Below are 57,671 nucleotides of genomic sequence, written 5' to 3'. Positions count from 1 at the left end.
ACGGGTATCAGCGCTAGCAGCCAGTTCAGTTTCATCCGCAGCCTCATTCAGCAATTTTTCAAACCGGGCGATTATAGTCAGCAGGTGTGGTGACTTTTTATAAAAGATCATTTTTATTTGCCATGAGCCTTGGGAGCCTAGCGTGAGACTGAACTGGTTACTGTTATTTATCCCAATCGCATTGGGTCTAGACTGGACCGATGCCCATCCCACGCTGGTGTTCTTGGCATCGGCCCTGGCGATCGTACCGCTCGCGGCGCTGATGGGTGATGCCACCGAATCGCTCGCGCGCTACCTCGGGCCCACTTATGGTGGCCTGCTCAGCGCGACCCTCGGCAACGCCCCCGAAATCATCGTGGGGCTGTTTGCGCTCCACCGAGGACTGGTGGACGTGGTGAAAGCCTCGTTGACCGGTTCCATCATTGGAAATCTGTTGCTCGGTCTGGGCTTGTCGCTGTTTGCCGGCGGTATGAAATGCGGGGAGCAGCAATTCGATTCCAAGACGGCGCGGCGCAACGCGGCGTCACTGATGCTGGCGGCGATTGCCCTGATCATTCCGGCCGTGTTTCATTTCAGTGCGAGTTCCGAAGAGGAAATCAGCGTCCATATCGCCGTCGTGTTGTTTTTCGTGTACTGCGGGAGCATCGTGCTGACCCTCAGAAGACAGAAGGCGGTGTTCGGCGTCGCGGCGGCCGCCGATGAACTCGAAGAGAAAGGCAAGGCCGGGCCGGAGCCATTGGGCGGAGAAGTCGGATGGAGCAGGAACCGCTCGCTAGGCGTGCTGGCCGTGGTGACCGTCGTTCTGAGTGTCATGAGCGAAATCATGACGGACGCGATCCAGCCAGCGGCTGATGCAATGGGGCTGACCCCACTGTTTGCCGGCGTCTTTCTGCTGGCGATGGTGGGTAACGCGGCCGAAACCTTCAACTCGATCCGGTTCGCCCGCTCCAATCAGGTGGAGCTGGCCCTGGGCGTCACGGTAGGCGCCAGTACTCAGGTGGCCTTGCTGGTGGCTCCCATCCTGGTATTTTTCAGCATGCTCATCGGGCAGGACATGAATCTTCTGTTTTCCCAATTCGAGGTCATCGCCGTCATACTGGCCGTAGTGATCACGCGCGACCTGGTGCGCGACGGCCAGTCGAGCTGGTTCGATGGTTTCCTGCTGATCGGCGTTTACTGCATCCTCGCCATCGGATTCTTCTACATCCCCGTCACACCGGCTTCCTGAGTCGCTTACTCCGGTCGGTAGCCGTCGGTCAGGGTTTTGAGGAACGCGACCAGATCGTCGACCTCTCGGTCGCTCAGGCGCAGATTGCCGAGTTCATCGCCATTGACGTTCTGTTTGACCTCGGGTGCGGGCCAACAGCCCAGGCGTTGCGCCTCGGCTTCGCTTACGAGTTCGTTCCAGCAGGTGGGGCGGACATCGCGGGTGTTGTAGAAGTCCACCACGGACCGCAGGGTGCTGAAATAGCCGTTGTGCATGTAGGGCGCGGTCAGCGCGATGTTGCGCAACGTAGGCACCTTCATCTTGCCGTTTTCCCAAAACTTGCCCACCTGCTTGCCCAGCCCTAAGTCGATGAAAGCCGGGCCGTCGGGGTTCAGCGTTGGCGGCTGGGCATAGAAGGGGTTGTTCGGATTCTTGGGCACGCCGAGGTTGTCGTAGGTGTGATCCGTGAATAAGGGCGGGGCGCCGGTCGCGCTCGGCCGGCTGGGGTGACAGGCGGCGCAATTGCCTTTTTCCTCGGATTCGAAAATCACCAGCCCACGCATTTCCTGCGGCGTGAGCTTCACTTTCCCTTTCAGATAGTAGTCGTATTTGGAATCGAACCTTGCGAACACCGGCGACCGTTCGAAGGCGGCGATCGCGGCGGCGATCCGGTCGTAAGCCTTGTGGGTATCGTCGAGCGAGCCGGGGCCGAACACTTGGTCGAACATCCAGGCGTATTCTGCTTCCCGGACTTTGTTCACCACCGTCCGTTGGTCGGGGTTGGCCATTTCCAAGGGATTGAGGAACGGTCCTTTGGCCTGTTCCTTGAGTGTCGGAGCGCGTCCGTCCAGGAACTGCCCGCCAACGAACATGCGCAGATTGGGATCGAAGTGGAATGGCGGGGCATAGGCGGCATAGGCCGCAGTCGGCGCATTGCGGTTGCCTTTGAGCGTTTTCAGCGCGCCGTTGGAAGTCGGCTGGCTCTTGTTCGGATCGGAAAAAGCCGTGGCCGGATCGTGACAACTGCTGCATGCCTGACCCGGCGGCGTGGACAGGTTGGTGTCAAAGAACAGTTTCTGGCCAAGGCGGGCTTTGTTGGACAGGTGTTTTCCGCCCGGCAGGGTGAGCTCTTCCGGAACAGCCGAAAGGGAGGCCATCAGTCCGAAAATGCCCGCCGCGAGGGTGAAACGGTATTTCATGCGTGGTCCTCCTGCTTGAGCGAATGTTGAGAACAATTCTCGTTATGTTTTGTTGCAGGGTCAAGCTTCGCCTCTGACCGCTGGCCGATTTCGCACGATCCATCCCGTCATCACCGGAAACGGAATGCTTCCATTCAATGGGCGCTTGCATCATTTCCATACGAATGCTAATGTTCATACAAACGCGAATCAATTCGATTTGCAAGTGTGTTATCTTTTTTCATAAATGGGAGAGTCAGCAATGAGTGAACCAGCAGCCAAGTCGAGCCCGCTACGGGCGGCGTTGTCCACCGCCCTTCTTTCCTGCGGTATCGCGGGAGAAGCGATTGCCGCCCAGAAGCTGCCCTCGGTCGAGGATCTGTGGAAAGTGATTCAGCAGCAACAGCAGGAAATCGAAGCGCTGAAGACCAAACTCGGCCAGACCGAGACCGTACAGAAGGAGGTCAAGCAGGAAGTGCAGGATCTCAAGACGGCCAACAAGGGGGAAGTGGCGTCCCAGCCGGGAAAACCGGCTGATGAGGCCGGCAAGAAAAAAGCCAAGTCCGAATCGGACCGCAAGACCGATATCCTTGCGGCCGAGGTCGAAAAGCTCAAGACCTCGCTGATCATTCCGGAAAAGCGCGAATACAAGAGCATGTATGGCATGGCGCCGGCGGCCTCTCAGGTGTACATGAATAAGCGGGGCTTATCGATCGGCGGCTACGGCGAATTCTTCTACACCAATTTTCAAAACGACGGGGTGGAAAAATCGCTGCAGCGGAAAAACACGGCCGACATGGCCAGACTCGTTCTCTACGCGGGCTACAAGTTCAACGACTGGATCGTGCTGAACAACGAAATCGAGTTCGAGCACGGTTCGACCGGCGAGGGGAGCGAAGAGAAGGGCGAGGTTTCCGTCGAGTTTTCGTACCTCGACTTTCTGTTCGACCCCCGGGCCAACGTGCGTACCGGTCTGATGCTGGTGCCCATGGGCTTCATCAACGAAATCCATGAACCGCTATTTTTTCATGGCAATCGGCGTCCCGAAGTCGAGCAGTTGATCATCCCGACGACCTGGCGGGAAATGGGGGTTGGCGTACATGGCGAGATCGTGCCCGGTCTGGTCTACCGCGCCTACGGCATCAACGGCCTCAATGCGGAAGGTTACGATTCGTTCGGCATCCGAGAGGGTCGCCAGGGTGGTAGCCGGGCTCTGGCGGAGAATCTGGCGTTTACTGGTCGGGTTGACTACATGCCGCCCGAATTGCCGGGGCTGATGGTCGGCGCCTCGACATTCCTGGGGGATGCAGGGCAGGGCAATGTTTTCATGACCGCCGCGGGTCCGCAGAAGCCCAGCGTGTTCACTCAGCTCTACGAAGGCCATCTCCAATGGCATTACCGCGGCTTCGAATTCCGGGCCTTGGGTGCCTGGGGCGGGGTCGGGGACGCGGCCATACTCAGCGAAGCCAAAGGCGAGACGGTGGGCAGTTCCAATTACGGCTGGTACGTGGAAGGCGCCTACGATGTGCTGCCCTGGTTGTGGAAGGGGACTACGCAGTACCTCGCGCCGTTCGTGCGTTACCAACGTTACAATACCTTGGCGACCGTGCCGGACGGCTTCACCGATTACGACGGACTTTATGATCGGCGTATCTACCAGGCCGGTCTCACCTACAAGCCCATCACCAACATCGTCATCAAAGCCGATTACCAGAACATCAGTTCCGGGGCAGGGCAACTCCCGGGCCAGTTCAACCTCGGTGTCGGGTTCATTTACTGATCACTCCAGCCCAAAGGACAATCCATGCGATATCGCGGACTTTTATTGGTATTGGTGGCGATGGCGGGTGTCGCCTGTGCGCCGGCGCCGGTCGTCGACAAGTCGAATTTCTCGGACGTTTCGGGGCTCGAGCCGCCCTTGGGACAACAAGCGCAGGCGCCGGCCGGTGGCCGCATGTTCGCCGTCTTCAATTACTGGCACCGCAAGGGGGCCGTATTCATTGACTCGAGCCGGCAAGTGGTCGGCGAAGGTGCGGTCTTCGTCGATGCCGGCGACGCGGTGTTTCCGGCAACACTGCAGAACGATCCGGTCTATTGTTCGGACAAGCTGATGTACATCGATCCTTTGATCGGCGCCTACAAAACGGTCTGTTTCTCGGACGAAACGGGCGATGGCCTGTTCGACCATGTTCTGGTGGCGCCGGAATCGTCCTGGATCAAACAGCCGTTGTCGCCGCGGCTGCTTTACAAGACCCAGGACATCGTCGTGCCGCACGGCGGTGCCTTCCGCTACGAGCTGATCTATCAGGGATTCGCCAACAATACCCTCAGCCTCCGGTTCCTGGAGTACAAGGGAAGAGATTTCGACCGGCCCATGGTCACGCTAGACATGAGCTATGCGGTCGACACCTTTCCTACGACCATCACCTTCCGCAATCTAAAGGCGGAGGTGTTGGCGGCGGACAACCACAAGATCGTTTACCGCATTCTCAGCGGGTTTTGAGGTTTTCGTGACTTCGGGTGGTCCGGAAGATGCGGTCTTTGGTGTAGGATGGGCCTGTAAATGACATTGAGGAGTATTTTCCTTTGCATAGCCAGTCTTGTGTCTCCTGGGGCGAACAGGGGCAACGGAAGATCGCATTTTTCGCCAGTGTGTTGGCGGGCGTCTGCCTGCTGGGAACCGTTTCCCACAGCCGGGCTACGGTTTATCACAGCCAGGACGAGGCCTTCGAGCTGGCTTTCGGGCCGGGCGTGGCCGTGACGCCCGAACCCGTGTTTCTGAGCGACGAGCAGATCGCTGCGGTGGAACGGGAGGCCCGGGTGAAGCTCGATTCGGGCCTCTTCACCTTTTACACCGCTGAGCGCGACGGCAAGTCCTTGGGGTTTGCGGCCATCGAATCCCACACCGTGCGAACCCAGCCGGAGAGTCTCCTGATCGTGCTTTCCCCCAAGGGCGAGGTGGTCCGGGTGGAGGTGCTGGCGTTCCACGAGCCGCCTGAGTATCAGCCCGCGGCACGGTGGTTCGAGCAGATGAAAGGAAGGACGATCGAACAACTGATTCCGGGCAACGGCATCGACGCCGTGTCCGGGGCCACACTGAGCTCGGTGGCGGCGCTGGCCAGCGTGAGGAAGGTCAAGGCGATTTTCAAGCAGGCGCATCCTGCTGGAGGTGAATGATGCGATTTTTCGTGACCGGCGAACAGAACCGCCAGATGATGCTCAACGCCGTGGTGCTCTTGTTTCTGGGGTACGTCGCCTTGTTCTGGATCAGCAACGGCCTGATGTATTTCCACAAGATGGGGCTGACGGCACAGTCGGTCGTCGAGTATTACCTCGGCTCGCCGGAAAAATTCACCCAGCCGCGGAGCTATCAGAGTCTTCTGGAGGTCACGCATTTCCACCTGTTTTCGATGGGAATGCTGGTGCTCACGCTCGCTCACTTGGTGCTGTTCACGTCCCTGCCGACCGGCCTGAAGGTCTGGCTGACGGGATTGACTTTTTTCGGTGCGGTGGCGGATGAAGCGGCGGGTTGGCTGGTCCGGTTTGTGCATCCGGCCTTTGCATACTTTAAGATTGGCGCTTTCGTGCTCATGGAACTGTGTCTGGCGGTATTGATTCTGACCGTCTCTCTTTCCCTTATCGCCCAAAGGTCGCGCCGGCGGGAAAAACCGATGGACACCCGTGCAGGATCCGGCGCGACTGAAGCGGCAATGACTCCATAAGGCGCATCAGCGCAGTAAGGCATTCGTATCCAGCCCCAACGGGAAGGGGTGGAGGGATATGCTCGGCTACTTGAATCCCACCGGGTTTTGGGGAAGGCCGATTGATTTAAGTCAGACCGTCGAGGTGGTCTGTTCGGCCAGTTGCCGGTAATTGTTTGCCCCAGTCTCTGCTAGCGGTTTTTGCCGATGGGCTCCGCAAGCAGGGGGGCCTGAACCACGACACGCTTTCCAGGGACCCTCGCTAGCAACCTGTCGGACTGAAGGTTGAGAATTGCATGTTAAGGCGAAGCGGTGGGTTGGATTTTCAAGATGATCGAGCCGATGAAATGGCTGAAATGGCGGTCGAGTGATCCCGCCCCTGCTTTAGGCGGGCATCAGGGCGAACATCCGCCGCACATTCCAGGCCAACGTCACCAGATGCCACTCGCCTTTGACCTTTTGCAGCCCGCGCAGCGAGAATTGCCGGAATCCCATCACCGATTTGATGATGCCGAACACCGGCTCCACGATCTGCTTGCGCAGCGCGTACAAGCGTTTGCCCTCTGGGGTTGCCAGTCGATGCGCCATCGTCTGCATCGGCGTGGGATTCCCGGGCGCGGGCCCGGCTTCCGCGAAGCGCTTCTTCCAACCCGGATGATGCTGCTCACGCCCCAGCGCAATCAGCGGCGCGATCCCGGCCGCTGCGCAACCATTCACATTGGCCTCGGAGAAATAGCCGTTGTCGGCCAGCAGGCTTTCCGGCTTGCCCAGTCCTTCCGGCAACGCGCCCAACTTCTTCAGCATCGGCGCGACCTGCCGCTTGTCGTTGCTGTCCTGCACCACGTCTTGCGCGACCACCAAGAGGCTGTCGGTCGCCACGACCGCTTGCGCGTTATAGCACTGCTCGAAACCGCCGCCGGGCACTTTCATGATGCGCGATGCTTCATCCGTCAGATTCACTTGATCGGTAGGGCCGGGGTCGGCCGCAGGCGGCGCGGGCGGTTTGCCGCCAGGTTTCTTGCCGATCTTGGCGCTTTCCTCGCGCGCGGCCAGCTTCGCCTCATACTCGGCCTGCTCGCGCGCGCAACGCGCTTTCGCACGCGCTTCGATCTTGGCCTTGGCCGCGCCGATCTTCGCCAGACGGTCTTCGCGTCTTGCCAACTCTTCCGGGATCGACAGGCCATCGGGCACGTCCGAGCGGTCTTCGGCTTCCGCCAGCGCCAGCAGTTCGGCCACTTCCTGCCGCAGCTTCGCTTCGAGCTTGTTGGCGTGTTCGTAGGACAGCGCGGCATGGCGCGAGGCGTTGGCGTGAATCTTGGTGCCATCGAGCGCCACCGTGCCAAGTTTCAACAGGCCCATCTCGCGCGCCAGCATCAGCACTTCGACGAAGAGGCGCTCGATGTCCTCGAGAAAGCGGCGGCGGAAGGTGGCCAGCGTGTCGTGATCGGGGTGACTGTTGGCGGCAATGAAGCGGAAGGCCACCGAGTCATAGGTGGCACGCTCGATCTTGCGGCTGGAGAACACGCCGGTGGCGTAGCCGTACACCAGAAGCCCGAGCAGCATGGCCGGGTGATAGGACGCCGAGCCCGAGCCGCGGTAGGCGCGGGTCATGGAAGACAGGTCGAGTTTGTCGATGACTTCCACCACGAAGCGCGCCAGGTGGCGTTCGGGCAGCCATTCGTCCACCGCGGGCGGCAGCAAATATCCTGTGCTACGGTCTATCGCGCGGAAGTTGCTCATGGCAGGCTCGCTGTCGGGGAAGGAACGTCGTGATTATCGCATTTCAGAATGCCGGGCGGTTAAGTCCGACAGGCTGCTAGTGAGTCATGCCCATACTCGATTCAATTGTCACGTATTACGCCAACTGTCATGGGTGGCGGCTTAAGGCATCACTCCGCTCGGGTATGCTTGAATCTTTTGGCTGGAGACGGCGGATGGCCGGGCGGCGGATCTTCAAGGAACTCTACGTCCAGGTGATCCTGGCAGTGATCGTAGGGATGGTGCTGGGTGCGGCTTGGCCAGAGCTTGGGGTGAAGCTGAAGCCTTTGGGGGACGGCTTCGTCAAGCTCATCAAAATGATGATCGCGCCGATCGTGTTTCTGACCGTCACGCTGGGCATCGGTAAGGTCGGTGATCTGCGCAAGATCGGTAGCGTCGGTCTAAAGGCCTTGATCTATTTTGAGGTACTGACCACCGTGGCGCTAGTGATCGGTCTGGTCGTGGTCAATCTCCTGCAGCCGGGGGCTGGCATCCACGCCGATCCCAAGACCCTGGACGCAGCGGCACTGAGCCCGTACACCAGCGAGGCCAAGGCCCTGAACGGCGTGGATTTCGTGTTGAATATCATTCCCGCCAGCGCGGTCGACGCCTTCGCCAAGGGCGATATCCTGCAAGTGCTGCTGGTCTCTGTGCTGTTCGGCGTCGCCATGAGCCGGCAGGGGGAGCGCGGCAAGCCGGTGCTGGATTTTCTGGAACGGGTGTCGGACGCCTTGTTCGCGACCATCGGCCTCATCATGCGGGCGGCGCCGGTCGGCGCATTCGGGGCGATGGCCTTCACCATCGGCAAGTACGGGCCGGACACTCTGCTGTCGCTGAGCAAGCTGATGGCCGGGGTCTATCTGACCTGTTTGTCTTTCGTGATCCTGGTGCTGGGGGCCGTAGCGCGGTTCTCGGGCTTCAGCCTGTGGCGGCTGCTGGGGCTCATCAAGGATGAACTGTGGCTGGTGCTGGGTACCTCGTCGTCGGAAGCGGCCTTACCTCGACTCATGGAAAAGCTGGAAGGCGCAGGCTGCCCGCGTCGGATCGTCGGGCTGGTGGTGCCGACCGGCTATTCCTTCAACCTGGACGGGACGGCGATCTATCTGACGATGGCGGCGGTGTTCGTGGCTCAGGCGACGGATACACCGCTGACTCCCGGGCACCAACTCACCCTGCTGGCGGTGTTGCTGCTGACCTCCAAAGGCGCGGCGGCCGTGACGGGGGCCGGTTTCATCACCCTCGCGGCCACGCTGTCCTCGCTGGACGTGGTACCGGTAGCGGGGCTGGCGCTGCTGCTCGGGGTAGACCGGTTCATGTCGGAGGCACGGGCGATCACCAATCTGGTTGGCAACGCGGTCGCCACGCTGGCCGTCACCCGCTGGGAAGGGGCAGCCGAAGATACCGGGAGCAGTGTCTGGACGCCGCGATCAGTGCTTGCCCCGGGTGCCGCGCCAGATGGCGACCAGCAGCCAGGTCGCCATGGCGCTGGCACCGACGTAGCCCAGCAGCCCGAACGCCGGCAGTCCCCATAGCGTCGGGCCGCCCTGCACCGTCATCACGATGGCCGAGGCGATGATCAGCGCCGAGGCCACCAGCCCTAAGCTGAGCCAGCCCAACGCCCGCTCCACTTGCCAGCCCAGATGGTCGAGCCGGGCCAGGTCGATGTTGAGCTTGAGTGCGCCTTTCTGCACCGCGCGGGATACCCTCCGCAGTTCAGTGGGGAGACTCGTGACCATGTCCAGGGCATGCAGGGCATTGCGCCAGGCGTTGCGGCCAATCTTCTCGGGATCGTAACGCTCTTTCAGGCTTTTTTCGATGAAGGGCGCGGCCTGGGTGAAGATGTCGAAATCCGGATCGTTCTGTCTGCCGATGCCGTCCAGGGTGATGAGCGCCCGGAACAGCAGCGTCAGATCCGGCGGCAGCGCCAGCCGGTGCTGCCGCATGAGCTGAGTCAGGTCGGTCAGCATCTGGGTCAGGCTGAGCTGGCGCAAGGTGGCGCCGTGATAGTCGTCGATCAGATTGTCCATGTCGGCGACCAGGAGATCCGGATCGACGTTGACCGTGGCCGTCCAGTCCAGCAGAACATCTGCCGCCATCTGCGCATCCCGTCCCACGATCGCCGACAGCAGATCGACCAGTTGGTGGCGGCGCAGCTCCGGTAGACGGCCTACCATGCCGAAATCCAGGAAGGCGATGCGGTTGTCCGGCAAATAGAGCAGATTACCGTGGTGCGGGTCGGCGTGGAAGAAGCCATCCAGCAGGATCATCTTGAGCATGGCATCAGCTCCGACCCGTGCCAGGGCGCGCGGGTCCAGCCCCGCGGCGCGGACGGCATCCAGGTCGGTGGCATCGATGCCCTCAATGTAGTCCATGACGCAGACCCGCTCCCGTGCGTACTGCCAGTGTACCCGCGGAATGACGATCCGAGGATCGGTGCGGAAGTTGGCCGCCAGCCGGTCGGTGTTGCGGCATTCGTTGATGAAATCCAGCTCGCGGTGAATCGAAAGGCCAAACTGGCGCACGATTTCGCTAGGGCGCAGGTAGTCGAGCTCGGGGAATTCGAATTCGATCAGCTTCGCCAGCTTCGCCATCAGGCGCAGGTCCGCGTCGATGGTCTTGGTGATGCCGGGCCGGCGGATTTTGACCGCCACGACTTCGCTGGTCAGCAGCGTCGCACGATGAACCTGGGCGATCGAGGCCGCGGCGATCGGACGAACGTCGAATGTCGCGAACACCTTGTCGATGGGAGCGCCCAGGTCTCTTTCGAGTTGCCATCTGAGGGATTCGAAGGGGAGGGGAGGCACCCGCCGCTGCAGGTGACTCAGTTCCTCGATCCATTCCGGGGGCAGCAGGTCGACGCGGGTCGAGAGAACCTGCCCGAGCTTGATGAAGCTCGGCCCCATCTCCTCCAGCGCCCGGCGCATGCGGGCGGGCAGCGAGAGTTGTGCCTGCTCCTCGGCGTATTTCCACGACAGGGATTTGCCGGCCTTTTTCAGGATATGGTGAATGCCGAGCCGGTGCACGGCCTCGCCGAATCCGAACCGGATCAGGACCGAGGCAATCTCGTGCAGGCGGACGAAATCGCGGAGCGTGTTGAAGGTTTCGACGAGCATGGGGTCGATGCGATGGTGCTGACCGGCGCAGTGTAGCTCAGGCGGCCACGGTCAGGTTTTCGAATTGGGCGAACCACTGACCGGTGTCGAGCGGCGAAGTCGGGTCGTAGTACAGGGACTGCATCTTCAAATGGCCATGCGGGCCGAGTTCCGGCCCGGGCACCAGGGTGCGGAAGCCTTCACCGCCGAGCAGCTGGTGGGTGATGGTTTGGAACAGCCGGCACAAGCGGCCGTTGCGGACCATGGTGTCGAGCATGTGGGGGCCGGCGATCAGGTAGATGGAGCGATAACCCAGGGCATCGAGCTGGTCGACCAGCGTGTCGCCTTCGGCCATGGCACCGTCGCCGGCGAGCAGGATTTCATAGCCTTCGCGTTCCCAATGGCGGACCCGCTCGGGATCGGCGTAGCGGCCGGTGGCGATCAGGCAGCGCTGGCCGTGTTCGTGGATCGAGGCGGGCATGGGGAAGTTGAGGCTGGCGCTGGCGACGACGATGTCCGGCTGCGGTTTGAGACCCTGGGTCTTCCGCCAGGCCGCCAGGTCGCGCGAGCGTTCGTCCAACCCGATCTGCAGGATGTTGCCCAATCGTTTTTCCTGCAGCGAACGCAGATAGCCGCCGTGGGTGATGAGGCAGTCGGCCTGGGCTTCCAGCTCGAGGAACAGCCGGAAATCGTCCGGCGTGGTCAGTGACTTCGGAAGAAAGGACTGACCGCTGGCGTCCTCCAGGGCGATGCGCCCGTCCAGGCTGGCGAGGAAATTGGCGTAGACGAACGGCTTGCCTGCAGCGCCCAAGCGGTGCAGGTTCAGATTCAGATACAGGCCGTGCAGTGCGACTTCCTCGAACGGCGGGGGGAACAGCCGGTAGACGGATTTGCCGGGACTCATTCGGATTCCAGGGGTTCGGTGCGGACCGGTTCCGGGTAGTGCAGGGCAAGCCACACTGCCTCCGGCCAGGTCGAGGTCCATTCCACCCGGTGCCGGCAATGCGGTGGGATGCACAGCCAGTCGCCGGGGACGAGGCGGCGGGATTCGGGTTCCTGCTCGAATCTCAACAAGGCTTCGCCCTGCAAGAGTGCTACCCATTCAGCCTGTGGCTGGTCGTACCATAAGCCTTCCGGAGTTTTGTGTCCGCGGGAAACGATCCGCTCCAGCCGGAAGCCGCCGGTCTGTTCGAGGGTCTCGAACAGCTCCTCGGGCAGCGCGGCGGGTATGGTGGAGTACAGGTTGTCGGATTTCGGCATACCGGCGCTCTCGGGGAAGTCGGGGCGCCATTATCGCCCTTCGATGCTTTATAGTGGAGATTTTTTGGTTTCCGCCGCCGCTTCCATGTCCGCCGCTGCCTCCAGTCCCCTGAAAACGCTGCAAACCGTCTTCGGCTATGAGCGTTTCCGCGGCCTGCAGGCCGAGATCATTGAACAGGTGCTGAACGGCGGCGATGCACTGGTGTTGATGCCCACCGGCGGCGGCAAGTCGCTGTGCTACCAGATCCCGGCGCTGCTGCGCTCGGGTACCGGCGTAGTGGTCTCGCCCCTGATCGCACTGATGGAAGACCAGGTCGGCGCCTTGCTGCAATTGGGTGTGAAGGCCGCGTTCCTCAATTCCAGCCTGGATTTCCAGACTCAGCGGGAGGTCGAGAGCCGCTTCCTGGCGGGGGGGCTGGACCTGCTGTACGTGGCCCCGGAACGGTTGCTGACCGAGCGTTTCCTGAAGGTGCTCGACCGGGTGCGCATCGCCTTGTTCGCCATCGATGAAGCCCATTGTGTGTCGCAATGGGGGCACGATTTCCGTGCCGATTACTGGCAGTTGTCGCTGCTGCACCGGCGTTTCCCGACGGTGCCACGCATCGCGCTGACCGCGACTGCCGACGAACGTACTCGCGGAGAGATCATCGAGCGGCTGGGACTGACTGAGGCGCGGGTATTCTGCAGCGGCTTCGACCGGCCCAACATCCGCTACGCCATCGGACTCAAATCGAACCCGCGCCAGCAATTGCTGGATTTCATCCGGCGCGAACACGAAGGCGATGCCGGCATCGTCTACTGCCTGTCGCGCAGGAAGGTCGAGGAAACCGCTGCTTGGCTCTGTAGCAAGGGCCTCAAGGCATTGCCTTACCATGCCGGCTTGTCCGCCGAAATCCGCCAGCACAACCAGCGTCGTTTCCTGCTGGAAGAAGGGCTGATCATGGTGGCGACCATCGCCTTCGGCATGGGCATTGATAAGCCTAACGTGCGCTTCGTGGCGCACCTGGACCTGCCGAAAAGCCTGGAGGCGTATTACCAGGAAACCGGCCGCGCCGGCCGTGACGGGCTGCCCGCCAATGCCTGGATGGTGTACGGGTTGCAGGACGTCATCACCCTGCGCAGCATGGTCGAATCCTCCGATGCCGACGAACTGCACAAGCGGGTGGAACGCCACAAGCTCGACGCCATGCTGGGCTTCTGCGAGCTGACCTCCTGCCGCCGCCAGACCTTGCTGCACTATTTTGGCGATGTTCTGGAGCGGCCCTGCGGCAACTGCGACAACTGCCTCAACCCGGTGCAGACCTGGGATGCGACCGAGGCCGCGCGCAAAGCGCTGTCCTGCGTCTACCGCAGCGGCCAGCGCTTCGGCGCCCATTACGTCATCGACTTGCTGCTCGGCAAGACCAGCGAGCGCGTCCGCAGCTTCGGCCACGATCGGCTCAGCACCTTTGGCATCGGCCGGGAGCTGGACGACCAGCAATGGCTCTCGGTGTTCCGCCAACTGGTGACCCGTGGTTTCCTCGTGGTGGATTGGGAAGCGCATGGCGCCCTGCGGCTGAGCCCAGCCAGCCGTCCTTTGCTCAAGGGTGAAGAGATGTTGTTGCTGCGCAGAGACGACGCGCCGAAGAAGGTCGCTTCCTCGGGCCGCGAGGCCCGGCGGGGAGCCATCCGCTTCTCCGACCCCGGTGACGAAAAGCTGTTCCAGGCCCTGCGCGGCTTGCGCCGCCGGCTGGCGGAAGAACAGAATGTCCCGCCTTACATCATCCTGCACGACGCGGTGTTGATGGAAATGGTCCAGAGCCGCCCGGAAACCCACGTCCAGTTGGGGCGGATTCCCGGCATCGGAGAGCGCAAACTGGAGCTGTATGGCGGCGATTTTCTCGAGTTGATCCGCGAGCATTCCGGCCAGCGCGGTGGCGGGACTGTCGTCGAACAGGCTACGGCGGAGGAAAGCCTGGCGCTGTTCCGGCTCGGCCTCAGCGTCGAGCAGATCGCCGCCCGGCGTGAGCTCAAGCCTTCCACTATCTATACCCATCTGGCCCAGGCTGTGGCCAGAGGGGCCCTGAATGCGCTGGAGGTGACCGGGCTGTCGGCCGAGGAGGCGGCGCGGATCGAAAACGTCTGGCGGAATCTGCCCCCGGATCGGCAGGGCGCCGTCAAGCCCCTGTTCGAAGCGCTGGGAGGGCGCTACGGCTATGGGGTCTTGCGTTGTCTGCTGGTCTCCTGGGGCGCATTGGCAAACCGAAGCGAAAAGGAGGATCTATGGAAGCACTGAAAACCATCGTGGCCCAGCTCGGGTTGAACGACATCGAGCGGCATGTCTTTCTGTGCGCCGGCGCCACCAAGCCCAAATGCTGTGGCGGGGCGGAAAGCCTGGCATCCTGGGAATATCTCAAGCGCCGTCTCGAGGAACTCGGCCTGCCCCGGCGCGGCGTGTTCCGCACCAAGGCGGATTGCCTCCGCGTCTGCGTTCAGGGTCCGATCGCCGTGGTCTATCCGGAGGGCGTGTGGTATCGGAGCTGTACCCCGGAAGTGCTTGAGCGGATCATCCAGGAGCACTTGATCGGCGGAACGCCGGTAGCGGACTACGTGATCGCCGCCCGCGGCGGCCTGGCGACGGACTGATCACGGCGGCGGGCGTCGGCGCGGCCTGCCGTAAAGCGCCCGTAGCTCGTCCTTCGCCGCTTCCAGACAGGCCCGCCGGGAATCCGAAAGCTGGCTGCCGGCGCGGTTGATGTAGAAATTCAGCATGGACATCGCCGACTGGAACGGCCCCGCCTTGCGCCGCCCGCTGGATTCGGCGGAGCGCTTGAGCGACAGCGCGATCCGACGCGGATCGTCCCAGGTGAACACGCCCGGCTCCAGGTCCAGGGCGTTGCTGGTCTCGGTGACGCGCTGGGACCAGCGTTTGCGGTCATCCGGTGCCATGGGTGTCCCCTCGCTGTTTAATGGATTCCCGGTTCGGGAAAACAGTCCAGGCCGGTCAAGGCGATCCGTTGCTCGGCCGGAGGATCCCCCGGCCCGCTAGGGCAGCCTCGATCGTTCGTGTCACCACATCCACCAGCACCTGGGTCTGGTGTTCCACCTCTATGTTCACCCGGTCACCGGCTCGGTAGCGGCGGAAGCAGGTGTTGCGGATAGTCTCCGGAATGAGGTTGATCCGGAACCGGCCGCGCGCGGGATCGGCTTCCGCCACCGTGAGGCTGGCACCGTCCACTGCCAGGAAGCCGCGCAGAAAGATGTAGCGGCTCCACTGTGGCTCCACCTCGAATTCGAGGTGATGGTTCCCAGCGCCTTCCAGTTTGATCGAAGTGACCACGCCGGTGGTGGAGACATGGCCCGAGACGTGATGCCCGCCGACCTCGTCGCCCAGCCGGGCGGAGCGCTCCAGGTTAACCTCGTCGCCAATCCGGCGGTCACCGAGATTGGTCAGCGCGAGGGTGCCGGCGATGGCGTCGAAGTCGATCTCATTGCCGGCGATCCGCACCACGGTGAGACAGACGCCGTCGACCGCCACGCTGGCGCCGGTTTCCAGGCCGCCGAGCAGGTCGTCCGGAAATCGGATGCGAAAACGGGTGCCGGTGTCTTGCAGATCGGCGGCGACGATCCGGCCGCGGCCTCGGACGATTCCCGTAAACATGGGTTGGCTCCTATCGGTTCAAGGTGAGGATTCAAAAGGCCTAGCGGCCCAGCGCCCGCTGCACCGCGGCGTAGGCCTGCATACGCTGGTAGTCGGCGGTGATGACTGCGGCCTCCGCGTCGCTCGCGGCGAGTTGGAGCCGCGGGAGTTCGGCGCAATTGATGCGGCCCAGTTCCATCGCTTCGGCTCGGCGGGCAGCGTCCTGCCGGCGCGACGTCAACTGGCCGGCGTGGAATTCTAAGGCAGTCCGCGCCGTTTGCCATTCGACCAGCGCTGATTCGACTTCGGCCAGGGCGAGGTAGACGCGTGGCGGTAGGCCGCAAAGCGTTCGTCGCGGGCGTCCGCGGCGGCGTCGACCCGCGCTTGGATGCGGCCGCCGTCGTAGAGGGGGACGCGCCCGGCGGCCCCGACGATCCAGGCCACAGCGTCGCTGGCCAGCCAGCCGCTGAAGCCCGAGGCAAGGATGCCGGCCATGCCGGTCAGGGTGAGGCGCGGATAGCGTTCCAACTCGGCACGCTCGATGTCGGTGGTGGCGACCGGCAGGTGTTGCCAGGCGGCCTGCACGTCAGGGCGGCGGCCGACGGCGCTAGCCGGCAGGTCCGGTTCGATTGCGAGGGTGGTGGCTTCGACGGTTCGGCCCGGCAGAGCGAGGGTAATGGCCAGCCGGGATACCAGCAGGGCCAGCCTGGCGCGGGCCAGTGCCTTTTCGCGTTCTGCTCGGTTGCGCGCGATGCGGATGTCCCTGACGTCGCGTTCGGCTTCGTTCACCCTTTGTCGGTCAGACAGACCGGCGGCCAGCCGGCGCCGCTCCAGTTCCGCCAGCGTTTCGGCCAGATCGGCGCGGCGTGCGTCGCTTTCCGAGAGGGCTTCGGCATGGCGCAGCTCGAGGTAGGCCTTGACGACGTCATGCGCTACCGACTGGCGTACCTGCTGCCGTTCAAACTCGGCCGCCGCCGCGGTGCCCGCGGCCGACCGCGCGCCCTTGGTGAGCCGGCCCAGAAGATCCACTTCGTAGCCGAAGCCGGCGTAAGGCCAGGTGTCGTCCACGGGGGCGAAATGTTGCCCGCCCGGGTTTGCACGACTCGCGCGGCGGCCTGACCGACGTCGGCGTTCGCTCTCAGGGCCTGATCCACCAGCCGGTCGAGCTGCGGATCGGCGAAGGTTTTCCACCATGAAGGAGCACAAGGAAGTCGAGCGAAGCGAGCGAGTGCGACGCCCCCGCGAAGCCGTAGGGCCGGGTGTTTTGTCGGAGTCCGCGGCTTCCTCGCGGGTGGAGACAAAGCATAAGGGAACCGACACGGCGTCGAGTCAGTGTGGGAGCCTTGGCGGAGTGCGTCGCTTAAGAGACGGACGGAGCCGAGGCGGACGCAGGTCGCCGACCGCCACAGTCAGAGGCTCGACGCAGTGGACGGACCGGTGCCTCCAGGCATTGACCGCGCTGCCCGGCGGCAGCGGCCGGCCCAGATCGACGCTCTGGGTCTTGGGGTAGCCGATCCAGAGGTCCGCGTCGGACTGGTCGATCGCCACCGAGACCGTGCCGAACAGTCCCAGCGCCAGCTGCACCAGCGCCAGCAGCCCGGCGAAGGTGATGGCGAACACCGCGGAGGCATAGCGGCGCCAGTCGTAGACCAGTGAGGAGCGGGCCAGGGAGACCATCAAGGCTACCGTCGTCTCACTTGGCCTTCAGCCGGTCCAGCAGCGCTTCCACGAACCGGACGCGCTCCGCCGGGTTGGGGAGCTTGGCAATGAACCGCAGTTTATCCGGGCCGTCCAGCTTGTAGGTGGTAGCCTCTTTCTGAATCAGCAGGATGATCGCGGCTGGGTCGATGTTGGGCTGGGCTTCGAAAATCAGTCGGCCGCCGGTTGCGCTGGCTTCGATCTTGGCGATACCCAGCTTGGCGGCCTCGTTCTTTAGCGCGCTGACCGCGAACAGGTTCTTGGTCGCCTCCGGCAGCAGGCCGAAGCGATCGATCATCTCGATCTGCAGCTCGCGCAGTTCGTCGTCGCTGCGAGCATTGGCGATGCGTTTGTACAGCACCAGACGGGCGTGCACGTCGGGCAGATATTCCTCCGGGATCAGCGCCGCGCATTGCAGGTCTACCTCGGTACCACCGAGGTGATCGGTTTCCAGTTCTGGCCGTTTGCCGGATTTCAGCGCGTTGACGGCCTTTTCCAGCAGTTCGGTATATAAGGTAAAGCCGATTTCCTGGATCTGGCCGCTCTGTTCCTCGCCGAGCAGCTCGCCGGCACCGCGGATCTCTAGATCTTGCGAGGACAGCAGGAAGCCGGCGCCGAGTTCGCCCGCCGCCTCGATGGCTTCCAGCCGCTTGACGGCATCGGCGGTCATGGACTTCTTTGGCGGCACCAGCAGATAGGCATAGGCGCGGTGATGCGAGCGTCCGACCCGTCCCCGGAGCTGGTGGAGCTGGGCGAGGCCGAAGGTGTCCGCGCGGTCGATCAGTATCGTGTTGGCACTGGGCACGTCGATGCCGCTTTCCACGATGGTGGTGCAAAGCAGCACATTGAAGCGCTGGTGGTAAAAGTCGAGCATGATGTTTTCCAATTCGCGTTCCGGCATCTGGCCGTGGGCGATGCGGGTGCGGATACCGGGCACCAGCTTTTCCAGCCGTTCCGCCAGCCTGGGCTGAGTCTCGATCTTGTTGTGCACGAAATAGACCTGGCCGCCGCGCTTGATCTCGCGCGTGATGGCTTCCTGCACCAAGGTGTCGTCCCATTCGGTGACGAAAGTGCGGATGACGTGCCGGTGGGGCGGCGGGGTGGCGATGACGGAAATCTCGCGCAGGCCGCTCAGGGCCATGTCCAGGGTGCGGGGAATGGGGGTGGCGGTCAGCGCCAGGAAGTCCACTTCGCTGCGCAGCTTCTTGAAATGCTCCTTGTGCGCGACTCCGAAGCGGTGCTCCTCGTCGATGATGACCAGACCCAAATCCTTGAAGCGGATGTCCTTCTGCAGCAAGCGGTGGGTGCCTATGACGATGTCCACCTTGCCGTCGCCGATGTCCGCGATGGTCTGGGCCTGGTCCTTCTTGGAGACGAAGCGCGACAGCACCTCGATCCGCATCGGCCAGTCGGCGAAACGGTCACAGAAGTTCTTGTAGTGCTGCTGGGCCAGCAGGGTCGTCGGTACCAGCACCGCGACCTGGCGACCGTTCTGGGCTGCGATGAAGGCGGCCCGCATCGCGACTTCCGTTTTGCCGAAGCCGACGTCGCCGCAAACCACCCGGTCCATCGGACGGGGTGCGGCGAGGTCGCGGATGACGTCCTGGATCGCGGTTTCCTGGTCAGGTGTTTCCTCGAACGGGAACTGAGCGGCGAAGCTCAAGTACTCTTCGGTCAGAGTGGCGAAACTCCGTCCGCTCACCGCGGCCCGCTTGGCATGGATGTCCAGCAGTTCGGCGGCGACATCGCGGACCTGTTCCAGCGCCTTGCGGCGGGCTTTGGCCCATTGTTCGCTGCCCAGGCGGTGCAGCGGCGCGTGTTCCGGGTCCGCGCCGGCGTAGCGGCTGACCATGCCGAGCGCCGAAACGGGCACATAGAGCTTGTCGTCGTTGGCGTAGCGAATCGTCAGGAATTCCGACTCCACGCCGCCGGTCTCGATCCGCTGCAGGCCGAGATAGCGGCCGACGCCGTGTTCGCGATGCACCACCGGCGCGCCGATCTCCAGTTCTTCCAGGCTGCGCAGGAATTGGCCGAAATCCTTGGATGGCATGCGCTGCCGGCGCCTGCGCTGCTGGGCCTTGTCGCCGGTGAGCTGAGCTTCGGTCACGATCGCCAGGGGTGGATCGGAAATGACCAGGCCGTGATCGAGGGCGGCGACCATCAGGCACAGCGGGTCCGGCACTGCAAGGAAGTCGGCCCAGCCCTCCACGACCCGTGGACGGATCCGGTACTTGGCGAGGTTCGCCGCCAGGGTCTCGCGGTGGCCTGCAGATTCCGCCACCAGCAGGATTTTCCCCGCAAACTCCCCAATGAAGCGTTGCAGGGGCTCGTAGGGAGGCTGGGTCTTGGTTTCCGGATGCAGTGGCGGTGGCGGCGCGCAGTCGAATTTCACCGCGGCGGGGGGAGCGGCGTCCGCAGCCGCGATCATGACGCGGTTGAAGGATGCGAGGCTGGAGCTCAGCGCTTCGGGCTCCAGAAACAGGCGGGCCGGCGGCAGCGGCGGCCGGTCCAGGTTGTGGCGGCGCTGGTCGTGACGACTGGCGGTCTCGGCGTAATAGGTGGCGGCGGCCTGTTCGACATCGCCGTGCAATATCAGCGTCGTATCGCCCGGCAGGTAATCGAACAGCGTATCCATCCGTTCCACGAACAGAGGAATGTAGTATTCGATCCCCCCGACGGCGATTCCCTTGCTGACATCTTGATACAGGAGGCTACGGCTCACCGCGTCCGGGAATTCGGCCCGGAAATTCTGCCGGAACCTTTTAATGGCGGCCTCGTCGAACGGAAATTCGCGGGCAGGGAAAAGCTCTATGCCTTCCACTTTTTCGATCGAGCGCTGGCTTTCCGGATCGAAGGTACGGATCGTTTCCACGTCCTCGTCGAAGAGCTCGATGCGATAAGGCGTCTCGCTCCCCATGGGATAAAGGTCGAGTATCGAGCCCCGGATCGCGAATTCGCCATGCTGGTATACTTGCGAGACGCACTGATAGCCTACACTTTCGAGCGTCTGCCTGGTCTGGTCGATATTCACGGTGCTTCCCGCGCGAATGGAAAACGTATTGGCCAGGGTGTGGGTCCGCGGAGCCACCCGATGCATCAGGGTGGATACGGGAGTGATGAGCAGGCCATGCTGGATGCGGGATAACTCGTAAAAAGTCCGCAGCCGCTGCGAAGTGATTTCAGGGAGGGGTGAAAACACATCGTAGGGAAGGATTTCCCAGTCGGGGAATGGGAGGATCCCCGCATTCCTACCGAGAAATGTCTTCACTTCCTGTTCGATGCGTAAAGCGCTCTGGGCGTCGGCGGTGACCACGAGAAACAAGCCGGGTGACTCACCGAACGCCGAAGCGATCGCAAGGGAATCGGCGCAACCGTACAGCCCGCTCCAGCAGAGCGCCTGGCGGCGGGCCGCGGGCAAGGCGGGTTTCAAAGGCGAAGTCAGGGAAGAAGCGGAGGTTTGTGGTTTCATGCTATCGGGATACCGGACGTCCGACGATATGTCGGCGGAAAGGGATGTGTTTTAGCCGAGCGGCTTCATAAAACGCGGGGCTGGCCAGGGACGATTCCGGGGAATGGGGGCGAGCGTTCCGCCGAATTAAATGGGGTGGCACGGCCCGGAAGAATTGTCTGGGGTCTTACGAAGGATGTGGCCCGGTTCCCAGCCGACTGAAATGCGCCAAACGGCATCGGTGCGAAAAAGCGAGCTCCGCTGCCGGCAATTCGCACTTCTCGGTACAGATAGGCGGAAGACATATTGTATTGTGTTCTCGGATTTATGTATTATATTAAAGGTCACAACAATATAGCTTAAGACTTGCTCAGAGAGGTGTTGTCAATGTCACATGATTTTTCTGGTTATACGGCGCAGGAATTACAGTCGCTCATTGATGCAGCGACCAAGGCGCTCAAGGAAAAACTTGAATCGGAGCGGCGCGAATATCTTCGCCAGATGAGTGAACTGGCTTCCAAGGCGGGTGTCCGGTTCCAGATCGTCGAAGATCTTTCCAAGGGAGTGGGTGCGCCGAGTACCCGCCGGGGCGCCAAGGTGCCTGCGAAATACCAGAACCCGCATAATCCTGCGGAAAAATGGAGCGGCCGAGGCGTGAAACCACGTTGGCTGCAGGCTTTGCTCGCGCAGGGCCACGATATCAAGGAATTTGAGATCAGGGCCTGATTCCGGTGGTAAAAAGCCGGGGGCGAGCTTCGTGCTCGCCCCCGGTTTTTTTTTGGAGGCTGCTTCGAGGAAGAGTCAATCGAGATAGCGCCGCAATAATCCGTCATAACTGTCGATACGGCGGTCACGCAGAAAAGGCCAGATGCGCCTGACGTCTTCGGAGCGCTTGCGGTCCACCGCCACCATCAGCAATTCCGCGTCCGTCGAACCGGCGCGGCAGAGGAATTCGCCCTGGGGGCCGGCGGCGAAACTGTTTCCCCAGAACACAATGCCGGGCGTCTGGCCGCTGGGATCGGGTTCGCTGCCAATGCGGTTGCAGGCGGCCACCGTAAGTCCGTTGGCCACCGCGTGGCCGCGCTGCACAGTGATCCAGGCCTCGAGCTGACGCGACCGTTCGGCCTCGTCGTCGGCCGGGTTCCAGCCGATGGCTGTGGGGTAGAGCAGGAGATCGGCACCGGCCAGCGCCATCAGGCGCGCGGCCTCCGGATACCATTGGTCCCAGCAGACCAGCAGCCCCAGACGTCCGACCGAGGTGTCGATGGGGCGGAAGCCTAGGTCGCCGGGGGTGAAATAGAACTTCTCGTAATAGCCGGGATCGTCCGGGATGTGCATCTTCCGGTACTTTCCGGCCAGGCTGCCGTCACTGTCCAGCACCACCGCCGTGTTGTGATAGAGGCCAGGGGCCCGCCGTTCGAACAGCGAGGCGACCACCACGATGCCCAGCTCCCGCGCCACGGATGCCAGTTCGGCGGTGGTGGGGCCGGGAATGGGTTCGGCGCCGTCGAAACAGCCGCAGTCCTCGGTTTGGCAGAAATACGGCCCGAGGTGCAGCTCCGGCAGCATTACCAGGTCGGCACCTTTGGCCTTGGCAGCGCGGACGCCTTCGACCGATACGGCCAGATTGTGTTCCCGGTTGCCGTTACAGGCCTGCTGTACCAGCGCCAGCTTGAGGATGGATTTCATGGGCGGGAGACTCCGGCGGCTTCGGGAAACTGCATGGTCATACAGTGCAGGCTACCGTATTGGCGGATCAGCGGAGTGCAGTGGATGGGGACGATTTCCCTCCCCAGGAAACACGGCCCCAGGCGCTCGAGGGCGACCGCGTCCGCCGGATCGCCGTACACGGGAACCAGAACTGCGCCGTTGATGATCAGGAAATTGGCGTAGGTGGCAGGCAGGCGCCGGCCTTTCCCGTCGCGGATGGGTTGCGGGATCGGCAACGGCACCAGGGAGTAAGGCTGGCCGTCGCGCTGTTTCATCTCTTGCAGCTGCCGCTCCATCGCCTTAAGCGGCGCGTAGTGCGGATCGGATGCGTCGTCGCAGGCCGTATAGGCGATGGTGTGTTCCGAGCAGAACCTTGCCAGGGTGTCGACATGGGCGTCGGTGTCGTCGCCTTCGGCCTTGCCGTGATCGAGCCAGAGGATGCGATCGGTTCCCAGCGTCTCCATGAGCCGGGCCTCGATTTCTACGCGGCTATAGCCGGGATTGCGGTTCGGATTGAGCAGGCACTGACTGGTCGTCAGGACGGTGCCGAGGCCGTCGGTTTCCACGCTGCCGCCTTCCAGAACGAAATCGACCGCCACCCGTGGCGTCTGGCCGAAGATACCCATGGTCACGAGGCGCGCGGCCAGTGCCGCGTCGTCAGCGCAGTCGTATTTCCCGCCCCAGCCATTGAAGCGGAAATCCAGCAGTTCCAACCGGCCTTCGTGCAGCCGGCTGAGCGGCGCGGTGTCGCGTACCCAGATATCGTCATATGGAATCCGGACGAAAACGACTCGGCTGCAGTAGTCTGTCCCGGTATTGGCCAGGATAGTACCAATGCGCCGTTCATGGGACCGGTCCAGGCAGGCGATGAGGAGGGTTTCGCGCCGGCTCACCGCCGCGGCAATGGCCGCATAGGTCTGTTCGACCTCTTCCAACCACGGGGCGAAGTCGCCGCTGCCCGGCGGCCAGGCAATCAGCACGGCGGATTGTTTTTCCCACTCGGGAATGAATCGTATCGATGTCACTTGATTCGGCAAGGTGTGGATGAACGGATTGTGCCGCCGGTTTGAGGCCGGGGCTCCCCGAACGAAGAGACCGTGGGGCGGCGGCGCATGGCTCGGAAGCCGTGTCGGTTTCAGAAAATGATGAGACCCGGTATCACTACCGCCACGGTCACCACTTTTCTGGGCAGGGTCACGGATTCGCCGCTTGTCGGGATTCCCGGGGTTTCCAGGAGATTCTCCTGGAGGGAATGTGTAGGCTGCGTTTCTTGGGTCGGGTCAGTCATGCGGATTCCTGATGGTCATGGCGGCGGGAATCAACGATATGGCGATCATGAGCCAATTTTAAAGCAAAATACTGGCCGAGAAATCGATTTCAATGCGCCAGGGCCAGCATTTCCCGGGCATGGGCCAGGGTTTGCACGGTGATGCGCAGGCCGCCGAGCATGCGGGCGATTTCGCCGGTGCGTTCCTCCATGGTCAGCGGCCGTACCGTGGACTCGGTGATACCGTCTTGCGCGTGTTTTTCCACCAGCAGGTGATGATGTCCCAAGGCCGCGATCTGGGGCAGATGGGTCACGCACAGTACCTGGCGGTTGATACCGAGCGAGCGCAGTTTGATTCCCACCATCTCGGCGACGCCGCCGCCGATGCCGGTGTCCACCTCGTCGTAGATCAGGGTCGGCGTGGTCTTTTGCGCGATCGATGCGACCTCGATCGCCAGACTGATGCGCGAGAGTTCGCCGCCGGAAGCGACCCGCGACAGCGGTCGTGGCGGCAAGCCCGGATTGGCACTGACCAGGAACTCGATCCTGTCCCGGCCATGCGGGGCGGGCGGAGCTTCACTGTCTGTCTCGAATGCGACGGCGAAACGCCCGTGCGGCATGCCGAGTTCGTGGATGAGCCGCGATATGTCGGTCTCCAGCGCATCTGCCGCCACCCGCCGTTTGGCCGAAAGACTGCGGGCGGCGGCATCGTAAGCGGCCAGCAGATCGCTTTGTTCGGCAAGCAGGTGTTCGAGCCGTTCCTCACCGGATTCCATGCTCCTTAGTTCGGTTCGGAGCGCTTCGAGGTGGCCGGGCAGATCTTCCGGGCGGACCTGGTGCTTGCGTGCGAGCTGGTGAACCTCCGCCAGCTTCTGTTCCAGCGCCGCGAATTTGGCCGGGTCTGGATCGAGTGCGTCGAGGTGGTGCCGCAACGCCATCGCCGCCTCCTTGACCTGTATCCGGGCGCTTTCCAGCAACTCCAGGGATTCGGTGAAGTCCTTCGAAATCTGCGCGAGTTCGCCGACCGCCTGAGCGGATCGCGCCAGCAAGCCGTTCACCGAATACTGCTCGTCCTCGTAAAGCAGCTTGAGCTGGGTGTAGCCGATTTCGGAGACCCGGCCGAGATTGGCCAGCAGCTCGTGCTCTTCCGACAGAGCGCGGTAATCCAGGGTCTCGATCTCGAGCTGCTCCAGCTCGTTGACCTGGTACTGGAGCAATTCCTGGCGGGCGTTGCGGCTGCTGACGTCCTGTTGCAGGCGGTCGATCCGCTCGGAAAGTGCTTTCCAGCGATCGAAAATCAGCTTCAGCTCCGATGCCAGTTCGCGGCAGCCCGCGTGCCGGTCAAGCAAGGCCCGCTGCTCGCCGGCTTGCAGCAGGTTCAAATGGGCGTGTTGGCCATGGATTTCCACCAGGTGTCGTCCCAAGGCCTGGAGGTTCGGAAGGGTCGCCGGACGGCCATTGATGAACGCGCGTGAGCGCCCGTCCGCGCTGATGGTCCGGCGAATCAAACAGGTGTCTTCATCGGTTTCGGCCAATTCGTGGCCGATGAGCCATTCACGGGCGGAAGGCGCGTCGTCCAGAGTGAAGCACAGGCTGACTTCGCCGCGCTCCGCGCCCGGCCGCACCAAGCCCGAATCGGCCCGGTCGCCGAGTGCCAGTCCCAGGGCGGTGAGCAGGATGGATTTCCCCGCGCCGGTTTCGCCGGTGAGCACGGTGAAGCCGGGCCGAAGGTCCAGGTCGAGGGCGGCAACCACCGCCAGATCCTTTATGCTCAAGCTGGTCAGCATGGCTTAGCGGTTGCTCCAGTTGAGTTTGAGCCTCAGAATCTGGAAAAAATCATAGTCCGTCGGATGGAGGATACGGAACGGCCGTTCCGCCTTGCGGATTTCGATGCGGTCCTCGATCCCAACCTCCGGGAAGGGAACGTTGTCGCAGCTCACCTGAGCGCGGAATTCTTTGTTCGGCCGGAAGGCGATCGCCACCAGGCTGTCCCCTGAGATGACGATGGGACGGTTGGACAGGGTGTGGGGGTTGATCGGCGCCAGCACCAGGGCATTGAGCGTGGGGTAGAGGATCGGGCCGCCGGCCGACAGCGCGTAGGCGGTGGACCCGGTGGGTGTGGAGACAATCAGGCCGTCAGAGCGCTGGGAATTCAGAAACACGCCGTCGATGGTGGTTTCCAGTTCAATCATACTGGTCGCGCTGCCACTGTGGACGACGACTTCGTTGATGGCGCTGCCCTGGGCAATGGTTTCTTCGTTGCGGATCAGGCGCGCCACCAGGGGGTGACGTTCCTCGGCGCGATAGGCGCCGGTCAATATCGCATGGAGCTTGTCGACGGCCTCGCTGGGAGAAATGTCCACCAGAAACCCCAGCCGGCCCAGGTTGATTCCGATGAGGGGCACGCCATGCGCATAGAGGCTGCGGGCGGCTCCCAGCAAAGTGCCGTCTCCGCCGACGACGACGGCGATGTCGGCCTGCTGTGCCAGTTCGGGCATCGTGCATGTCCGGGCGGAATGCGTAAAGAGCGTCGCACAGCCACGCTCGACCAGGATCTCGAGTCCGGAAGTCAGCAGATAGGCGTGAATGGCAGCGAGAGTGTCCGCTATCCGGGGAGCATCCGGCTTTCCGATGAGCGCGATGGTGCGAAATTGCGAAAGCATCCGCCTGAACAACTCGGGTTAAGAGGAGGTTGAGGATTCGACGCCTTTAGGTCTCGACGGGATTGGCAAGGCCCGAGCGCTGCCGCCGGTCGAATGCGGCGGCTCCGGCACTTTCCGCCAAATGGTAGGACCTTCTTGACACTTAATCTAGGGGTTGTTAGTTTTTGGCACTCCCATTGGTCGAGTGCTAATACAGATTCTTTACGGAATTTCCGTGGCGAGTTTCCCCGAACTGAGCGAGCGCGCGCAGCAGCTTTTGAAGGCGCTGGTGGAGCGTTACATCGGCGAAGGTCAGCCGGTCGGTTCGCGTGCCCTCGCCAAGGACGCCGGTTTGAGTCCGGCAACGATACGCAATGTCATGGCCGATCTAGAGGAACTGGGCCTGGTCACCTCGCCGCATACTTCCGCGGGGCGTCTGCCCACGGTGAGCGGCTATCGTCTGTTCGTCGATTCCCTGCTGACCGTGAAACCTCTGCACCAGGCCATCGTCGACCAGTTGTGGCTGGATCTCGAAAGCCGGGAGAACCCGCGCGATCTGCTGGAGACGGCTTCCAAGCTGCTGTCGGAGCTGACCCACATGGCCTGCATCATCTCCATGCCAAGGCGGGAAACCCTGACCTTCCAGCACATCGAATTTCTGCCGCTGTCGGACCACCGGGTGCTGGCGATCCTGGTGACGAGCGGCCAGGAAATCCACAATAAGATCATCCACACTCCCCACAGTTTCAGTGCCGCGGAATTGCAGACCGCGGCCAACTTCTTCAATGCCGTCTGTGGCGGCAAGGACATGGTTTCGGCGCGGCAGTATCTGCGCGCCGAATTGGAGAAGGAGCGCGACCGTCTGAGCGAACAGCTGTTGCAGGCGGGCGAGATCGCCGAACAGGCCCTGGCCGAGGGCGGGCGTTCCAGGAAGCCGTTCCTGGTGCGCGGGGAAACCAACCTCATGGACTTCGTCGAGCTGGCCGACGTCGAGCGGCTGCGCGGTCTGTTCGAGGCGTTCCGGCAGAAGGAAAGCATCGTCGGTCTGCTCGATCGCTGCCTCGAGTCACCCGGGGTGAAGATCCTCATCGGCGAAGAGAGTGGTTTCAGGCCGCTGGAGCCGTGCAGCCTGGTGACCGCTTCGTATTCCGTCGACAACCGGGTGATTGGCGTGCTCGGTGTGATCGGACCGACCCGGATGAAGTATGAACGGGTGATTCCGCTGGTGGACGTCACTGCGAAACTGGTGGGGGCGGCCTTGAATCAGCGGACGCTGGCCCCAACTTAACGTTGCCGGAGTCGTGACGGCAAAAGGACGTCCGCCGCCCGCTCCCGTCGAGGAGCCGGGCGGTTTCGTTTTTCCGGATCCAAAATTTCAAACCCCAATAATCGGATTATCGGACTATGAGCGAAGAAGAAATGACTAACGGTCCCGGCCCGGAGCCACGGCCGGAGCTGCTGGAGGTGGAGACCGCAGCCGCCGAAGCAGCGCCCGCCGGTGAGCCGGACAAGGCACTGCTCGAGGCGCAGCAGCAGGCCAGCGAAAACTGGGACCGGTTCGTCCGGGCCCAGGCGGAAATGGAAAACCTGCGCCGTCGTCTGGAAAAAGACATCCAGAACGCCCACAAGTACGCCCTGGAAAAATTCGCCAAGGAACTGCTGCCGGTGATGGACAGCCTGGAACTGGGCATCGCGGCTTCCACCGCCGACGCGCCCGACGTCGCCAAACTCCGCGAAGGCGCGGAGCTGACCCTGAAGCAGTTCCAGAACGTGTTCGAGAAGTTCGGCATCGTGGCCCTCGATCCGGTCGGCGAGAAGTTCAATCCGGAGCAGCACCAGGCAATGGCCATGGAACCGGCCGGAGAAGCGGAGCCAAACACCGTAGTCAAGGTTTACCAGAAGGGCTATCTGCTGAATGACCGGCTGCTTCGGCCGGCACTCGTCGTGGTGGCCCAGGCTTGAAATCCCTTAGGATCGGCCTCACATAGCCTCTAAGCTTTCAGAACAATCACTTATAAAATCGGAGAAATCCATGGCAAAGATTATCGGGATCGACCTGGGCACCACCAACTCGTGTGTGGCCATCCTTGAGGGCGGTAAACCCCGCGTGATCGAGAACGCCGAAGGCGCACGTACCACGCCGTCGATCGTCGCCTTCACCGCTGATAACGAGGTGTTGGTGGGGCAATCCGCCAAGCGGCAGGCTATCACCAATCCCAAGAATACCTTGTTCGCGATCAAGCGGCTGATCGGCCGCCGCTACAAGGATGATGTCGTCCAGAAGGACATCAAGATGGTGCCTTACACCATCGTCGAGGCGGAGAACGGCGACGCCTGGGTAGAGGTCGCCGGCAAGAAGATGGCGCCGCCGGAGATCTCGGCGCGCGTCCTGATGAAGCTCAAGAAGGATGCCGAGGCTTATCTGGGGGAAGAGATCAAGGAAGCGGTCATCACCGTGCCGGCCTATTTCAATGATTCCCAGCGCCAGGCCACCAAGGACGCTGGCCGCATCGCCGGCCTCGACGTCAAGCGCATCATCAACGAGCCGACCGCGGCGGCGCTGGCCTATGGTATGGACAAGAAGCGCGGCGATCAGAAGATCGCGGTCTACGACCTGGGGGGGGGCACCTTCGACATCTCCATCATCGAGATCGCCGAAGTCGATGGCGAGCACCAGTTCGAAGTGCTGTCGACCAACGGTGATACCTTTCTCGGCGGTGAGGACTTCGATCTGCGCATCATCGAATACATCGTGGACGAGTTCCGCAAAGAGCAGGGCATTGATCTGCACAACGATCCGCTGGCGCTCCAGCGCCTGAAGGAATCCGCCGAGAAGGCCAAGATCGAGCTGTCTTCCAGCCAGCAGACCGAGATCAATCTGCCCTACATCACGGCGGATGCGACCGGCCCCAAGCACCTCAACATCAAGCTGACCCGGGCCAAGCTGGAGGCCCTGGTGGAAGACCTGATCCTGCGCACCCGGGGACCTTGCGAAACCGCGCTGAAGGACGCCGGTGTGAAGCCGGGCGACATCGACGAAGTCATTCTGGTCGGTGGTCAGACCCGCATGCCCAAGGTGCAGGAGTTCGTGAAGCAAATCTTCGGCAAGGAACCGCGCAAAGACGTCAATCCGGACGAGGCTGTGGCGGTCGGCGCCGCCATCCAGGCGGGCGTGCTCGGCGGCCAGGTGAAGGACGTGCTGCTGCTGGACGTGACCCCCTTGTCGCTGGGTATCGAGACCCTCGGCGGCGTCATGACCAAACTGATCGAAAAGAACACTACGATCCCGACCAAGGCAACTCAGGTTTTCTCCACCGCGGAGGACAACCAGACCGCCGTGACCATCCACGTGTTGCAGGGTGAGCGGGAAATGGCACGCGACAACAAGTCGCTGGGACGCTTCGACCTGACCGACATCCCGATGGCACCCCGCGGCGTGCCGCAGATCGAGGTGACTTTCGACATCGACGCCAACGGTATCCTGAACGTTTCGGCCAAGGACAAGGCGACCGGCAAGCAACAATCCATCGTTATCCGAGCCTCCAGCGGCCTGTCCGAAGACGAGATCAAGCGCATGGTTAAGGACGCCGAGCTGCACGCGGAAGAAGACCGCCGCATGCACGAGCTGGTCAGCGCGCGCAATCATGCCGATGCCGTGGTCCACGCCACCAACAAGACGCTCGCCGAACTGGGCGACAAGGTCTCCGGCGAGGAGCGGGCGAAGATCGAAGCGGCCATGAACGACCTGAAGGATGCCATGGGCGGCGATAACAAGGATCTGATCGAGCAGCGGACCCGGACGCTGACCGAGCTTTCCGGCAAGCTCGCCGAACGGCTCTATGCCCAGCAGGGCGGCACGACGGGCACCGAAACGCACGGTCACGAGAAGACTGGCGGGAGCGGTGGCGGCGATGACGTCGTCGACGCCGAGTTCGAGGAAGTCCGCGACGACAAGCGTTGAGCCGCGGCGGACCGTGTCGCATCTCCCGGTGGGATGCGGTTCATCCTTATCCCTCTTGATCGGGCCGCCGGCGTCAAGCCGGCGGTTGTGCGTTTATGGCAAAAGAAGATTATTACGAAACGCTCGGGGTTCCACGCAACGCCAGCGACAGCGACATCAAGAAGGCGTTCCGCCGCCTGGCGATGAAATACCACCCCGACCGAAACAAGGACAATCCCGAGGCCGAGGAGCGTTTCAAGAGTGTGAAGGAAGCCTACGATGTCCTGTCCGACCCCAAGAAGCGGTCGGCCTACGACCAGTTCGGCCATGCCGGGGTGGATCCCTCGATGGGCGGAGGTGGCGGTTTCGGATTCACCGGCGACAATTTCAGCGATATTTTCAGTGACGTCTTCGGCGACATCTTCGGAGGCGGCCGCCGGCGAGGCCGGGGGCAGCGCGGTGCCGACCTGCGCTATAACCTCGAGCTGACGCTGGAGGAGGCCGTGGCCGGGACCGAAGCCAAGATTAAGGTGCCGACCTGGGTCAACTGCACCGAATGTGGCGGCTCTGGCGCCAGGAAAGGCACTTCCCCTGTGATTTGCCCGACCTGTCACGGCCAGGGCGCGGTGCGTATGCAGCAGGGCTTTTTCTCCGTCCAGCAGACCTGCCCGACCTGCCGCGGCACCGGGCAGCACGTTTCCGATCCGTGCCGGGTCTGTTACGGTCAGGGTCGCGTACAGGAGACCAAGACCTTGTCGGTCAAGATTCCGCCCGGCGTGGATAGCGGCGACCGTATTCGGCTTGCCGGCGAGGGCGAAGCGGGGGAGGGCGGCGGCCCGCCGGGGGATCTCTACGTGCACATCGGCGTCAAGGAGCATCCCATCTTCACGCGGGACGGCGCTGATCTGTACTGCGAAGTGCCGATCAGTTTTCCCACCGCCTGTCTGGGTGGCGAGCTGGAAGTGCCGACGCTGGATGGCAAGGTAGTACTCAAGATTCCCCCCGAGACCCAAACCGGGCGGCTGTTCCGGATCCGGGGCAAGGGCGTCAAGCCGGTCCGGGGCGGTGTGGCCGGTGATCTGCTGTGCCGGGTGCGGGTAGAGACGCCGGTGCGCCTGAGCAAGGAGCAGATCGACCTGATCCGCCAGCTCGATGAATCCCTAAGGGGTGGCGGCAGCCATCACAGTCCGCAGGCGCACGGCTGGCTGGACGGCGTCAAGCAGTTCTTCGATCGTTTGGGACTTTGAGAGGGCGGGCTGGAACCATGGTCATCAGGGTAGGAATAGCAGGCGTCGCCGGCAGGATGGGAGGCAATCTCGTGCGTGCCTGTGTGGCCGAGCCGGTAGTGGAGCTGACGGCGGCGGTCGCCCGCCCGGGCAGCCCCGCAGTCGGACGCGACGCCGGCGAACTGGCGGGCCTGTCCGCGATCGGTTTGCCCGTGGTCGGCAACCTGAGCGAAGTGTCGGACAAGGTCGATGTGCTGATCGATTTCACCCTGCCGGAGGTCACGCTGGCCCACCTCGAATTCTGCCGCTCGGCCGGAATCCGGCTGGTGATCGGGACGACCGGCTTCAGCGCGGAGCAGCGCCAGCTCATCGCCGCCGCCGCGGACGGCATGGGTATTGTGTTTGCGCCCAATATGAGCGTGGGTGTGAATCTGGCGCTCAAGCTGCTGGATATCGCCGCCCGGGTGGTGGGTGAGCATTCCGACATCGAGATCGTCGAGGCGCATCACCGCCACAAGATTGATGCGCCATCGGGCACGGCCTTGCGGATGGGCGAGGTGGTGGCCAAAGCACTGGGGCGGAACTTACAGGATTGCGCGATCTATGGCCGCGAAGGCATCACCGGCGCGCGCGATGCCAAGACCATTGGTTTCTCTACCATCCGTGCCGGCGACATCGTCGGCGAGCACACCGTCATGTTCGCCGACGAAGGCGAGCGCATCGAGATCACCCATAAGGCCAGCAGCCGGATGACATTTGCCAAGGGTGCGGTCAGGGCGGCCGTCTGGCTGATGTCTCAAGGCGAAGGACTGTTCGACATGCAGGATGTGCTGGGTTTGAAAGGCTGAGTCGCCCTGATCCGGATGGACTCCAACAGGGCTATCTTCTATAATCGAGCGGCTAAAACGCATCGAATCCAAACGAGCGGGGCATATCTTCGGGTCTGCCCCGTTTTGCACATCTTAAGGTGGCCTTATTGAAAACTCCCGCGCTGCTCGCTCTTGAAGACGGTACCGTGTTTCGCGGCTACGCGATCGGGGCCGAGGGGTCATCGGTGGGTGAGGTGGTGTTCAATACCTCGATCACCGGCTATCAGGAGATCCTTACCGATCCGTCTTACGCGCGGCAGATCGTCACGCTGACCTATCCCCACATCGGCAACACCGGCATCAACGGAGAAGATGCCGAGTCCGGCGGCATCTTCGCCAGCGGCTTGGTGATCCGCGATCTGCCGCTGCGGGCCAGTAACTGGCGGTGCCAGCTCCGGCTCGACGATTACTTGCGCCAGCGCGGCGTGGTCGCTATCGCCGGTTTGGATACCCGCAGGCTGACCCGCATCCTGCGCGACAAGGGGGCCCAGCGCGGCTGCATCGCGGCCGGCGACGCTTTGGACGCCGACGCCGCGGTGGCCATGGCCCGTCGCTTTCCCGGGCTGCAAGGCATGGACCTGGCCCAGGTCGTGACGACGCAACAGTCCTACGATTGGACCGAAGGCAGCTGGCGTTTCGGCGCCGAACCGGTGCGGGCAGGCCAAGGCGGTTTCCATGTCATCGCATACGATTTCGGCATCAAGCAAAACATCCTGCGACTGCTCGCGGATCGAGGCTGCCGGGTCACCGTGGTGCCCGCCCGGACACCCGCTTTGCAAGCGCTGGCACTGGAACCAGACGGATTGTTTCTGTCCAACGGTCCCGGCGATCCAGAACCCTGCGACTACGCCATCGCGGCGATCCGGGAGTTTTTGACCATGGGCATCCCCATGTTCGGCATCTGCCTGGGGCACCAGTTGCTGGCCCTCGCGGCAGGCGCGCGTACCTCGAAGATGAAATTCGGTCATCACGGCGCCAACCATCCGGTGCAGGATCTGTCCAGCGGGCGTGTGATCATCACCAGCCAGAATCACGGTTTCGCCGTGGAGGAAGCCAGCCTGCCGGTGAACGTGAGGCCGACCCACCGTTCTCTGTTCGACGGCAGTCTGCAGGGCATCGAATTCACGGATCGTCCTGCCTTCGGTTTCCAGGGGCATCCGGAAGCCAGTCCCGGTCCGCACGATCTGTGCGATCTGTTCGACCGCTTCGTCGGCGCCATGAAAGCCGTCCGCAATCGCCATTAATCGCGTCCTTCGTTCATGCCAAAACGTACCGATATCGAATCGATTCTGCTCCTGGGCGCCGGCCCTATCGTCATCGGCCAAGCCTGCGAGTTCGACTACTCCGGCGCCCAGGCCTGCAAGGCGCTGAGGGAAGAGGGCTATCGGGTCATCCTGGTCAATTCGAATCCGGCCACGATCATGACGGATCCGGAGATGGCCGATGCGACTTATATCGAACCGATCGACTGGCAGACCGTCGCTCGCATCATCGAGAAAGAGCGTCCTGATGCGCTGCTGCCGACCATGGGGGGACAGACGGCGCTCAACTGTGCGCTGGACCTGGATCGCGAAGGTGTGCTGGAGCGGTTTGGTGTAGAGATGATCGGCGCCAAGCGCGAAGCCATCGCCAAAGCCGAGGACCGTGACCAGTTCCGCAAGGCCATGGTCAAGATCGGCCTGTCGGTGCCGAAGTCCGACGTTGCCCACAGTCTCGAGGAGGCGCTGGCGGTACTGGATACAGTGGGTTATCCCGCCATCATCCGGCCCTCCTTTACCCTGGGCGGGTCCGGCGGCGGTATCGCCTACAATCGCGAGGAATTCGTGGAAATCTGCGAGCGTGGGCTGGAGCTTTCGCCCACTCATGAACTGCTGATCGAGGAGTCGGTGCTCGGCTGGAAAGAGTACGAGATGGAAGTGGTACGCGACCGCGCCGACAACTGCATCATCGTCTGCTCGATCGAGAATCTCGATCCCATGGGTGTCCACACCGGGGATTCGATCACCGTCGCGCCGGCGCAGACGCTGACCGACAAGGAATACCAGATCATGCGCGATGCCTCTATCGCCGTCCTGCGCGAGATCGGGGTGGATACCGGCGGTTCCAACGTGCAGTTCGCAGTCAATCCGAGGGACGGCCGGTTGATCGTGATCGAGATGAATCCCAGGGTGTCACGTTCTTCGGCGCTGGCCTCCAAGGCCACCGGTTTTCCCATCGCCAAGGTCGCTGCCAAGCTGGCGGTCGGATACACCCTGGACGAGTTGCGCAACGAGATTACTGGTGGTGCCATGCCGGCATCGTTCGAACCGACCATCGATTATGTGGTGACCAAGGTTCCGCGCTTCACCTTCGAGAAATTCCCGCAGGCGGACGATCGTCTCACCACCCAGATGAAATCGGTGGGCGAAGCCATGGCGATCGGCCGGACTTTCCAGGAATCGCTGCAGAAGGCCCTACGCAGCCTGGAGATCGGGGTGGATGGGTTGGTCGGTAAACTGTCCGTGGACAGCGACGACCGGGTGGAGCGCCTGCAGCGCGAGCTGGGTCATCCGGGCTGCGACCGCATCTTCTACGTCGCCGACGCCTTTCGGCTAGGGTGGAGCCTCGGCGAAGTCCACGAGCTGAGTGCCATCGATCCCTGGTTCCTCGCCCAGATCGAGGATTTGATCCTTGAGGAAGCCGCCTTGGCCAAGCGGACCCTCGCTTCGCTGACCGCCGACGAACTGTTGGCCCTGAAACGCAAGGGATTCTCCGATTCGCGGCTGGCCCGCCTACTGGACCGCAGTGAAGCCGAGGTGCGGGCGGTACGGCACCGTTTCGGCATCCGTCCGGTGTACAAGCGGATCGATTCCTGCGCGGCCGAGTTCGCCACCGTCACCGCGTATCTTTATTCGACCTACGAGGAAGAGTGTGAAGCCGCGCCGACGGAACGTGAGAAGATCGTCGTGCTCGGCGGCGGTCCCAACCGCATCGGCCAGGGCATCGAGTTCGACTATTGCTGCGTGCACGCGGCGATGGCGCTGCGCGAGGATGGTTTCGAAACCATCATGATCAACTGCAATCCGGAGACGGTGTCGACCGATTTCGACACGTCCGACCGCCTGTATTTCGAGCCGCTGACACTGGAGGATGTGCTCGAGGTGGTTCATCTGGAGAAGCCGAAGGGTGTGATCGTGCAATACGGCGGGCAGACACCGCTGAAACTCGCTCGGGCGTTGGAAGCGGCCGGGGTGCCGATCATCGGTACTTCGCCCGATTCCATCGACCTGGCCGAGGATCGTGAGCGCTTCCAGAAACTAATCGACCGGCTCAACCTGAAACAGCCGCCCAACCGCACCGCGCGCTCGCTGGAAGAGGCCCTGCGCGGCGCCCAGGAAATTGGCTATCCGTTGGTCGTGCGTCCTTCCTACGTACTGGGCGGCCGAGCGATGGAAATCGTGTTCAACGATGATGACCTCAAGCGCTACATGCTGGAAGCCGTCAGCGTTTCCAACGAATCCCCGGTGCTGCTCGACCGCTTTCTGTCCGACGCCATCGAGATGGACGTGGATGCCGTCGCCGACGGCCAGCGCGTGATGATCGGCGGCTTGATGCAGCACATCGAGCAGGCCGGGGTGCATTCGGGCGATTCCGCCTGTTCGATTCCGCCGTATGACCTGCGGGCAGATATCCAGGACCGGGTCAGGGAGCAGGTCCGTCTGCTGGCGGAGGCGTTGGGCGTGGTCGGCTTGATGAACACCCAGTTCGCCATCCAGGATGATGAGATATTCGTGCTGGAAGTGAATCCGCGCGCCTCCCGCACCGTTCCCTTCGTCTCCAAGGCGACCGGCTATCCGTTGGCCAAGGTTGCGGCGCGTTGCATGGTCGGCCGCAGCCTGGATCAGCAGGGCCTACGCGAAGAGCGCATCCCGCCGTATTTCTCGGTCAAGGAGGCGGTGTTCCCCTTCATCAAGTTCCCCGGCGTCGATCCGTTGCTCGGTCCGGAGATGAAATCGACCGGCGAGGTGATGGGCGTCGGCGCCAGCTTCGGCGAAGCCTACGCCAAGGCGCAGCGGGCCGCCAGCGTGCGTCTGGCCTACGAGGGGACGACCCTCATCAGCATCCGCGATGCGGACAAGCCCAAGATCGTTCCGATCGCGCGGGCGCTGGTTGCCAGGGGATTCCGCCTGGTGGCCACGCGGGGCACCGCGAAGGTGCTGCAGGATGCGGGCGTGCCCTGCGAAAAGGTGAACAAGGTGTATGAGGGGCGGCCGCATATCGTCGACATGATCAAGAACGGCCAGATTCAGCTTATCATCAACACGACCGAGGGCAAGAAAGCCATCGCCGATTCGTTCACCATTCGGCGGCAGGCTTTGCAGCATCAGGTGACCTACACCACGACGATTTCCGGTGCCCATGCGATCTGCTGCGCGCTCGACGAGCTCGGCTCAGTGGACGTCAATCGGCTGCAGGACTTGCACGGCGCCCTATCGTGAATCGGATAATCGGAAGCAACAGTGATGAACAAGACTCCCATGACCACGCGCGGTGCCGAAAAGCTGCGTGAAGAACTCAATCATCTGAAGACGGTGGCGCGGCCTCGAGTGATCGAGGCGATCGCCGAAGCACGCGCCCATGGTGACCTGAAGGAAAACGCCGAGTATCAGGCGGCGCGCGAACAGCAGGGATTCATCGAAGGACGGATCAAGGAGATCGAGAGTAAACTCGCCAATGCCCAGATCATTGACGTCACGCGGCTGAATCCCGGTGGCAAGATCGTCTTCGGGGCGACCGCTGAGATCGAAGATCTGGCTTCCGGCGAAGTGGTGACGTATCAGATCGTCGGTGAGGACGAAGCCGAGATCAAAGAAGGCAGGATCTCGGTGACTTCGCCGATCGCTCGTGCCCTCATCGGCAAACAGGAAGGCGACGTGGCGACGGTGCAGGCGCCGGGCGGTACCCGCGAATACGAAATCGTATCGGTCAAATACATCTAGGCTTTCTTGCCCCGCTCAGACGATTTCCGGAAGAGCGTGATCACGTGGCCGAGCGACTGGATCAGCTCGGCGCCCGACTCCCCGCAGATCAGGGCCGTCATCTCCGCTCTGGTGTCCCGGTCCCCGGCATTGACCCGAACCTTGATCAATTCGTGATGTTCCAGTGCAAGGTCGATTTCGCCGAGCACACCCGGGGTGATGCCGGCCTGGCCGGTGATCACGACTGGCTTCAGTTTGTGGGCCTTGGCGCGTAGCTGGCGTCTGAGTTCAGGGGTCATAGGGGCACTCTGTTAAAGAAAAAGCCGCATATTGTAGCGTGACTGAAGAAATTTCTCATGGCAAAGCGTAGCCGGAGCAGCGGTCGCTGGCTGGCGGAGCATTTCTCCGACGAGTACGTGCGTCTGGCGCAAGAGAAAGGTTATCGCTCAAGAGCCGTCTTCAAGCTGATGGAGCTGGACGAGCGCGACCGCTTATTCGAACCCGGTGCTACGGTGATCGACCTCGGTGCGGCTCCGGGCGGCTGGTCCCAATATGCGGCCCAGCGGGTGGGGACCACCGGCAAAGTCCTCGCCCTGGACATCCTGCCGATGGAGCCTTTGCCCGGCGTCACCGTGGTGCAAGGGGATTTTCTCGACGATTCGGTGTTCCAGGCGGTGCTGGAAGCCAGCGGCGGGTGCTGTGCGAATGTGGTATTGTCGGATATCGCGCCCAATATGAGCGGGAACCGCAACGTCGACCAGCCGCGCAGCATGTATCTGGCGGAATTGGCCTTCGATCTTGCGGAAAGGGTTCTGGCCCCGAAGGGGAGCTTCGTCGTGAAACTGTTCCAGGGTGAGGGATTCCAGGAATACGTGGCGCAGGCCAGGAAAGTGTTTGCGTCCGTCGTGATGAGGAAGCCGAAGGCCTCACGACCGCGGAGCGCGGAAATTTACCTCGTCGGCAAGGGATACCGCGGCGCAGACCGCTGATCAGGACAGGTCCGGGAACGATTTTGGCCGTCCATGGGTCATATTTGTGTCATGTTGCGTCAGCGGTTTTTTCGCGCTGCGAGGAATTTCGTGGCGATCGCGTGCAGGTGTGGATAATATTGCCGTCATCGGTCTGACATAAATAACAAGAGCCGTTCTCCATCCCAATCCGACTACGGAGATTCGAGTCGTGAACGATATGTTAAAGAATATCCTGCTTTGGGTGGTCATCGCCGTCGTGCTGATGTCCGTCTTCAATAACTTCGGGTCCCGTAAATCGGTCGATTCCAGCATGTCTTATTCGCAGTTCATTGCGGCCGTGAATGAAGGACAGGTCAAGTCGGTGACGATCGACGGGCAGAACGTGCGCGGCATGTTGGGTACGGGTGAGAAATTCTCGACCTACAACCCGGAAGACCCGCACCTGATCGACGACCTGCTCAAGAACCATGTGGAGATCAAGGCGCAACCGCCGGAGTCGCAGTCGCTCCTGATGCAGATCTTCATCTCCTGGTTCCCGATGCTGCTGCTGGTGGCGGTATGGATATTCTTCATGCGCCAGATGCAGGGCGGCGCGGGCGGCCGAGGGGCGATGTCCTTCGGTAAAAGCAAGGCGCGCCTGATCGAGGAGGATCAGGTCAAGGTGACCTTCGCCGATGTCGCCGGCGCCGACGAGGCCAAGGAAGACGTCGCCGAGATGGTCGACTTCCTCAAGGACCCGAGCAAGTTCCAGAGACTGGGCGGCAAGATCCCACGCGGCGCGCTCATGGTCGGTCCTCCGGGCACCGGCAAGACGCTACTGGCACGGGCCATTGCCGGTGAAGCGCGGGTACCGTTCTTTTCGATCTCGGGCTCGGATTTCGTGGAAATGTTCGTCGGCGTGGGAGCTTCGCGCGTGCGCGACATGTTCGAACAGGCGAAGAAGCACGCCCCCTGTATCATCTTCATCGACGAAATCGATGCGGTTGGCCGTCACCGCGGCGCGGGCTTGGGCGGGGGGCATGACGAGCGCGAGCAGACTCTGAACCAGCTGCTGGTCGAGATGGACGGTTTCGAAGGCACCGAGGGCATCATCGTGATCGCCGCAACCAACCGTCCCGACGTGCTCGATCCCGCGCTGCTGCGTCCAGGCCGGTTCGACCGCCAGATTGTGGTCGGGCTGCCGGATGTGCGTGGGCGCGAGCAGATCCTCAAGGTCCACATGAAGCGGGTGCCGTTGGCCGACGACGTGGAGGCCAAGTATCTGGCGCGGGGTACGCCCGGCTTCTCGGGTGCCGATCTGGCCAACCTGGTCAACGAGGCCGCGCTGTTCGCGGCCCGCAAGAACAAGCGGGTCGTGGAAATGGAAGATTTCGAGAAGGCCAAGGACAAGATCCTCATGGGCGTCGAACGCAAGTCCATGGTCATGAGCGAGGAGGAAAAGAAGCTTACGGCTTACCACGAGGCCGGCCATGCCATCGTTGGTCTCTTGGTGCCCGAGCATGATCCCGTTTACAAGGTCAGCATCATGCCGCGCGGCCGTGCCCTCGGGATCACGATGTTCCTGCCGGAGCGCGATACCTACAGCGCCAGCAAGCAGAAACTGGAAAGCCAGATTTCCAGCCTGTTCGGCGGTCGGCTGGCCGAGGAAATCGTGTTCGGTCGCGAGCACGTGACCACCGGCGCCCAGAACGATATCGAACGTGCCACCAATCTGGCACGGAACATGGTAACCCGCTGGGGACTCTCGGAACGGCTGGGGCCTCTGGCCTATAGCGAGGAGGAGGGCGAAGTCTTCCTCGGCCGGTCGGTGACCAAGCACAAGAGCGTATCGGAGGAGACGGCGCATCTGATCGACGAGGAGATCCGTTCGATCATCGACCGCAACTACGAGCGTGCCGAGCGTATCCTCCGGGAAAACATGGATAAGATGCACCTCATGGCTGAGGCGCTGATCAAATATGAAACCATAGACCGACTGCAGATCGCCGACATCATGGAAGGCAGGCCGCCGAGGGCTCCCCAGAGTTGGGAGGACAACGCACCGCCTGGCAGCGGTGAGTCGGCATCGAAGGGCGGCGATCAGCCGGTATCGGGTTCCTTCGGCAAGCCGGCGGAGCAGACTTAAGTTTTCGGGCCGCGCAGGCTTGCGAACCCCTGGCGGGCTGGAGTCCGCCAGGGGTTTTCTATTGCCCGCGATTTCGCTAGTTTTCTTGAGGATGTCAGAATTTTGAGGAGGAAGCGGTGAAGAAAGAATATTTCGGGACCGACGGCATTCGCGGCAGGGTGGGGGATTATCCGATCACCCCGGATTTCATGCTCAAGCTCGGCTGGGCGGCGGGTTGCGTTTTCGCCCGCGAGAAGCCGGGCCGGCGCGTCCTGATCGGCAAGGATACCCGGATTTCCGGGTACATGTTCGAATCGGCTCTGGAAGCCGGGTTCTCCGCCGCCGGCGTCGATACCCAACTGATGGGCCCGATGCCGACCCCGGCGGTCGCCTATCTCACCCGCACCTTTCGCGCCCAGGCGGGGGTGGTCATCAGTGCATCGCACAACCCTTATTACGACAACGGTATCAAGTTTTTCGGACCGGACGGAATGAAGCTGCCCGACGAACTGGAGCTGGAGATCGAGGATTATCTGCGCAGGCCGATGACCACCGTGGAGTGTTCGCACATCGGCAAGGCGACCCGGATCATGGACGCAGCGGGTCGTTATATCGAGTTCTGCAAGAGCACAATCCCCCTAGGCATGCATTTTTCCGGCATGAAAGTCGTAGTGGACTGCGCCCATGGCTCGACCTACCACGTCGCCCCCGACGTGTTTTCGGAACTGAGAGCCGCGGTGAAAACCATTGGCACTGCGCCGGATGGCCTCAACATCAACGATCGCGTCGGCGCCACGAATCCTGAAAGCCTTCGCCAGACGGTGCTGAAGGAAAAAGCCGATCTGGGCATCGCCCTGGATGGCGATGGCGATCGGCTGATCATGGTCGATCATCAAGGGGAAGTCGTCGACGGCGACGAACTGCTGTTCGTCATTGCCGATGCCAGGCGCGCCAGCGGCGAACTGACCGGTTCGGTAGTGGGAACCCTGATGAGCAACCTTGGGCTGGAGCAGGCCATACGGCGCCTGGGGTTGGAATTCAGACGGGCCGCTGTCGGCGACCGCTACGTCATGGAAATGATGCTCGAACACGGTAGCATGCTGGGTGGCGAAGGCTCGGGGCACATCATATGCCTCGATCGCACGACCACTGGAGATGGCATCGTCTCCGCCCTGCAAATCCTAGCAGAGATCGTCCGCAGTGGAAAAACCCTGCACGAACTGAAGCAGGGTATGACGAAATATCCGCAGCGGCTGGTCAATGTGCGGCTGAAGGAGAGGGTCAGTCTGGATTCGGCGCCGCTGGTTCAGAAGGTGAAGGCCGAAGTGGAGTCCGAACTGGGCGACGCGGGGCGTGTACTGCTGCGCCCGTCCGGGACGGAGCCGTTGATCCGGGTGATGGTCGAAGGGGCGGACGAGGGCCAAGTCCGCGAACTCGCAGACCGGTTGGCCGGAGCCGTAGCGCAAGCGTTTTCCGCTTGAGGGGGGCCGCGGGTATGGCTCCATGGGTAGACTATATCATTGAATTATATGCAGAATGTTTTCTGCCTCATGATTCGGACGGCTAGCCGTTCTCGCCCGGCATCTTTGCTACAATCGGGCCGTAGCGGCGGAGGCTGCCTGCCGGCTGTTTTTGCAATCCGTCCGACCTTCCCCCCGTTTCGACGACTCCTAGGAGTATCCCCATGGCTGGTGTCCTGCTTCGATCCGGCAGCCTGAAGCACTTTTTGCCCCTGGGTGCGACCGGCAATCCGGTCTACCGGGCGGCTTCGCAATTGCGGGCCGCGATTCGGCGGCAACTCGGCCAGGAGGCGGCGGATTACTTCGCCGTACCGGTTCAGGACGAGAAAGGGGACACCATAGACTGGTATTCGGCCTTCGATGGAGACGTGGTGCCCTGGACTTCGGCGACGCCGGAGGAGCGCGGTCCGGCGAGGGCTAGCCTCTTGGCCGCGCGAGAACGCCTGCTGGAAAAGAGCCGGGCGCTGCAGGCCTCGGAGGACAGCGAGCAGCAGGTTTTCGGCAAGCTGCTGGCGCTGACGACGCGTATTCCGGGTGAGGATCATGTGTATCTCGTCGGTGGCCGGCCGGTCATGACGTTCTGGGGATTCAGCCAGCGTGAGGAAGCTGCCGAGCGCGATGTGCTGGCCAGCCTGGATATGGGGAGTATCTCGGCGTCGGCGGCGTCCTTCGAAGCCAGGCCGGCGATGGCGCCCCCGGCGGGGGAGCATCGGCGCGGGTGGCTCTGGCTGTTGTTGCCGCTGCTGGTTGTGCTGGGATTCCTCTCGTTCGGCTTGAAGAGTCGCGGGCCGGACGGTCTGTCCGGTCTCGTCCGGCAAAAGCCTGTGCCGACCCCGGTTCCGCTGGAAAGGGACGGAGATGTCATCCCCGACGCATTTCCCAGTCCAGATACAGAGGTGGAAAGGGGGGAGAAAAGCCCTCGTGACGATGCCGCTTCCGGTGAGCGGATTGACCGCCGCGGACGCCACGATCAGGCCGCGGTGAGCCTGAACCATCCGGTCGTGGACTCCCCGCCTGCGGGCCAAAGCCCGGAAGGGGCGACTGAGATCGAAAACCGGGACACTTCCACCGCGATGCTGCCCGGAGGCGCGGGCACTGAGGAAGAGAGCACATCCGTCGCATCGGTCGAAGGCGGTGCGGTGAAATCCGGCTCTGGCCCCGACGGACAGGCCGCCGATGCCGATTCGTCCGAAGGGAGCGGAAAACCTACCGACCAGAATTTTGCTGCAGGCACCGGCGAGCCTGGCGAAACACCAGCCGGCCAAAGCGCTTCGAGAGCCGGAGGCGGCGTGACGGTTGCAGGCGCTCCCCTGACAATTCCCAAAGAAGCTGCCCGGCGAGGGTCGACGGACTTCCTCAACGGCCAATGGCAGTCCGTCACCGGTCTGCAGGACAGCTCCGGCAATCCGATCTGGCTTGAATACGAATTCAAGGGCAAGGATGGCATGGCCCGGCTGAAGCGGTCGGTCGGCGGCAGAGAGATGGAATGTACTGCGCCGGTGACCTCCAGCTTCAGCGGCTCCAAGCTGGTGATCGACCAGGCCGGCGACATCCGCTGTCCCGACGGCAGCAGCATCCAGCGCTCCAAAGTGGAATGCAGCACCGACCCGCAAGGTCATGCCGTGTGCAAGGGCAGGAATCCGGATGGCTCCGATTACAATGTCCGGATCACCAAGAAATAGCGGAAGGACCGGGGAAGCCGAATGCTGAGCGAATTGGTGGAGTTTGCCGAAAAGGCTACGCTGATCATGCGCAGCGGGGTCCAGTTCATGGATTTCGGGCTGACGCTGGATCTGCGCCGGGAGCCGCCCGGCGAATTCGCCCTGCAGAGCGGCCAGCGCTCGCTGGCGCGGCTGGAGTGGGACGAGCGGCGCGAGCGCCACGTGCATCCGGCCGATCCTATGCTGGTGGTCAAACCCAGGTTCAGCGTGAGCATCGCCGAGTCAGTCAAACTGCTGGGAGGCTGCTGGCTGCCGCTGCCCATGCTGCGCGCGGGTCCGCAACGGCGCTTCGACCAAGGGCCCACTACCTGGGCCCGTGCCCGCATCGTCGAGCTCGGCGCGGGGGAGGACTTGTACGGTCATACCCACCGCCTGACACTGGCCTTCGACACCCAGGTGTTGGAAGCACGCGAGGCCACGGCCTATCTGGCGCCGACCCGCGCAGACGTGCAGACCGGCGCCAGCTTTCAGCTCGCCCACCGGGCGCACGAAATGGGTTGGTATCCGGAGCAGCCCTGGGTTGACGAATGGCTGGCGGAAGTGTTCCGCGACGAGGCGGCAGAGCGGCTGAAGCTGCCAGCGGAAGACGTTGACAGCGAGATCGAACAGCTCAGCCATCACGCGCATTACCTCAATTTCCTCCACCTCATCGGTACGCGGGCCGGCATACCCGAAATCCGACTGCGCAGCAACGCGCCGGACGACGTCTACGCGCCCATCCCGGTGGATCTGGTGCTGGACGTCGGCAACTCCCGGACCTGCGGCATCCTGGTCGAAGAGCACCCGCAGCAGCACGATGGCCTGAAGAACCGCTACGAGCTCACGATCCGCGATCTGTCAGAGCCGCACAAAGTCTACCATGAACCCTTCGAGAGCCGGGTCGAATTCGCCCAGGCCCTGCTGGGCAAGGAGCATCTGGCCTGCAAGAGCGGGCGCAACGACGCCTTCGTCTGGCCGACCATCGCCCGGGTCGGGCGGGAAGCGGCGCGGTTGGCCAACCATCGCCGCGGCACCGAAGGCTCGACCGGGCTGTCCAGCCCCAAGCGCTATCTCTGGGACGAGGACCGCTACGAGCCCGGCTGGCGTTTCAACGCCGCCTACAGCCGGGAGGAAATCGAACCCCATGCCACCGGTGCGCCGTTCAGCAATCTCATCAACGAGCGTGGCGAGGCCCTGCACGAGCTGCCCGAGGGCGACCGCATGCCGGTGTTCGTGCCCAAGTATTCCCGCAGTGCCTTGATGTGCTTCTTCCTGGCTGAAATCCTGGTGCATGCGCTCGGGCAGATCAACAGCCCGGCTCAGCGGATCAAGCAGGGCGATCCAGAGAAGCCCAGACACCTGCGTTCCATCATCATCACCGTGCCGCCCTCCATGCCCAAGCCGGAGCGGCAGATTTTCGCCGCACGCTTGCGCCAGGCCATGGCCCTGGTATGGAAGGCGCTGGGCTGGCATCCGGAAGACGACGACATCGCTGCGGTGGACGCGGCCGGCAATCCGACCGCCTGGCCGCGCTTTCCGGCGATCCATACCGAATGGGACGAGGCGACCGCCGCCCAGGCGGTGTATCTGTTCAGCGAAATCCATGAGCATTTCGGAGGGCGGCCTGAGGAATTTTTCCGCATCTTGCGCCGCAACGGCTCGGACCGGGCGGGCCAGGGGATCACCGTGGCGTCGATCGACATCGGCGGCGGCACCACGGACCTGGTAGTGGCCGACTATCGGCTCGACCATGGCCAGGGTGCCAATGTCTACATCCTGCCGGAGCAGCGCTTCCGCGACGGTTTCAAAGTGGCGGGCGACGACCTGCTGCTGGAAATGGTGCAGAAGACGATCGTGCCAGCGATCGAGGCGGCGCTACAGGATTTCGGCGTCGCCGATCCCGCGCCCTTGTTGTCCCTGCTCATCGGAGCCGAGACTCTCTCGGTGCAGGATCGCACGTCACGCCAACGGCTGGCGCTGGAGGTGTTCTATCCGCTGGGACTGAAGCTGTTGCATGCTTATGAGCGCTTCGACCCGAGTCTGCCGGCAGAATCCAACAGTTTCAGGATCGGCGAACTGTTGGTAGGGGACGACCGCCCTTCCGAGCACGTGGTGCAGCATTTCGCGCTAGGGGTGAAGCGATCGGTCGGGGCCAGGGAGAAAGACTTCGATCTGCTCGAAGTGAGGATCCCGTTCGATCTGCACCGGCTGCACCGGCTGTTCCTGGAAGACCAGTTCGAGATCTGCAAGACCATCCGGGCATTGTGCGAGATCGTTCATCTTTACCACTGCGACGTCCTGCTGCTGAGCGGGCGGCCTTCTTGCTTGCCGGGTGTCCTGGCGCTGTTCCGGCGCCTGTTGCCGTTGCCGCCGGACCGCATCGTACCGCTGGCTGGCTTCCGCGCAGGGGTATGGTATCCCTTCCACCGTGACGGTCGGATCGGCGATCCCAAGACCACGGCGGTGGTCGGCGCCATGATATGTAAAGTCGGGGGCGCCCGCCGCATCCCCAACTTCAGTTTTCTGGCCCATGCCTACCGGGTGTACTCAACCGTCCGCCATCTGGGGCTGATCGACCAGCACCTGGTGCTGCGCGATGCCGATGTGTATTACCACGACATCAACCTGGATGACGAAAACTACGAGCTGTCGGAGCAGCCGTTCGAGCTACGCGCCCGGATGATCCTGGGCTTCAGGCAACTCGCCTCCGAGCGCTGGCCGGCGACGCCGCTGTACGTGCTGGACCTGAGCGACCGCGCCAAGCGGCTTCTCGCCAGCGCCGACCGCACTGAACCCGCCGTGGTCCACGTGGTCCTCAAGCTGGATCGCAAGAAAGGCGCAGGCCCTGAAAGCTTCAGCGTGGCCTCCGCCATCACCAGCCAAGGCACCGCCCTCAACCCGGCGCGTGACATCGTGCTCAAGCTCAATACCCTGACCACGGTCGGTATCGGCGAGAGCAGTTACTGGCTGGACACCGGCAGCATCATCCGTTGAGGGCGTTCACATGACCCACTGGGATGACGAGTCACTGAGCGCGTGCTGCGATGCGATTTTCCGGGGCGTAGGAGACGCGCTGGACTGGGTGGCGGAGGTGCGCAACAACGCCCAGCGGCTGGACCGGGAGGGCGACGGGTTGATCGAGAAGCTCCGGCGCTCGCGCAACCTGTGCCGGCGTCTGGGCGCGGCGGCCGGGCGTCCGTTTTCCGTCGGGGTTTTCGGCATGTCGCAGGCCGGCAAATCGTATCTGATTTCCACGCTGGCGCGTTCTGCCGCGGGTCATCTGCAAACGCTGCTGGACGGCAGGCGCGTCGATTTCATCGGCCATCTGAATCCGCCCGGTGGCGGCAAGGAGGCGACAGGACTGGTGACGCGCTTTACCCGCAAGCCGGGTGGCGCCCCGCCGGGATTCCCGGTCGAGCTTATCCTTTTCTCGGAAGGCGACATCGCCAAGGTCCTAGGCAACAGTTTCTTCAACGACTTCGACCGTGAACGGGTGAGTTTCGACACCGATCCGGACAAGCTCCGTACCCTGCTGGGGCGGCTGGAACCCTTGGCCCAGCCCGAACCGACGGGGGGCTTGAGCAGCGACGAGGTGGTCGATCTCATCGATTATTTCGAACGCCGGTTCGAGAAGTCTTTCGCTCCCTTGCGCGCCGACTACTGGCCCAAGGTGATCGAACTGGCGCCGCGCCTGCGGACGGAGCATCGTGCCGAATTGCTATCGGTGCTGTGGGGCGGAATTCCCGACCTCACCTGCGCTTATCGCCTACTGGCCGAGGCCCTGGCGCGGATGTCGCACGCCGGCACGGTGTTCGTGCCGCTGGCCGCACTGGTGTCCGAGACCGGGGGCGAACCGGCCTGGCGGGCGGACAGTATCCTCAACGTGGATGTGCTGGACAAGCTGGGCAAGGACGGCGGCGAAAGCCTGGCCGTCTTGCCTCAGCGCGAGGGCCGGTTCCTGGCCGAGGCGGCGGTGTCGCGCCCAGTGCTGGCGGCGCTGACGGCGGAGCTGCGCTTCGTGCTGGCCGATGCTCCGGCGATCGGCCTGCTGGAGGAGGTCGATCTGCTGGACTTCCCCGGTTATCGTGGCCGGCTGGACATCGCCGACCTGGACCAGGTGCGCAGGCAGTTCAAGCGTGAAGACGCCGATCCGGTGGCGCAGCTCATGCTGCGGGCCAAGGTCGCCTATCTGTTCGAGCGCTACACTGAAGACCAGGAGATGAACGTCCTCCTGATGTGCACCCGCTGCGACAGCCAGATCGAGGTCACCGAACTCGCACCGGCCCTGTCGGCCTGGGTTCACGGCACCCAGGGTGGGACACCGGCCGATCGCGGCGCGCGCCCGCCGGGGCTGGTCTGGGTGGTCACTCAGTTCGATCGCCGGCTGGAAGCCAAACCGGGGCAGACCGCCGCACAACAGCAGCAGGAATGGGCCAACATGATCCACATCACCCTGCTGGAGCGTTTCGCCCAGTGCGACTGGCTGAACGACTGGACCGGGGGCAAACCGTTCGACAACGTGTTTCTGGTGCGTAAGCCCGGTATGCTGCGCAGCACGTTCCAGGTCGTTGCCGATGGCATCGAAACCGGTTTTCTGTCGGAGGAGGAACACCGGCGTCTGGCGGGGCAACGGGAGTTTTTCGTCGGCAACGAATCCGTCCGGCGCCATGTCCGTGATGCGGGTGAGGCTTGGGACGCAGTCTTGAGTGTCAACGACGGCGGCATGACCCGGCTGGCCGAATACCTGCGCACCGTCTGTCTGCGCGAAGCGAAATGGCACCGGATTGGCGAGCAGGTCGTGAAGATCCGGCAGGAAATCGGCGAACACCGGCTGCTGCCGTATTTTCAGGCCGAAGGCGCGGGGGAGGTCGAAGAGAAGAAGCGCTGTGCCGAGCTGCTCTATCAGGCGGTGGTTGAGTCCCCGGATGGCTTCGGCGAGCTGCTCTACCACCTGCATCCCTCCGCCGAACAGTTGCGGCGGCTGTACCTGACGGCGGACGACAGCGGTAAGGAAGGCGAAGCCGATGCCGCAGGGCCCCTACCGGTGCGCCGCGGCCTCATCAACCTGCCGGTGGCCAAAGCCGTCGGCCCGGCGCCCGGGCGTGGTGGGCGCGCCGTGAATTTTGCCAAGGCCGCGATGTCGGCCTGGATCCGTCAGCTCCGTGCTTTGCCGGAGCAGGCCGATCTACTGCGTTATTTGGGCCTGGGGGAGGAATCGGTGCGTATTGTCAGCGACGAGCTGGTCACCGGCAGCGACCGGCTGCGGCTCGAGTGGAAACTGGTGGAAGCGCTGGGCCCCCTGGAAGAGCTGCGCGGCACTACCCGCATCGGCATCGTCGACCAGCAGGTGATGGCGGTGCGGCGGGTCATCGGCGAATTCGTCAACCTGTTGGGATGGGCCGACTTTCCCGTGGCGGCCCGGCCGGAGTCTCCCATGGGCAGGCGCAGACTGTTCGAACCGCCCGATCCCATCGCCGCATCGGCACTGCCACAACTGACGGAAGCCGAACTCAATTACCCGGCGGCTTTCATCATCGACTGGCTGGAAGCCTTTCGCAGATTGGCGCTGGAGAACGCAGGGTATAGCGCCGGCCGCGAGATCACAGCAGAGCAGAATCAGCGTCTGGGCGAAATCCTGGTGACGCTGGGTGTCGTGACCGGACACTGAGGGAGGCTGCGATGGCGATCAGGTGCAAATTGGTCAACGACCCGGGGAGGGGCCCAGGCCACGGGCTGATCTGCATCGGCGGCCTGGAACCAACGGCCGTCGGGCTGGAATTCTGCCTGGAGCGCAATCAGGGCTCCACGCCCTTCCTGGGCCCCGGCGGGACCTGGCAGGCGCAGGAGTTTTGGCATGGGGTAGCTGAAGGGCCTGAGCCCGCCATCCAGGCAACGGCAGGAGAGAGTGACGCGTCGCTGTCCTCTGCGGTGGCACGCCTTCAGATTCCAGTCGGCCCCGAAATCGTCGATCCCATCGTCAACCAGTCTCCCAGCGTGGTGTTCCGTTTGACCCTGTCAGTGGATGGCGCCCGTTTCCCTTGTGTCCTGCGGATTCAACGCCCTTTGTTCGGCTCGGGCGCTTATTTCGAGGGCGGGTCGGCCCCCGCCCCCCCACCGGAGCCGGAACCCGCGCCGGTTGCGGAGCCCGAACTCGAGCCCGTTCCTGCGCCGGAGCCACTGCCCGAAGCGGTTTCCAAGTCGGCCCGCCGTTCGTCGTACCGACTTTGGTTCGGTCTCGCCCTGCTACCTGTGTTGGTTGCGGTGGGCGTATGGTTCTGGTGGGACTGCCGTATCCCGGCACTGCCGGGTCCGCAGTGCCAGCTCGAAGGGATGAAGAGGGAGCAGGAGGTCGAGCTGCAGCCTGTCTCACCGCCTCGGCATTGCACAGGCTTGAGCGCCGCTGACTGCCTCGCCGCCGCCCAAAGCAGCCTGGCCGCGCAGCAACCGGACGCCGCCCGCCAGTTGTTCCAGGAAGCCGCCGAGCTGGGCGCGCCCAAGGCTTATATCGAACTGGGCCGGATGTACGACCCGGACACCTGGACCGCCGAAACCAGCCCCACGGCGGCCGCCGACTGGGAGACTGCGGCTTATTGGTACGACGAGGCGGCCCGCAGTGGAGACAAGGATGGCATGCTCGGGGCGGGGCGGCTGTACTGCCGCAACACCCAGGACCCGGCTTTCCGTTCCCATGCCCTGGAACTGCTGCGTCGATTCGTCGCGGAGGCGCCGGGCGATGGGGCCGCCGAGGCACTGTTGAAGGAATGCGAGGAGAAGGCGAAATGAAAGTCGTCCTGCGGCTGTTCGCCCTGGTAGCGGTTCTGTGCACGGCACCGGCTTTCGGCGCCGAGCCCCTGCTCATGCCTGGCAAGAAAACCCTCTATCAGCGTGTTCTGACCCGCCCCGGCGCCCGCATCGTGTCCAATCCGGGAAATACTGATGGCAAGCCCGCGGCGGCACTGTCGCGCTACTACGTCTATAAAAGGGAAACCCTGGATGGCAAAGAATGGCTGCAGATCGGCGGTGATACCCGTGGCAAGATCGACGGTTGGCTGGATGCCGCCCAGAGCGTCCCATGGAACCAGCAGCTGACGCTGGCGTTCACGAATCCGGCGAACCGCTCCAGGGCGCTATTGTTCGAGAAGAAGGATGGCGTGCTGGAAGTGCTCAAGGCCACCGATCCCGGCGGCGTCGCCGCAGCCATCGTGAAGACGGTGGAATCCGGCAAGCCCGATCCGCGGGTCGTTTCCGTGGAACCTCGGGAATACGTCGATCCAGCCAAGAAATTCTACCTCCTGCCCATCCTGCGGGCGGAGGAGCTGACCTCGCCGCGCAACGTGCGGGTACTGGAGGTCGCCTCGGTCACCGCCAAGTCTGGCGAAGCCTCGCCAGCGGAAACCCAGCGCAAGGCCCAGGACGCGCCTTCTGTGCTGCGCAGCTTCAGCGCCGCGGTGGTGTTCGTGATCGACTCGACCATCTCCATGGGGCCGTACATCGACCGCACCCGCGAGGCTGTACGCCGGGTCTACGCCAGGATCGAGAAAGCCGGGCTGGCCGACCAGGTCCGCTTTGGGCTGGTCGCCTTCCGTTCCAGCACCCAAGCGGTGCCGGGGCTGGAATATGTCTCCAAGGTGTTCGCCGATCCCGGCGAAGTGACGACCGGCAAGGATTTTCTCGCCAAGGTCGCGAGCCTCAGCCCGGCCAAGGTGTCGAGCTCAGCCTTCGACGAGGACGCCTACGCCGGCTTGATGACTGCTTTGCAAAAGATCAAGTGGAGCGAATTCGGCGGACGCTACGTGGTCCTCATCACCGATGCCGGGGCCATCGACGGCAACGACCCGCTGTCCCAGACCAAATTGGGTGCGGAACAGGTCCGCATCGAAGCCGAGCAGCTCGGCGTGGCCCTGTTCGGACTGCACCTGAAGACGCCCGCAGGCAAGGCCGACCATGCCAAGGCCACCGGCCAATACAAGATCCTGACTCAGAATCAGGTCGCCGGCCGGTCGCTGTATTACGACGTCGAAGCCGGGGATGTGGGCAGTTTCGGCAAGATCGTCGATTCGCTGGCCGACACCATCACCAATCTGGTGGAAGGGGCATCGCAAGGCCGGATGGTGGCCGGTAGTGCCCGTACCGCGAAGGGTGCCAAGCCCAAGGATGAGAGCGAACGCATCACCAGCGACACTCTCCTGTTGGGACACGCGATGCAGATCGCCTATCTCGGCCGCAAGAAGGGGACGCAGGCGCCTGAGCTGTTCCGGGCATGGCTGTGCGACCGCGACTACGCCCATCCCGAGCTGGCCGCCACCGAAGTGCGGGTGCTGTTGACCAAGAACGAGCTGAGCAACCTCAGCCAGACCGTAAAACTCATTCTCGATCAGGGCGAGAAATCGCAGGAGTCCACCGGTACCGCGGCTTTCTTCGACCTGCTGCGGTCCGCGGCCGCGAACTTGGTGCGCGATCCTACCAAACTGGCCGACCCCAAAGCCCGCAAGCTGGCCGAACTGGGGCTGCTGGGTGAATACCTGGAAGGGCTGCCCTACAAGAGCGCGGTGATGAACCTGACCTCCGACCAGTGGGAGCAATGGAGCCAGCGCCAGCAGGAAGATTTCCTCGACGGCCTGCGTCGCAAGCTGCGGCACTACCAGCTCTATCACGACGATGCCGACCGCTGGGTGATGCTGGACGGGTCAACCGACCCCAGCGATGCGGTTTATCCAGTCCCGCTTGGCGCCCTGCCGTGAGGCCGTTACTGGAGCTTGCGGGCGTCGAGCGGCGCCGGGGCGAAGGCTGGGGAGCGTTCACGCTGGCGGTCGAGGGTCTGTCCCTGCGCCAAGGCGAATGCCTGGCCGTCACCGGCCCCAGCGGTTCCGGCAAGAGCACCTTGCTCGACCTGCTAGGGCTGGTGCTGCGGCCGGATCGGGTGGAAGCGTTCCGGTTTCTCGATCGAGACGTGGCCGCGCTATGGCGGTCCGGCGGCGACGGTGGGCTCGCCTCTCTGCGCTCCAGGCACCTGGGCTACATCCTGCAGACCGGGGGACTGCTGCCTTTCCTGGACTTGCGGGAAAACGTCGAGCTGTCGCGCCGCCTGCTGGGCTTGGAGCCGGACGCGCTGACTGACGAGCTGCTGGCTCACCTGGGACTGACTCACCTCAAAGCCAAGAAGCCCCGAGCGCTCTCGGTGGGGGAACGCCAGCGGGCCGCCATCGCCAGAGCCTTCGCCCACAGGCCCGACCTGGTGCTGGCGGACGAACCCGCCGCTGCGCTCGACCCGCCCCAGGCGCTGGAAGTCTGCCGGCTGATGCTGAAACTGGCGGCGGAATTCGGCATCGCCCTCGTGCTTGTGTCCCACGACTGGGTACTGATGCGCCAGCTGGGACTGGCCGAAATCCGGGTGGTGCCGGAAGCCGGCGCTTCAGGGTGCCGCAGCCGCCTGGAGCGGATTGCCGATGCCTGAGACCTTGCGCCAGCTGCGTTTACTCGCCGGGCTCGCCGGCCGAGACCTGCGCCACGAATGGCGGGTAACGCTGTGCCTGGCGCTGGCGATCGCCGCCGTGCTGGCGCCTCTCTTGGTGCTGTTCGGCCTGAAATCCGGCATCGTTGACACGTTCACGGCGCGGCTGAAATCCGATCCGCGCAACCTCGAGATCGTCTGGCGGCTGAACGGTTCGTTGGACCGCGATTGGCTGGCACGGCTCCGTTCGGATCCGCAAGTCGGCTTCGCCGTGCCCAGCACCCGCACCCTCGCCGCCACTCTGGATCTTGCCGCCGCCGATGGGAAAGGCCTGGAGGATGTCGACCTGATTCCCACGGACAAGGGCGATCCGCTGTTCGGCGCCGCGGACGCGGTTCCGCAAGGGGTGGGCGAGCTGGCCCTGTCCCACGAGGCGGCCGCCCGACTCAGTGTCTCAGCCGGCACCCGGGTGGAAGGCATCCTCTACCGCAATTTCCGCCAGCAACGACAGGTGCTGAGGCTGCCGCTGCGCGTGAGCGCCGTGCTGGCCGAAGTCCGATATTCCGGCTGGGGTGCGTTCGTGTCTTTACCCCTCTTGGAAGCCCTCGAACGTTACCGGGACGGTTACGCCGTGCCGGAGCTGGGGGTTGCCGACGGCACATCTCACACCCTCGGCGCACCCCGCTACGCCCGGCTGCGGCTCTATGCCCGCAACCTGGAAACCGTGCCGGGGTTGGCCGAATCGCTGCGCGGGCAAGGCTATGATGTCTCCACCCGCAGCAAGGACATCGAGCTGGTCCGGAACATCGACCATGCCCTGAGCTTCCTTTTCCGCTTGATCGCAGGTGTCGGAGTGGCCGGCTGCGTACTGTCGCTGGGCGCCAGCCTCTGGGCCAGCGTCGAGCGCAAGCGGCGCGACCTGGCGCTGCTGCGCCTGGTCGGCATCCGCAATGCCGTGCTTGCCGGCTTCCCCGCCATCCAGGCTGCAGGCGTCGCCGCCGTTGGAATCGCGCTGGCGTTCGCTGCGTATTTCGCCGCAGCGGAGACGATCAACCGGACCTTCCGGACGGATCTGGGCAGGGATGAATTCGTCTGCCGCCTGTTGCTGAATGACGGAATGACGGCCGCCTTGCTGACGGAAATGCTCGCCGTTCTGGCGGCGCTGATCGCCGTGGCGGCCGTGCTGCGGATCGAACCGGGGGAGAGTTTGCGGGAGATATAAGTGCCTTGACAATTCCGGCTGATCGGACGATCGTGGCCGCGGCTAAGTTGTTCGATATGCCGTCGACCAGTAGGGATGAAGTCGTGCCCGCGTTCTATGTCGAGGCGATTTGGCAAAAGGAGCGGGGGGATGCGCGCCTGTCATGGCTTGCCTTTACCCTCTCGTGTTCAACGGCGCTAGAAACAGAAAAAGGAAAAATTCGACATGACTCATACCCTACGTCTATCCACCCTGTTTGCCGCTGTTGTGCTCCTCTTGGCCGCTTGCGCGTCGCAGCCCCTGACTTCCTCTGAAAAAGAAGCCCGACGGGCGGAAATCCGCTCGATGGCGAACCAGACGCTGGCGCAGCTCTATCAGAGTTATCCCGAGGCCAAGGCGCGTGTCCGCAATTCGGCCGGTTACGCGGTATTCAGCGATTTCGGCATGAAGATCCTTTTCGGTGGCGGTTCGCACGGCGAAGGGGTCGCGGTCAACAATGCAAACCAGAAGGCGACCTATATGAAGATGTTCGAGCTGTCGCCCGGTCTGGGCTTCGGAGCCCAGAAGTTCCGCGCGGTGTTCCTGTTCGATACGCGGGAGTCTTTCGACAAGTTCGTGAATTCCGGCTGGGAGTTCGGCGGGAACACCGAAGCCGCTTTGCAGACCACTACCCAGGGGGCAGGTGGTCGCCTGGGCGTGTCGGTATCGCCGGGCGTGACGATGTACCAGATCAGTGAAGCCGGTGCCATCGTCGGCATCAGCCTCGCCGGCGCCAAGTATTACAAGAACGACGAACTGAACTGACCCCGACCGGCAAGGGAAAAGGCGGCAAGCTTTACTTCAGTGCCTTTTCCCATCTGCTCACAACCGCCGCGGCCACGCTGTTGCCGAACACGTTGGTTGCACTGCGCCCCATGTCCAGCACCTGGTCGATTCCCAGCAGCAGGAGTAGACCTTCCGCCGGCAGTTCGAACATGTCCAGAGTAGCAGCAATAACAATCAGGGACGCCCTCGGCACCCCCGCGATCCCTTTGCTGGTGAACAGCAGCACCAGCAGCATCAGCAACTGGTCCACCGGCGCCATCGTGATGCCGTAGGCCTGGGCGATGAACAACACCGCGAAGGTCATGTACATCATGCTGCCGTCCAGGTTGAACGAATAGCCCAGCGGCAGGATAAAGCCGCAGATGCGCCCGGGGCAGCCGAAGCGTTCCAGTTGTTGGAGCAGCTTGGGATAGGCTGCTTCGCTGGTCGCCGTGGCGAAGGCGATCAGCGCCGGTTCGCGGACGTGCCGGAGCAGGCTGACAACCCGCCGGCCCAGCACCACAAAGGCGACACCGCCGAGCACCGTCCACAGCACGGCCAATCCGAGGTAAAACTCGCCGATGAAGATGCCGTAGGAGCCCAGCAAGCCGAAGCCGTTCTTGGCGACCATCGAGGCCGTTGCGGCGAACACCGCGACCGGTGCGAATTGCATCACATAGCCGGTGACCTTCAGCATCACATGGCCCAGTGAATCCAGCAGCCGCACCGTGGGCTGGGCCAGTTCGCCGAGCTGGGCGCAGGCGATGCCGAAGAAGATCGAGAACACCACGATTTGCAGGATCTCGTTCTGTGCCATGGCCTCGAAGAGGCTCCTGGGGACTACGTGCGCCACGAACGAAGCAAGCGTGGGATCGTGCTTCTGCAAGCCCGTGTCGGCACCGACCGCCGGCTTCTCCAGGTGCAGTGCCTCGCCCGGTGCGAGCAGGTTCACCAGGGCCATGCCGATCACGAGGCTCACCAGCGAGGCCGAAAAGAACCAAAGGATCGCCTTGCCGCCCACTCTTCCCACGGCACGGCCGTCGCCCATCTTCGCCATGCCGGCTACTAAGGTTGCCAACACCAGCGGTGCGATGATCATCTTGATGAGGCGCATGAAAACGTCTGTCATCGCGCCGAACACGCTCGTGATTCCGGTCAGCAGCTCGCCTTTGTCGACGGTGAGATTGAGGGCTTCCCCGGCGCTGATACCGAGAACGATCGAGGCAAGTACGTAAAGCGTCTGCCTGGTGGCGCCGGAATGCCGGTCTGTCATGGATGCGTTGCGATAGCCGGTGGTCGAATGACCGGCCATTATGCCGCGACTAGGGAGGGATGCGGACCGGCTGAGTCCGGAGTTCGTTCCTCTCCGGATCGAAACCGGCAGCCCCCTCGACAACTCCACCCACAGCCAAGCGAGCCCAGGGCGCCCTTGCGCCGCGAGCAGGCAGATACCGCCGTTTCAGCCCTCCGCCTGGTGTATGGCCTCGTCCTGATTTTTCGCCAGGTCGGCGTCGAGAAAAGCCCCACATTCGGGTACCGTCATGCGAAACCGGGAGGTGACGTCGATGTCGACTTCCGCCTCGCGCAGGGTGAAGTCCAGCACGTGGCCACCCACGGTTTCGGTCGCGTCCAGGAAATGCACGTGATAGCCGGCGACGTTGACGCCTTGGGTGTAGTCGGGGAAGCGGAAGCCCACCAGGGTGCCTACCAGATTTTCGTATTCGAATTCGGGTTGGAGGCGGGCGACTTCGACCAGGGGCGGATAAGGCTTGTGTTGACGGGGTACGGTCCGGACTCGGATGTGATCGAAATGGGCGCGTACCTGGATGGCATAAAAGATGTTCTTGCTGGGTGCAGCCTTGTCGACGGCGGCCTGGAATTGTTTCCAGTCGATCGGATGGGGCCACTCCACCCGCACGGTTGGATCGAACAGCGTCACTACCGCAAACGGCGTCTTGGCGGTCGGCGGTACCGGATACGCCTTACCGTCCGACTTGATCTGGAAGAACCGTCCGCCGAAGGCGATCATCTCGCCATCCAGGGCGTTGAAGGTGCCCAGGCCGAAATCGCCGTATCCGGCCAGTTCGCCGTAGGTCGTCTCGCCGTCGTAGACGCCTTCCATCACCGCCCCGATGGTGGATGACTGGAACACTTCGTGGTCCTCATGGTCGAGCGGATGGAACAAATCGCCTTTTTGCTGATGGGTGCGGAACGCCTGGATGAAGATGTCATCGATGGCCACGGAGGTCTCCTCTTGAGTCAGTGCTGCGCCGAAGCGTCGATTGCTTCGACCAAGTGGGCATTGTCACTGTAGTCGATGGGTACTTCGATCAGCACCGGGGTGTCG

General features: G+C 62.9%; 49 protein-coding genes (2 of these 49 cut by a window edge). 28 read left to right on the top strand and 21 right to left on the bottom strand.

Annotated elements, in window-relative coordinates; translation table 11 throughout:
• Positions 1-35, bottom strand: the beginning of a protein-coding gene (gene cax / locus N4J17_RS15285; protein WP_198324226.1) for a calcium/proton exchanger. It extends 1,033 nt beyond the left edge of the window; only the first 35 of its 1,068 coding nucleotides appear in the window; it begins with the start codon at positions 33-35; its stop codon lies off the left edge, out of view.
• Positions 36-142: 107 nt separating this feature from the next.
• Here cax (N4J17_RS15285) and cax (N4J17_RS15280) point away from each other — a divergent pair, with 107 nt between their 5' ends.
• A complete protein-coding gene (cax, locus tag N4J17_RS15280) occupies positions 143-1,228 on the top strand; it encodes a calcium/proton exchanger (protein WP_198324227.1) in 1,086 nt (361 codons plus the stop codon).
• Between the two features lie 5 nt (positions 1,229-1,233).
• Here cax (N4J17_RS15280) and N4J17_RS15275 read toward each other — a convergent pair whose 3' ends face one another.
• Positions 1,234-2,406 (bottom strand): cytochrome-c peroxidase, encoded by a 1,173-nt coding sequence (locus N4J17_RS15275; protein ID WP_198324228.1) that lies wholly within the window; start codon positions 2,404-2,406, stop codon positions 1,234-1,236.
• 241 nt (positions 2,407-2,647) lie between these two features.
• On the opposite strand from N4J17_RS15275, the gene N4J17_RS15270 reads away from it, so the two are divergent.
• From N4J17_RS15270 to N4J17_RS15255, 4 genes are all read left to right on the top strand, one after another.
• Positions 2,648-4,165: a hypothetical protein gene (locus N4J17_RS15270; protein WP_198324229.1), complete on the top strand. Its 1,518-nt coding sequence runs from the start codon at positions 2,648-2,650 to the stop codon at positions 4,163-4,165.
• A gap of 24 nt (positions 4,166-4,189) precedes the next feature.
• Positions 4,190-4,888: a hypothetical protein gene (locus tag N4J17_RS15265; RefSeq protein WP_198324230.1), complete on the top strand. Its 699-nt coding sequence runs from the start codon at positions 4,190-4,192 to the stop codon at positions 4,886-4,888.
• 83 nt (positions 4,889-4,971) lie between these two features.
• Positions 4,972-5,562 (top strand): FMN-binding protein, encoded by a 591-nt coding sequence (locus N4J17_RS15260; RefSeq protein WP_232470749.1) that lies wholly within the window; start codon positions 4,972-4,974, stop codon positions 5,560-5,562.
• Entirely contained in the window at positions 5,559-6,107 is a 549-nt protein-coding gene (locus N4J17_RS15255) for a hypothetical protein (RefSeq protein WP_232470750.1), read from the top strand. Before N4J17_RS15260 ends, N4J17_RS15255 begins: the two co-directional genes overlap by 4 nt.
• 363 nt (positions 6,108-6,470) lie before the next feature.
• Here the strand turns inward: N4J17_RS15255 and N4J17_RS15250 are convergent, their stop codons facing one another.
• Positions 6,471-7,826, bottom strand: coding sequence for an IS1182 family transposase (locus N4J17_RS15250; protein WP_338457611.1), 1,356 nt, complete (start codon positions 7,824-7,826; stop codon positions 6,471-6,473).
• 194 nt (positions 7,827-8,020) lie between these two features.
• Here N4J17_RS15250 and N4J17_RS15245 point away from each other — a divergent pair, with 194 nt between their 5' ends.
• Complete coding sequence (locus tag N4J17_RS15245) at positions 8,021-9,376, top strand: dicarboxylate/amino acid:cation symporter (protein ID WP_198323965.1); 1,356 nt, start codon at positions 8,021-8,023, stop codon at positions 9,374-9,376.
• Here N4J17_RS15245 and N4J17_RS15240 read toward each other — a convergent pair.
• Genes N4J17_RS15240 through N4J17_RS15230 form a run of 3 tightly spaced genes read right to left on the bottom strand, consistent with a single transcriptional unit; the run spans position 9,272 to position 12,196 of the window.
• On the bottom strand, positions 9,272-10,957 hold the full coding sequence (locus N4J17_RS15240) for an ABC1 kinase family protein (RefSeq protein WP_198323966.1): 1,686 nt from the start codon (positions 10,955-10,957) through the stop codon (positions 9,272-9,274). The two genes, N4J17_RS15245 and N4J17_RS15240, sit on opposite strands and share 105 nt — an antisense overlap.
• 37 nt (positions 10,958-10,994) lie before the next feature.
• Positions 10,995-11,840, bottom strand: a complete 846-nt coding sequence (locus N4J17_RS15235) for a RibD family protein (protein ID WP_198323967.1) — start codon at positions 11,838-11,840, stop codon at positions 10,995-10,997.
• A complete protein-coding gene (locus N4J17_RS15230; protein WP_198323968.1) occupies positions 11,837-12,196 on the bottom strand; it encodes a cupin in 360 nt (119 codons plus the stop codon). The genes N4J17_RS15235 and N4J17_RS15230 overlap by 4 nt, the downstream gene beginning before the upstream one ends.
• Before the next feature lie 85 nt (positions 12,197-12,281).
• Between N4J17_RS15230 and recQ the strand changes: the two genes are divergently transcribed.
• Both recQ and N4J17_RS15220 read left to right on the top strand, forming a co-directional pair.
• Positions 12,282-14,471 carry a DNA helicase RecQ gene (recQ, locus tag N4J17_RS15225; RefSeq protein WP_198323969.1) on the top strand — a complete coding sequence of 730 codons (2,190 nt, stop codon included), beginning with the start codon at positions 12,282-12,284 and terminating at the stop codon, positions 14,469-14,471.
• Complete coding sequence (locus tag N4J17_RS15220; protein ID WP_198323970.1) at positions 14,459-14,821, top strand: (2Fe-2S) ferredoxin domain-containing protein; 363 nt, start codon at positions 14,459-14,461, stop codon at positions 14,819-14,821. The genes recQ and N4J17_RS15220 overlap by 13 nt, the downstream gene beginning before the upstream one ends.
• Here N4J17_RS15220 and N4J17_RS15215 read toward each other — a convergent pair whose 3' ends face one another.
• From N4J17_RS15215 to mfd, 6 genes are all read right to left on the bottom strand, one after another.
• Positions 14,822-15,124: a DUF3175 domain-containing protein gene (locus tag N4J17_RS15215; RefSeq protein ID WP_198323971.1), complete on the bottom strand. Its 303-nt coding sequence runs from the start codon at positions 15,122-15,124 to the stop codon at positions 14,822-14,824.
• Positions 15,125-15,179: 55 nt separating this feature from the next.
• Positions 15,180-15,836: a riboflavin synthase subunit alpha gene (locus N4J17_RS15210; protein ID WP_198323972.1), complete on the bottom strand. Its 657-nt coding sequence runs from the start codon at positions 15,834-15,836 to the stop codon at positions 15,180-15,182.
• 40 nt (positions 15,837-15,876) lie between these two features.
• Positions 15,877-16,014, bottom strand: coding sequence for a hypothetical protein (locus tag N4J17_RS15205; RefSeq protein ID WP_198323973.1), 138 nt, complete (start codon positions 16,012-16,014; stop codon positions 15,877-15,879).
• A 59-nt stretch (positions 16,015-16,073) separates the two neighbouring features.
• On the bottom strand, positions 16,074-16,883 hold the full coding sequence (locus tag N4J17_RS15200) for a TolC family protein (RefSeq protein WP_198323974.1): 810 nt from the start codon (positions 16,881-16,883) through the stop codon (positions 16,074-16,076).
• Between the two features lie 261 nt (positions 16,884-17,144).
• Positions 17,145-17,492, bottom strand: a complete 348-nt coding sequence (locus N4J17_RS15195) for a hypothetical protein (RefSeq protein ID WP_338457610.1) — start codon at positions 17,490-17,492, stop codon at positions 17,145-17,147.
• Between the two features lie 16 nt (positions 17,493-17,508).
• Positions 17,509-20,982: a transcription-repair coupling factor gene (gene mfd / locus N4J17_RS15190; RefSeq protein ID WP_232470699.1), complete on the bottom strand. Its 3,474-nt coding sequence runs from the start codon at positions 20,980-20,982 to the stop codon at positions 17,509-17,511.
• Between the two features lie 366 nt (positions 20,983-21,348).
• On the opposite strand from mfd, the gene N4J17_RS15185 reads away from it, so the two are divergent.
• Positions 21,349-21,687 (top strand): H-NS family nucleoid-associated regulatory protein, encoded by a 339-nt coding sequence (locus N4J17_RS15185; RefSeq protein WP_198323976.1) that lies wholly within the window; start codon positions 21,349-21,351, stop codon positions 21,685-21,687.
• Positions 21,688-21,762: 75 nt separating this feature from the next.
• Here N4J17_RS15185 and N4J17_RS15180 read toward each other — a convergent pair whose 3' ends face one another.
• From N4J17_RS15180 to N4J17_RS15160, 5 genes are all read right to left on the bottom strand, one after another.
• Positions 21,763-22,650: a carbon-nitrogen hydrolase gene (locus N4J17_RS15180; protein ID WP_198323977.1), complete on the bottom strand. Its 888-nt coding sequence runs from the start codon at positions 22,648-22,650 to the stop codon at positions 21,763-21,765.
• Complete coding sequence (locus N4J17_RS15175; RefSeq protein WP_277458509.1) at positions 22,647-23,696, bottom strand: agmatine deiminase family protein; 1,050 nt, start codon at positions 23,694-23,696, stop codon at positions 22,647-22,649. Before N4J17_RS15175 ends, N4J17_RS15180 begins: the two co-directional genes overlap by 4 nt.
• Before the next feature lie 110 nt (positions 23,697-23,806).
• Positions 23,807-23,959: a hypothetical protein gene (locus N4J17_RS15170; protein ID WP_198323978.1), complete on the bottom strand. Its 153-nt coding sequence runs from the start codon at positions 23,957-23,959 to the stop codon at positions 23,807-23,809.
• A gap of 89 nt (positions 23,960-24,048) precedes the next feature.
• Positions 24,049-25,725: a DNA repair protein RecN gene (recN, locus tag N4J17_RS15165; RefSeq protein ID WP_198323979.1), complete on the bottom strand. Its 1,677-nt coding sequence runs from the start codon at positions 25,723-25,725 to the stop codon at positions 24,049-24,051.
• Positions 25,726-25,728: 3 nt separating this feature from the next.
• Positions 25,729-26,601, bottom strand: a complete 873-nt coding sequence (locus tag N4J17_RS15160; protein WP_198323980.1) for an NAD(+) kinase — start codon at positions 26,599-26,601, stop codon at positions 25,729-25,731.
• Positions 26,602-26,815: 214 nt separating this feature from the next.
• Between N4J17_RS15160 and hrcA the strand changes: the two genes are divergently transcribed.
• From hrcA to greA, 8 genes are all read left to right on the top strand, one after another.
• Positions 26,816-27,868 carry a heat-inducible transcriptional repressor HrcA gene (gene hrcA, locus N4J17_RS15155; RefSeq protein WP_198323981.1) on the top strand — a complete coding sequence of 351 codons (1,053 nt, stop codon included), beginning with the start codon at positions 26,816-26,818 and terminating at the stop codon, positions 27,866-27,868.
• A 116-nt stretch (positions 27,869-27,984) separates the two neighbouring features.
• Positions 27,985-28,542, top strand: coding sequence for a nucleotide exchange factor GrpE (grpE, locus tag N4J17_RS15150; RefSeq protein ID WP_198323982.1), 558 nt, complete (start codon positions 27,985-27,987; stop codon positions 28,540-28,542).
• A 70-nt stretch (positions 28,543-28,612) separates the two neighbouring features.
• On the top strand, positions 28,613-30,541 hold the full coding sequence (gene dnaK, locus N4J17_RS15145) for a molecular chaperone DnaK (RefSeq protein WP_198323983.1): 1,929 nt from the start codon (positions 28,613-28,615) through the stop codon (positions 30,539-30,541).
• Between the two features lie 95 nt (positions 30,542-30,636).
• Complete coding sequence (gene dnaJ, locus N4J17_RS15140) at positions 30,637-31,767, top strand: molecular chaperone DnaJ (RefSeq protein WP_198323984.1); 1,131 nt, start codon at positions 30,637-30,639, stop codon at positions 31,765-31,767.
• Between the two features lie 17 nt (positions 31,768-31,784).
• Positions 31,785-32,594 (top strand): 4-hydroxy-tetrahydrodipicolinate reductase, encoded by an 810-nt coding sequence (gene dapB / locus N4J17_RS15135; protein WP_198323985.1) that lies wholly within the window; start codon positions 31,785-31,787, stop codon positions 32,592-32,594.
• A 128-nt stretch (positions 32,595-32,722) separates the two neighbouring features.
• Positions 32,723-33,859 (top strand): glutamine-hydrolyzing carbamoyl-phosphate synthase small subunit, encoded by a 1,137-nt coding sequence (carA, locus tag N4J17_RS15130; protein WP_198323986.1) that lies wholly within the window; start codon positions 32,723-32,725, stop codon positions 33,857-33,859.
• Positions 33,860-33,874: 15 nt separating this feature from the next.
• A complete protein-coding gene (gene carB, locus N4J17_RS15125; protein ID WP_198323987.1) occupies positions 33,875-37,093 on the top strand; it encodes a carbamoyl-phosphate synthase large subunit in 3,219 nt (1,072 codons plus the stop codon).
• Between the two features lie 24 nt (positions 37,094-37,117).
• The gene (greA, locus tag N4J17_RS15120) at positions 37,118-37,594 is read left to right on the top strand and encodes a transcription elongation factor GreA (RefSeq protein ID WP_198323988.1); all 477 of its coding nucleotides are present in this window, start codon (positions 37,118-37,120) and stop codon (positions 37,592-37,594) included.
• On the opposite strand, the gene yhbY is transcribed toward greA, so the two are convergent.
• Entirely contained in the window at positions 37,591-37,872 is a 282-nt protein-coding gene (yhbY, locus tag N4J17_RS15115; protein ID WP_198323989.1) for a ribosome assembly RNA-binding protein YhbY, read from the bottom strand. The two genes, greA and yhbY, sit on opposite strands and share 4 nt — an antisense overlap.
• Positions 37,873-37,929: 57 nt before the next feature.
• On the opposite strand from yhbY, the gene rlmE reads away from it, so the two are divergent.
• From rlmE to N4J17_RS15060, 11 genes are all read left to right on the top strand, one after another.
• Complete coding sequence (gene rlmE / locus N4J17_RS15110) at positions 37,930-38,562, top strand: 23S rRNA (uridine(2552)-2'-O)-methyltransferase RlmE (RefSeq protein WP_198323990.1); 633 nt, start codon at positions 37,930-37,932, stop codon at positions 38,560-38,562.
• Positions 38,563-38,761: 199 nt separating this feature from the next.
• A complete protein-coding gene (gene ftsH, locus N4J17_RS15105; protein ID WP_198324005.1) occupies positions 38,762-40,669 on the top strand; it encodes an ATP-dependent zinc metalloprotease FtsH in 1,908 nt (635 codons plus the stop codon).
• Between the two features lie 116 nt (positions 40,670-40,785).
• Positions 40,786-42,129 (top strand): phosphoglucosamine mutase, encoded by a 1,344-nt coding sequence (glmM, locus tag N4J17_RS15100; protein ID WP_198323991.1) that lies wholly within the window; start codon positions 40,786-40,788, stop codon positions 42,127-42,129.
• A gap of 203 nt (positions 42,130-42,332) precedes the next feature.
• Complete coding sequence (locus tag N4J17_RS15095; protein WP_198323992.1) at positions 42,333-43,850, top strand: SrfA family protein; 1,518 nt, start codon at positions 42,333-42,335, stop codon at positions 43,848-43,850.
• Between the two features lie 21 nt (positions 43,851-43,871).
• The gene (locus N4J17_RS15090) at positions 43,872-46,862 is read left to right on the top strand and encodes a virulence factor SrfB (RefSeq protein WP_198323993.1); all 2,991 of its coding nucleotides are present in this window, start codon (positions 43,872-43,874) and stop codon (positions 46,860-46,862) included.
• Between the two features lie 10 nt (positions 46,863-46,872).
• Entirely contained in the window at positions 46,873-49,536 is a 2,664-nt protein-coding gene (locus N4J17_RS15085) for a putative virulence factor (protein WP_198323994.1), read from the top strand.
• 11 nt (positions 49,537-49,547) lie between these two features.
• Entirely contained in the window at positions 49,548-50,651 is a 1,104-nt protein-coding gene (locus tag N4J17_RS15080; RefSeq protein ID WP_198323995.1) for a tetratricopeptide repeat protein, read from the top strand.
• Positions 50,648-52,609 carry a vWA domain-containing protein gene (locus N4J17_RS15075; protein WP_198323996.1) on the top strand — a complete coding sequence of 654 codons (1,962 nt, stop codon included), beginning with the start codon at positions 50,648-50,650 and terminating at the stop codon, positions 52,607-52,609. Before N4J17_RS15080 ends, N4J17_RS15075 begins: the two co-directional genes overlap by 4 nt.
• Positions 52,606-53,322 (top strand): ABC transporter ATP-binding protein, encoded by a 717-nt coding sequence (locus N4J17_RS15070; protein ID WP_198323997.1) that lies wholly within the window; start codon positions 52,606-52,608, stop codon positions 53,320-53,322. The genes N4J17_RS15075 and N4J17_RS15070 overlap by 4 nt, the downstream gene beginning before the upstream one ends.
• The gene (locus N4J17_RS15065; protein WP_198323998.1) at positions 53,315-54,541 is read left to right on the top strand and encodes an FtsX-like permease family protein; all 1,227 of its coding nucleotides are present in this window, start codon (positions 53,315-53,317) and stop codon (positions 54,539-54,541) included. Before N4J17_RS15070 ends, N4J17_RS15065 begins: the two co-directional genes overlap by 8 nt.
• A gap of 204 nt (positions 54,542-54,745) precedes the next feature.
• Positions 54,746-55,324 (top strand): YSC84-related protein, encoded by a 579-nt coding sequence (locus N4J17_RS15060; RefSeq protein WP_198323999.1) that lies wholly within the window; start codon positions 54,746-54,748, stop codon positions 55,322-55,324.
• Between the two features lie 31 nt (positions 55,325-55,355).
• Here the strand turns inward: N4J17_RS15060 and N4J17_RS15055 are convergent, their stop codons facing one another.
• From N4J17_RS15055 to alsS, 3 genes are all read right to left on the bottom strand, one after another.
• The gene (locus tag N4J17_RS15055; protein ID WP_198324000.1) at positions 55,356-56,597 is read right to left on the bottom strand and encodes a dicarboxylate/amino acid:cation symporter; all 1,242 of its coding nucleotides are present in this window, start codon (positions 56,595-56,597) and stop codon (positions 55,356-55,358) included.
• Between the two features lie 186 nt (positions 56,598-56,783).
• On the bottom strand, positions 56,784-57,566 hold the full coding sequence (gene budA, locus N4J17_RS15050) for an acetolactate decarboxylase (RefSeq protein WP_198324001.1): 783 nt from the start codon (positions 57,564-57,566) through the stop codon (positions 56,784-56,786).
• A gap of 17 nt (positions 57,567-57,583) precedes the next feature.
• Positions 57,584-57,671, bottom strand: the 3' end of a protein-coding gene (gene alsS, locus N4J17_RS15045) for an acetolactate synthase AlsS (RefSeq protein WP_198324002.1). The gene runs 1,574 nt beyond the window's last position; the window shows 88 of its 1,662 coding nt (coding positions 1,575-1,662); the start codon falls outside the window, past its right edge; the stop codon is at positions 57,584-57,586.

The sequence above is a fragment of the Methylococcus capsulatus genome (genome assembly GCF_036864975.1).
GTDB lineage: Bacteria > Pseudomonadota > Gammaproteobacteria > Methylococcales > Methylococcaceae > Methylococcus.
Note: the sequence above shows the minus strand (reverse complement) of the source record. Positions and strands in the feature narration are given on the sequence as shown.

Excerpts from the sequence above, each read along its gene's own strand:
- N4J17_RS15275 (WP_198324228.1), bottom strand. The coding sequence starts at position 2,406 with ATGAAATACCGTTTCACCCTCGCGGCGGGCATTTTCGGACTGATGGCC.
- N4J17_RS15270 (WP_198324229.1), top strand. The coding sequence starts at position 2,648 with ATGAGTGAACCAGCAGCCAAGTCGAGCCCGCTACGGGCGGCGTTGTCC.
- N4J17_RS15265 (WP_198324230.1), top strand. The coding sequence starts at position 4,190 with ATGCGATATCGCGGACTTTTATTGGTATTGGTGGCGATGGCGGGTGTC.
- N4J17_RS15255 (WP_232470750.1), top strand. The coding sequence starts at position 5,559 with ATGATGCGATTTTTCGTGACCGGCGAACAGAACCGCCAGATGATGCTC.
- N4J17_RS15250 (WP_338457611.1), bottom strand. The coding sequence starts at position 7,826 with ATGAGCAACTTCCGCGCGATAGACCGTAGCACAGGATATTTGCTGCCG.
- N4J17_RS15245 (WP_198323965.1), top strand. The coding sequence starts at position 8,021 with ATGGCCGGGCGGCGGATCTTCAAGGAACTCTACGTCCAGGTGATCCTG.
- N4J17_RS15240 (WP_198323966.1), bottom strand. The coding sequence starts at position 10,957 with ATGCTCGTCGAAACCTTCAACACGCTCCGCGATTTCGTCCGCCTGCAC.
- N4J17_RS15235 (WP_198323967.1), bottom strand. The coding sequence starts at position 11,840 with ATGAGTCCCGGCAAATCCGTCTACCGGCTGTTCCCCCCGCCGTTCGAG.
- N4J17_RS15230 (WP_198323968.1), bottom strand. The coding sequence starts at position 12,196 with ATGCCGAAATCCGACAACCTGTACTCCACCATACCCGCCGCGCTGCCC.
- recQ (WP_198323969.1), top strand. The coding sequence starts at position 12,282 with ATGTCCGCCGCTGCCTCCAGTCCCCTGAAAACGCTGCAAACCGTCTTC.
- N4J17_RS15220 (WP_198323970.1), top strand. The coding sequence starts at position 14,459 with ATGGAAGCACTGAAAACCATCGTGGCCCAGCTCGGGTTGAACGACATC.
- N4J17_RS15215 (WP_198323971.1), bottom strand. The coding sequence starts at position 15,124 with ATGGCACCGGATGACCGCAAACGCTGGTCCCAGCGCGTCACCGAGACC.
- N4J17_RS15210 (WP_198323972.1), bottom strand. The coding sequence starts at position 15,836 with ATGTTTACGGGAATCGTCCGAGGCCGCGGCCGGATCGTCGCCGCCGAT.
- N4J17_RS15205 (WP_198323973.1), bottom strand. The coding sequence starts at position 16,014 with ATGGAACTGGGCCGCATCAATTGCGCCGAACTCCCGCGGCTCCAACTC.
- N4J17_RS15195 (WP_338457610.1), bottom strand. The coding sequence starts at position 17,492 with ATGGTCTCCCTGGCCCGCTCCTCACTGGTCTACGACTGGCGCCGCTAT.
- mfd (WP_232470699.1), bottom strand. The coding sequence starts at position 20,982 with ATGAAACCACAAACCTCCGCTTCTTCCCTGACTTCGCCTTTGAAACCC.
- N4J17_RS15185 (WP_198323976.1), top strand. The coding sequence starts at position 21,349 with ATGTCACATGATTTTTCTGGTTATACGGCGCAGGAATTACAGTCGCTC.
- N4J17_RS15180 (WP_198323977.1), bottom strand. The coding sequence starts at position 22,650 with ATGAAATCCATCCTCAAGCTGGCGCTGGTACAGCAGGCCTGTAACGGC.
- N4J17_RS15170 (WP_198323978.1), bottom strand. The coding sequence starts at position 23,959 with ATGACTGACCCGACCCAAGAAACGCAGCCTACACATTCCCTCCAGGAG.
- recN (WP_198323979.1), bottom strand. The coding sequence starts at position 25,725 with ATGCTGACCAGCTTGAGCATAAAGGATCTGGCGGTGGTTGCCGCCCTC.
- N4J17_RS15160 (WP_198323980.1), bottom strand. The coding sequence starts at position 26,601 with ATGCTTTCGCAATTTCGCACCATCGCGCTCATCGGAAAGCCGGATGCT.
- grpE (WP_198323982.1), top strand. The coding sequence starts at position 27,985 with ATGAGCGAAGAAGAAATGACTAACGGTCCCGGCCCGGAGCCACGGCCG.
- dnaK (WP_198323983.1), top strand. The coding sequence starts at position 28,613 with ATGGCAAAGATTATCGGGATCGACCTGGGCACCACCAACTCGTGTGTG.
- dnaJ (WP_198323984.1), top strand. The coding sequence starts at position 30,637 with ATGGCAAAAGAAGATTATTACGAAACGCTCGGGGTTCCACGCAACGCC.
- dapB (WP_198323985.1), top strand. The coding sequence starts at position 31,785 with ATGGTCATCAGGGTAGGAATAGCAGGCGTCGCCGGCAGGATGGGAGGC.
- carB (WP_198323987.1), top strand. The coding sequence starts at position 33,875 with ATGCCAAAACGTACCGATATCGAATCGATTCTGCTCCTGGGCGCCGGC.
- greA (WP_198323988.1), top strand. The coding sequence starts at position 37,118 with ATGAACAAGACTCCCATGACCACGCGCGGTGCCGAAAAGCTGCGTGAA.
- yhbY (WP_198323989.1), bottom strand. The coding sequence starts at position 37,872 with ATGACCCCTGAACTCAGACGCCAGCTACGCGCCAAGGCCCACAAACTG.
- rlmE (WP_198323990.1), top strand. The coding sequence starts at position 37,930 with ATGGCAAAGCGTAGCCGGAGCAGCGGTCGCTGGCTGGCGGAGCATTTC.
- ftsH (WP_198324005.1), top strand. The coding sequence starts at position 38,762 with ATGTTAAAGAATATCCTGCTTTGGGTGGTCATCGCCGTCGTGCTGATG.
- N4J17_RS15095 (WP_198323992.1), top strand. The coding sequence starts at position 42,333 with ATGGCTGGTGTCCTGCTTCGATCCGGCAGCCTGAAGCACTTTTTGCCC.
- N4J17_RS15090 (WP_198323993.1), top strand. The coding sequence starts at position 43,872 with ATGCTGAGCGAATTGGTGGAGTTTGCCGAAAAGGCTACGCTGATCATG.
- N4J17_RS15085 (WP_198323994.1), top strand. The coding sequence starts at position 46,873 with ATGACCCACTGGGATGACGAGTCACTGAGCGCGTGCTGCGATGCGATT.
- N4J17_RS15080 (WP_198323995.1), top strand. The coding sequence starts at position 49,548 with ATGGCGATCAGGTGCAAATTGGTCAACGACCCGGGGAGGGGCCCAGGC.
- N4J17_RS15075 (WP_198323996.1), top strand. The coding sequence starts at position 50,648 with ATGAAAGTCGTCCTGCGGCTGTTCGCCCTGGTAGCGGTTCTGTGCACG.
- N4J17_RS15065 (WP_198323998.1), top strand. The coding sequence starts at position 53,315 with ATGCCTGAGACCTTGCGCCAGCTGCGTTTACTCGCCGGGCTCGCCGGC.
- N4J17_RS15060 (WP_198323999.1), top strand. The coding sequence starts at position 54,746 with ATGACTCATACCCTACGTCTATCCACCCTGTTTGCCGCTGTTGTGCTC.
- N4J17_RS15055 (WP_198324000.1), bottom strand. The coding sequence starts at position 56,597 with ATGACAGACCGGCATTCCGGCGCCACCAGGCAGACGCTTTACGTACTT.